Source organism: Jiangella gansuensis DSM 44835 (genome assembly GCF_000515395.1).
Classification (GTDB): Bacteria; Actinomycetota; Actinomycetes; order Jiangellales; family Jiangellaceae; genus Jiangella; species Jiangella gansuensis.
The window spans coordinates 2,168,606-2,226,276 of the sequence record NZ_KI911782.1; the positions used below are offsets into that span (position 1 = coordinate 2,168,606).

51 protein-coding genes (1 of these 51 cut by a window edge) are annotated in these 57,671 nt (G+C 71.8%); 40 read left to right on the plus strand and 11 right to left on the minus strand.

Features of this window, described 5'->3' with window-relative positions; all coding sequences use genetic code 11:
* The coding region (locus tag JIAGA_RS34950; RefSeq protein WP_169738851.1) for an LPXTG cell wall anchor domain-containing protein at window positions 1–261 on the plus strand (261 nt) is incomplete at its 5' end.
* 190 nt (window positions 262–451) lie between these two features.
* Here JIAGA_RS34950 and JIAGA_RS28940 read toward each other — a convergent pair.
* Genes JIAGA_RS28940 through JIAGA_RS0110495 form a run of 3 tightly spaced genes read right to left on the minus strand, consistent with a single transcriptional unit; the run spans window position 452 to window position 5,117 of the window.
* Window positions 452–2,779 (minus strand): transglutaminase TgpA family protein, encoded by a 2,328-nt coding sequence (locus tag JIAGA_RS28940; protein ID WP_169738852.1) that lies wholly within the window; start codon window positions 2,777–2,779, stop codon window positions 452–454.
* 9 nt (window positions 2,780–2,788) lie between these two features.
* Window positions 2,789–4,108, minus strand: coding sequence for a DUF58 domain-containing protein (locus JIAGA_RS28945; RefSeq protein ID WP_051425939.1), 1,320 nt, complete (start codon window positions 4,106–4,108; stop codon window positions 2,789–2,791).
* Window positions 4,109–4,124: 16 nt separating this feature from the next.
* A complete protein-coding gene (locus JIAGA_RS0110495) occupies window positions 4,125–5,117 on the minus strand; it encodes an AAA family ATPase (protein WP_035812386.1) in 993 nt (330 codons plus the stop codon).
* A 398-nt stretch (window positions 5,118–5,515) separates the two neighbouring features.
* Here JIAGA_RS0110495 and mraZ point away from each other — a divergent pair, with 398 nt between their 5' ends.
* The 12 genes from mraZ to JIAGA_RS28960 all read left to right on the plus strand — a co-directional run bounded on the left by mraZ (window position 5,516) and on the right by JIAGA_RS28960 (window position 19,988).
* Window positions 5,516–5,947, plus strand: a complete 432-nt coding sequence (gene mraZ / locus JIAGA_RS0110500; protein WP_026875625.1) for a division/cell wall cluster transcriptional repressor MraZ — start codon at window positions 5,516–5,518, stop codon at window positions 5,945–5,947.
* Between the two features lie 174 nt (window positions 5,948–6,121).
* Complete coding sequence (gene rsmH / locus JIAGA_RS0110505) at window positions 6,122–7,123, plus strand: 16S rRNA (cytosine(1402)-N(4))-methyltransferase RsmH (protein ID WP_026875626.1); 1,002 nt, start codon at window positions 6,122–6,124, stop codon at window positions 7,121–7,123.
* Window positions 7,120–7,542, plus strand: coding sequence for a cell division protein FtsL (gene ftsL, locus JIAGA_RS28950; RefSeq protein WP_211239601.1), 423 nt, complete (start codon window positions 7,120–7,122; stop codon window positions 7,540–7,542). Before rsmH ends, ftsL begins: the two co-directional genes overlap by 4 nt.
* A gap of 392 nt (window positions 7,543–7,934) precedes the next feature.
* A complete protein-coding gene (locus JIAGA_RS0110515) occupies window positions 7,935–9,890 on the plus strand; it encodes a peptidoglycan D,D-transpeptidase FtsI family protein (protein ID WP_169738853.1) in 1,956 nt (651 codons plus the stop codon).
* 19 nt (window positions 9,891–9,909) lie between these two features.
* Complete coding sequence (locus JIAGA_RS28955) at window positions 9,910–11,535, plus strand: UDP-N-acetylmuramoyl-L-alanyl-D-glutamate--2,6-diaminopimelate ligase (RefSeq protein ID WP_051425942.1); 1,626 nt, start codon at window positions 9,910–9,912, stop codon at window positions 11,533–11,535.
* Window positions 11,532–12,923 (plus strand): UDP-N-acetylmuramoyl-tripeptide--D-alanyl-D-alanine ligase, encoded by a 1,392-nt coding sequence (locus JIAGA_RS0110525; protein ID WP_026875628.1) that lies wholly within the window; start codon window positions 11,532–11,534, stop codon window positions 12,921–12,923. The genes JIAGA_RS28955 and JIAGA_RS0110525 overlap by 4 nt, the downstream gene beginning before the upstream one ends.
* Window positions 12,920–13,981 (plus strand): phospho-N-acetylmuramoyl-pentapeptide-transferase, encoded by a 1,062-nt coding sequence (gene mraY / locus JIAGA_RS0110530; protein ID WP_026875629.1) that lies wholly within the window; start codon window positions 12,920–12,922, stop codon window positions 13,979–13,981. The genes JIAGA_RS0110525 and mraY overlap by 4 nt, the downstream gene beginning before the upstream one ends.
* A complete protein-coding gene (gene murD / locus JIAGA_RS0110535; protein WP_084470273.1) occupies window positions 13,978–15,450 on the plus strand; it encodes a UDP-N-acetylmuramoyl-L-alanine--D-glutamate ligase in 1,473 nt (490 codons plus the stop codon). The genes mraY and murD overlap by 4 nt, the downstream gene beginning before the upstream one ends.
* Complete coding sequence (gene ftsW, locus JIAGA_RS0110540) at window positions 15,437–16,729, plus strand: putative lipid II flippase FtsW (RefSeq protein WP_084470275.1); 1,293 nt, start codon at window positions 15,437–15,439, stop codon at window positions 16,727–16,729. Before murD ends, ftsW begins: the two co-directional genes overlap by 14 nt.
* Entirely contained in the window at window positions 16,726–17,796 is a 1,071-nt protein-coding gene (gene murG / locus JIAGA_RS0110545) for an undecaprenyldiphospho-muramoylpentapeptide beta-N-acetylglucosaminyltransferase (protein WP_026875632.1), read from the plus strand. Before ftsW ends, murG begins: the two co-directional genes overlap by 4 nt.
* Before the next feature lie 6 nt (window positions 17,797–17,802).
* A complete protein-coding gene (murC, locus tag JIAGA_RS0110550; RefSeq protein ID WP_026875633.1) occupies window positions 17,803–19,215 on the plus strand; it encodes a UDP-N-acetylmuramate--L-alanine ligase in 1,413 nt (470 codons plus the stop codon).
* A gap of 2 nt (window positions 19,216–19,217) precedes the next feature.
* Window positions 19,218–19,988, plus strand: a complete 771-nt coding sequence (locus JIAGA_RS28960; RefSeq protein WP_051425943.1) for a cell division protein FtsQ/DivIB — start codon at window positions 19,218–19,220, stop codon at window positions 19,986–19,988.
* A 177-nt stretch (window positions 19,989–20,165) separates the two neighbouring features.
* Here JIAGA_RS28960 and JIAGA_RS34490 read toward each other — a convergent pair whose 3' ends face one another.
* The 3 genes from JIAGA_RS34490 to JIAGA_RS28965 form a co-directional block, all read right to left on the minus strand.
* Window positions 20,166–20,372: a hypothetical protein gene (locus JIAGA_RS34490; protein ID WP_157552976.1), complete on the minus strand. Its 207-nt coding sequence runs from the start codon at window positions 20,370–20,372 to the stop codon at window positions 20,166–20,168.
* Between the two features lie 117 nt (window positions 20,373–20,489).
* A complete protein-coding gene (gene yidC / locus JIAGA_RS0110560) occupies window positions 20,490–21,251 on the minus strand; it encodes a membrane protein insertase YidC (RefSeq protein ID WP_026875634.1) in 762 nt (253 codons plus the stop codon).
* 170 nt (window positions 21,252–21,421) lie between these two features.
* On the minus strand, window positions 21,422–21,709 hold the full coding sequence (locus JIAGA_RS28965) for a hypothetical protein (RefSeq protein WP_035812391.1): 288 nt from the start codon (window positions 21,707–21,709) through the stop codon (window positions 21,422–21,424).
* Window positions 21,710–21,974: 265 nt separating this feature from the next.
* Here JIAGA_RS28965 and ftsZ point away from each other — a divergent pair, with 265 nt between their 5' ends.
* From ftsZ to JIAGA_RS28975, 5 genes are all read left to right on the plus strand, one after another.
* On the plus strand, window positions 21,975–23,183 hold the full coding sequence (gene ftsZ / locus JIAGA_RS0110570) for a cell division protein FtsZ (RefSeq protein ID WP_026875635.1): 1,209 nt from the start codon (window positions 21,975–21,977) through the stop codon (window positions 23,181–23,183).
* Window positions 23,184–23,206: 23 nt separating this feature from the next.
* Window positions 23,207–23,929, plus strand: a complete 723-nt coding sequence (gene pgeF / locus JIAGA_RS28970; RefSeq protein WP_051425944.1) for a peptidoglycan editing factor PgeF — start codon at window positions 23,207–23,209, stop codon at window positions 23,927–23,929.
* Window positions 23,930–24,045: 116 nt separating this feature from the next.
* The gene (locus tag JIAGA_RS35920; protein WP_026875636.1) at window positions 24,046–24,591 is read left to right on the plus strand and encodes a cell division protein SepF; all 546 of its coding nucleotides are present in this window, start codon (window positions 24,046–24,048) and stop codon (window positions 24,589–24,591) included.
* A 107-nt stretch (window positions 24,592–24,698) separates the two neighbouring features.
* Entirely contained in the window at window positions 24,699–24,977 is a 279-nt protein-coding gene (locus tag JIAGA_RS0110585; RefSeq protein ID WP_245597156.1) for a YggT family protein, read from the plus strand.
* A gap of 46 nt (window positions 24,978–25,023) precedes the next feature.
* The gene (locus JIAGA_RS28975; protein WP_051425945.1) at window positions 25,024–25,836 is read left to right on the plus strand and encodes a DivIVA domain-containing protein; all 813 of its coding nucleotides are present in this window, start codon (window positions 25,024–25,026) and stop codon (window positions 25,834–25,836) included.
* A gap of 248 nt (window positions 25,837–26,084) precedes the next feature.
* Here the strand turns inward: JIAGA_RS28975 and ileS are convergent, their stop codons facing one another.
* Entirely contained in the window at window positions 26,085–29,291 is a 3,207-nt protein-coding gene (gene ileS, locus JIAGA_RS0110595; protein WP_026875638.1) for an isoleucine--tRNA ligase, read from the minus strand.
* Window positions 29,292–29,667: 376 nt separating this feature from the next.
* Between ileS and JIAGA_RS0110600 the strand changes: the two genes are divergently transcribed.
* The 7 genes from JIAGA_RS0110600 to JIAGA_RS28990 all read left to right on the plus strand — a co-directional run bounded on the left by JIAGA_RS0110600 (window position 29,668) and on the right by JIAGA_RS28990 (window position 37,362).
* Window positions 29,668–29,931 (plus strand): DUF167 domain-containing protein, encoded by a 264-nt coding sequence (locus tag JIAGA_RS0110600; protein ID WP_026875639.1) that lies wholly within the window; start codon window positions 29,668–29,670, stop codon window positions 29,929–29,931.
* A 117-nt stretch (window positions 29,932–30,048) separates the two neighbouring features.
* Window positions 30,049–30,474, plus strand: coding sequence for a TraR/DksA family transcriptional regulator (locus tag JIAGA_RS28980; RefSeq protein WP_211239603.1), 426 nt, complete (start codon window positions 30,049–30,051; stop codon window positions 30,472–30,474).
* Window positions 30,447–31,016: a signal peptidase II gene (lspA, locus tag JIAGA_RS28985; protein ID WP_084469610.1), complete on the plus strand. Its 570-nt coding sequence runs from the start codon at window positions 30,447–30,449 to the stop codon at window positions 31,014–31,016. Before JIAGA_RS28980 ends, lspA begins: the two co-directional genes overlap by 28 nt.
* Window positions 31,013–31,936 (plus strand): RluA family pseudouridine synthase, encoded by a 924-nt coding sequence (locus JIAGA_RS0110615; RefSeq protein ID WP_035812394.1) that lies wholly within the window; start codon window positions 31,013–31,015, stop codon window positions 31,934–31,936. Before lspA ends, JIAGA_RS0110615 begins: the two co-directional genes overlap by 4 nt.
* 408 nt (window positions 31,937–32,344) lie before the next feature.
* Complete coding sequence (locus JIAGA_RS35245; RefSeq protein ID WP_211239604.1) at window positions 32,345–33,157, plus strand: chorismate mutase; 813 nt, start codon at window positions 32,345–32,347, stop codon at window positions 33,155–33,157.
* Between the two features lie 132 nt (window positions 33,158–33,289).
* Window positions 33,290–36,829: a DNA polymerase III subunit alpha gene (gene dnaE, locus JIAGA_RS0110625; protein WP_035812396.1), complete on the plus strand. Its 3,540-nt coding sequence runs from the start codon at window positions 33,290–33,292 to the stop codon at window positions 36,827–36,829.
* A complete protein-coding gene (locus JIAGA_RS28990) occupies window positions 36,814–37,362 on the plus strand; it encodes a DUF2567 domain-containing protein (RefSeq protein WP_157552979.1) in 549 nt (182 codons plus the stop codon). The genes dnaE and JIAGA_RS28990 overlap by 16 nt, the downstream gene beginning before the upstream one ends.
* A gap of 72 nt (window positions 37,363–37,434) precedes the next feature.
* Here JIAGA_RS28990 and ybaK read toward each other — a convergent pair whose 3' ends face one another.
* Window positions 37,435–37,920, minus strand: coding sequence for a Cys-tRNA(Pro) deacylase (gene ybaK / locus JIAGA_RS0110635; protein ID WP_035812397.1), 486 nt, complete (start codon window positions 37,918–37,920; stop codon window positions 37,435–37,437).
* 428 nt (window positions 37,921–38,348) lie between these two features.
* On the opposite strand from ybaK, the gene JIAGA_RS0110640 reads away from it, so the two are divergent.
* The 8 genes from JIAGA_RS0110640 to JIAGA_RS0110675 all read left to right on the plus strand — a co-directional run bounded on the left by JIAGA_RS0110640 (window position 38,349) and on the right by JIAGA_RS0110675 (window position 48,019).
* On the plus strand, window positions 38,349–39,869 hold the full coding sequence (locus JIAGA_RS0110640) for a sugar ABC transporter ATP-binding protein (protein WP_026875645.1): 1,521 nt from the start codon (window positions 38,349–38,351) through the stop codon (window positions 39,867–39,869).
* Window positions 39,866–40,903 (plus strand): ABC transporter permease, encoded by a 1,038-nt coding sequence (locus tag JIAGA_RS0110645; RefSeq protein ID WP_026875646.1) that lies wholly within the window; start codon window positions 39,866–39,868, stop codon window positions 40,901–40,903. The genes JIAGA_RS0110640 and JIAGA_RS0110645 overlap by 4 nt, the downstream gene beginning before the upstream one ends.
* A gap of 74 nt (window positions 40,904–40,977) precedes the next feature.
* Window positions 40,978–41,955: an ABC transporter substrate-binding protein gene (locus JIAGA_RS0110650; RefSeq protein ID WP_026875647.1), complete on the plus strand. Its 978-nt coding sequence runs from the start codon at window positions 40,978–40,980 to the stop codon at window positions 41,953–41,955.
* A gap of 56 nt (window positions 41,956–42,011) precedes the next feature.
* A complete protein-coding gene (locus tag JIAGA_RS0110655; protein ID WP_026875648.1) occupies window positions 42,012–42,986 on the plus strand; it encodes an acetylxylan esterase in 975 nt (324 codons plus the stop codon).
* A gap of 259 nt (window positions 42,987–43,245) precedes the next feature.
* Window positions 43,246–45,522: an alpha-L-fucosidase gene (locus tag JIAGA_RS33025; RefSeq protein WP_051425948.1), complete on the plus strand. Its 2,277-nt coding sequence runs from the start codon at window positions 43,246–43,248 to the stop codon at window positions 45,520–45,522.
* A gap of 63 nt (window positions 45,523–45,585) precedes the next feature.
* Window positions 45,586–46,425, plus strand: a complete 840-nt coding sequence (locus JIAGA_RS29000; RefSeq protein ID WP_035812398.1) for an IclR family transcriptional regulator — start codon at window positions 45,586–45,588, stop codon at window positions 46,423–46,425.
* Window positions 46,422–47,078 (plus strand): bifunctional 4-hydroxy-2-oxoglutarate aldolase/2-dehydro-3-deoxy-phosphogluconate aldolase, encoded by a 657-nt coding sequence (locus tag JIAGA_RS0110670; RefSeq protein WP_026875649.1) that lies wholly within the window; start codon window positions 46,422–46,424, stop codon window positions 47,076–47,078. Before JIAGA_RS29000 ends, JIAGA_RS0110670 begins: the two co-directional genes overlap by 4 nt.
* Window positions 47,075–48,019, plus strand: a complete 945-nt coding sequence (locus tag JIAGA_RS0110675) for a sugar kinase (protein ID WP_026875650.1) — start codon at window positions 47,075–47,077, stop codon at window positions 48,017–48,019. The genes JIAGA_RS0110670 and JIAGA_RS0110675 overlap by 4 nt, the downstream gene beginning before the upstream one ends.
* Before the next feature lie 24 nt (window positions 48,020–48,043).
* Here JIAGA_RS0110675 and JIAGA_RS29005 read toward each other — a convergent pair whose 3' ends face one another.
* Entirely contained in the window at window positions 48,044–50,233 is a 2,190-nt protein-coding gene (locus JIAGA_RS29005) for an MMPL family transporter (protein ID WP_051425949.1), read from the minus strand.
* Between the two features lie 166 nt (window positions 50,234–50,399).
* On the opposite strand from JIAGA_RS29005, the gene JIAGA_RS0110685 reads away from it, so the two are divergent.
* Window positions 50,400–51,017: a TetR/AcrR family transcriptional regulator gene (locus JIAGA_RS0110685; protein ID WP_211239605.1), complete on the plus strand. Its 618-nt coding sequence runs from the start codon at window positions 50,400–50,402 to the stop codon at window positions 51,015–51,017.
* The gene (locus tag JIAGA_RS29010; RefSeq protein WP_084469611.1) at window positions 51,014–51,628 is read left to right on the plus strand and encodes a SanA/YdcF family protein; all 615 of its coding nucleotides are present in this window, start codon (window positions 51,014–51,016) and stop codon (window positions 51,626–51,628) included. Before JIAGA_RS0110685 ends, JIAGA_RS29010 begins: the two co-directional genes overlap by 4 nt.
* Window positions 51,629–51,674: 46 nt before the next feature.
* On the opposite strand, the gene JIAGA_RS0110695 is transcribed toward JIAGA_RS29010, so the two are convergent.
* Window positions 51,675–52,487, minus strand: a complete 813-nt coding sequence (locus tag JIAGA_RS0110695; protein WP_026875652.1) for an SDR family NAD(P)-dependent oxidoreductase — start codon at window positions 52,485–52,487, stop codon at window positions 51,675–51,677.
* Between the two features lie 95 nt (window positions 52,488–52,582).
* Between JIAGA_RS0110695 and JIAGA_RS0110700 the strand changes: the two genes are divergently transcribed.
* The 4 genes from JIAGA_RS0110700 to hisB all read left to right on the plus strand — a co-directional run bounded on the left by JIAGA_RS0110700 (window position 52,583) and on the right by hisB (window position 56,253).
* A complete protein-coding gene (locus tag JIAGA_RS0110700; RefSeq protein ID WP_211239606.1) occupies window positions 52,583–53,164 on the plus strand; it encodes a TetR/AcrR family transcriptional regulator in 582 nt (193 codons plus the stop codon).
* A 61-nt stretch (window positions 53,165–53,225) separates the two neighbouring features.
* Window positions 53,226–54,563, plus strand: a complete 1,338-nt coding sequence (hisD, locus tag JIAGA_RS0110705) for a histidinol dehydrogenase (RefSeq protein ID WP_026875654.1) — start codon at window positions 53,226–53,228, stop codon at window positions 54,561–54,563.
* On the plus strand, window positions 54,560–55,657 hold the full coding sequence (locus JIAGA_RS29015) for a histidinol-phosphate transaminase (protein WP_035812400.1): 1,098 nt from the start codon (window positions 54,560–54,562) through the stop codon (window positions 55,655–55,657). The genes hisD and JIAGA_RS29015 overlap by 4 nt, the downstream gene beginning before the upstream one ends.
* Entirely contained in the window at window positions 55,654–56,253 is a 600-nt protein-coding gene (gene hisB, locus JIAGA_RS0110715) for an imidazoleglycerol-phosphate dehydratase HisB (protein WP_026875655.1), read from the plus strand. The genes JIAGA_RS29015 and hisB overlap by 4 nt, the downstream gene beginning before the upstream one ends.
* An 11-nt stretch (window positions 56,254–56,264) precedes the next feature.
* Here hisB and JIAGA_RS0110720 read toward each other — a convergent pair whose 3' ends face one another.
* Window positions 56,265–57,443 (minus strand): alpha/beta hydrolase, encoded by a 1,179-nt coding sequence (locus JIAGA_RS0110720; RefSeq protein WP_051425952.1) that lies wholly within the window; start codon window positions 57,441–57,443, stop codon window positions 56,265–56,267.
* A 29-nt stretch (window positions 57,444–57,472) separates the two neighbouring features.
* On the opposite strand from JIAGA_RS0110720, the gene hisH reads away from it, so the two are divergent.
* Window positions 57,473–57,671 carry the 5' portion of an imidazole glycerol phosphate synthase subunit HisH gene (gene hisH, locus JIAGA_RS0110725; protein ID WP_026875657.1) on the plus strand. Its footprint extends 437 nt past the window's final position, so the window shows 199 of its 636 coding nt (coding positions 1–199); its start codon is at window positions 57,473–57,475; its stop codon lies off the right edge, out of view.

Here is a 57,671-nt window from a genome sequence, read left to right on the forward strand (position 1 = left end):
ACGCCGGTGGACGTCCCGGACCTGCCCGACGGCGACGACACCGGCAACGACAACGGCGACGGCGACAACGGCGGCGACAACGGCGGCGACAACGGTGGCAATGCCGGCGGCGGCGGCGACGACCTCGCCGACACCGGTAGCGGCACGTCCGTGCTGCTGCTACTCGCCGGCGGGCTACTCATCATCGCCGGCGGCACCGCACTGGCCACCACCCGCCGCCGCAACACCGGCCAGACAGGCCAGGGAGGCCTGACCAGCTGAGCACCACGCACCAACCATCACCACCCGGCGCCCGGGCCCCACACAGGGGACCCGGGCGCCGGCGTCCCACCACGTTTCTGGAGACTCATGCGCCCTTCCGGGCGCGTCTTAGCGTGCACAAGTCTCCAGAAGCGGCAGGGAACAGGCCCGTCCACGGAAGCCGCAGGGGCCTCGTGTGGCGCCTTGACCGTCAGGACCGGCGGCGGGCCAGCGACAGGGCGGACGCGCGCGCCCGCTCGCCGGCGGTGTCCATCCAGTCGAACGCGTCCAGGACCGCCTGATTGGCCGCGGCCGCGGCGTCGCGCAGCCGCGACGGCACCAGGAACGCGCCCACTCGCCGGCCGGCCGACGCCGAGCGGGAGATGGTACGGCGCACTGCGGCGGTGTCGGCACGCAGCGACTCGACCGGCTGCGACTGGCGTGCGTACCGGGCCCGCTCGATCGCGCCCACCAGGTGGTCCAGCAGGACACGGTCCTCAGGGCCCAGCGACGCCGACGCGGCCACGGATCGACCCACCGCGCGCGGCGTGGCGGCCGGATCCCAGGACAGCCCGGCGTCACGGACGGTCTCGCGCAGATCCTCCCAGGCCGCCTCCGCGGTCAAAGCGGCGTCGTGGCCGGCCTGCCGCCAACGCCGTTCCCGGCCGAACCGGGCATACAGCGACGGGGTCGAGACCAGCGCGGCCAGGGCCAGCACTCCGAGCATCACCAGCGGCCATTGCGACGGCGGCTCGTCCCCGGGCGCGGTGACGCCCCCGGCGGTGTCGTCCTCGCGGGGGACCTGCGGGGCCTGCATCGACGGCTGTGCGGACGGCTGCGACGGGTCGGGCGCCGGGGCGTTGCTGCCGCCCGTGTTGGGCACCACGGTCCAGTCCGGCGCGGCGCCGGAACGGGAGGCCGGCGTGGGCTCGAAGCGCACCCAGCCGAGGCCCTCGAAGTACAGCTCCGGCCAGGCGTGCATGTCGTGGGCACGGACCAGCCAGGTGGCCTCGCCCTGGTAGTCGCCCGGGGTGAAGCCGACGGCCACCCGCGACGGGATGCCGAGGTAGCGGGCCATGATGGCCATAGTGGCGGCGAACTGCTCGCAGTAGCCGCGCCGCTCGGTGAGGAAGTCCTCGAGCGCGGTGGACGAGTGGCCCGGCTGCGACTCGATGTCGTAGACGAACCCGCCGGTCGGGCCGCGGAACCAGTCCTGCAGCGCGGCGGCGCGGCTGAAGTCGTCCGTCGCTCCCGCGGTGACCTCGTCGGCGAGTTCGGTGACCATCTGGGGGAGTTCCTCGGGCAGTTCGAGCGAGGACTCGACGTCGCTGCTCGGTTCGCCGGCCGCCCGCAGCGCTTCGACGGTGGGTGCGAGCGCCAGGCTGCGGGCGGTGTACCGGCGAGCCTGCACGTTGCCGCTGTTGGTGACGACGTCCAGCGTCTCGGCGTGGTAGCGCCAGTCGCCGTCGATCTCGATGGACTGCGTGGGGTAGGGCAGCGGCAGCCAGCTGGAGCTGAGGTTCTGGGTGATCCGGATGTCGTAGTCGACGACGGGATACTCGGCGTCCTGCAGTCCTTGCGGCCACGGCAGCCCGCTGTCGACGGAGTCGGGGACCGGCCGGTCGGACGTCTTCCACTCGTCGCCGTCGAAGACGTCGAGCGTCACGATGCGGATGTGCGAGGGTTCGTCGGCGGAGCTGCGATACCGCAGCACTTCGACGTTCTCGCGACGTTGCAGGTTGCGCTGGAGGTCGACGATGGGGTTGTCGGTGCGGATGGTCTGTCCGCCGCCGCCTCCAGCACCCCGGCCGGGACCGAGTAGGCCCTCGGTGAGCACCGGCGCCAGGCCGGGTACCGCGACCGCGACGGCCAGCGCGACCGCGCCGACACGGCGGCCGTTGCGGGCCAGCGAGTCGGTCTCGGGGACGCCGCTGTGCGCGGCCGACGGGCTGGCCGAGCGGCCCCAGCCGGCCACCCTGGTGCGGCCCTCGGACACGAGCAACGCCAGGAACCCGGCGGCCGGCGGGATGAACCAGTACCACTCGAGGCCGGTGACCAGGACCGAAGCCGTGACGGCGTAGCAGGCGGCGAGCGGGAAGCCGGCCAGCGGCACCCTGCGCAACCAGACGGCGACCGCGTCGACGAGCAACGCGACCAGCCCGGCGCCACCGACCAGCATGAGCGTGATGCCGCGCGGCACCGGGACCGGCGCGACGTAGGTGTTGGTGACGTCGACGCCCTCGTTGAACACGTCGATCAGCCGGGTGGCCCATTCGGTTGTCGGGATGAAGCCGAGCAGCGCGACGTCGCTGGCGACCAGGACGCCCAGCCACAGCACCAGGACCGCCAGCTGCGCGACGGGCACCAGCGCGCCCGGCACGTTGAGCTTGCGCAGGACGTAACCGGTGCCGGCGACGAAGGCGACGGCGATCGCCGCGGAGAGGATCCAGTCGCGGGTGACCGTGAGTTCGAACAGCGGCAGTACCGACAGTACCGATGCGACCGCGGCGACGGTCGTGAGGCGTCCGTGCGTGCTCATCGGCATCGGTCATGCACCTTCCCGGGCCGGGCGGCCCTGCATCGCGGGCGCGGCCGGCCCGGCGGCTGGACGCTGCACGCCCAACTGCTCCCACAGGGCGGCGAGGTGCTCGCCGCGGTGCGCCACGATGACGTTCCAGCCGGCGCCGCGCAGCACCTGCACGCTCTCGGTCAGCCGTACCTGTTCGCGGCTGTGCGCGCCGAGCGACGTCCACGACATGACGTCGAGGACGACGGCGAGCGCCGCGGTGCTGCCGTGCCGCAGGGCCGCCACCACTCGTGCTTCCTGCTCGCTGAGCCGGCCGAACACGCCGACCAGCATCCCGGTGGCGGACTCGGCTCCGCTGAGCAGGTCGGGCCAGCGCCCGACGGAGGCGTCGCGTTGCGGCTGCACCACCGCCAGGGCGTCCAGGAGCGAGACCCTGGCGTCGCCGGGGCCGCTGGCGGGGTCGTGCCAGGACGTGGAGACGGCACTGCCGTGGTCGGTGGCCAACCGTACCGCGTAGCCGCGCTCGGCCAGGTGAACGCCGATGGAGGCGGCCGCGGTGACGCTCCACTCCAGCGAGGAGTCGATGCCCTCGCCGGTGTGCCCGGCGGTGCGGGTGTCGAGCAGGATGGTGGCTCGGCTCTGCCACGGCTGCTCCTCGCGCCGGACCATGAGATCGCCGTGGTGGGCGGTGGCCCGCCAGTGCACCCGGCGCATGTCGTCGCCGGTGCGGTAGGCGCGGATGGTGGCGTCCTCCTCACCGGCGGCGGCCATGGCGCGCGGCCGGCTCTCGCCGCTGCCGCTCCACTCGCCGCCCAGCCGGGCGGTGGGCAGCCGGTGCACGGTCGGGGTGACGATCAACGTGCCGACGTCGCTGAAGGCGCGTTTGAGCTCGACCATGCCGAACGGGTCGGTGACCCGGACGGTCAGCGGCCCCACCGTGTACCTGCCGCGCACGACGGGGTCGATGGCGTACGTGACGTCGCGGCGGAACCGGGACCAGACGTGGTCGAGCACGAACCGGGGCCGGGCGCCGAGCGTGAAGGGGATGCTGTCCTCGACCAGCAGCACGCCGGTGGGGATACGGGCGGAGTTGGCCAGCTCGAGGTGGACCGTGGCGCGCTCGCCGACCGACACCCGAGGCGGCTCGATCGACCGCGACGCGGCCAGCCGTACCCGGCTGCGCAGTGCGACCACCAGGCTGATGGCAGGGATCGCCACCAGCAGGATGCCTGCGCGCAGGACGTCGCGCTGGCCGGCCAGGACCGCGGCGATGACGGCACCGCCGCCCACGGCCAGGAACGCCCAGCCGCGGCGGGTCAGTCCGGACAGCGCATCGCTCACCTCGGCTCCCGACCTGTCAACGTGGGTCTGGCTGCGGAACGCGCTGGACGAGGTCGTCGACGATGCCCGAGGCGTCGCGACGTCCGATCTGCGCCTCGGCGGTGGGTAGCAGCCGGTGGCTGAGCACCGGTGCGGCCAGCACCTGGAGGTCGTCGGGCAGGACGTACTCGCGGCCGTCCAGCCCCGCCCAGGCCTTGGCGGCGCGGATGAGATGGAGGGTGGCCCGGGGCGATGCGCCCAGCCTCAGCTCCGGCGAGGTGCGGGTGGCGCTGGTGAGTGCGACCGCGTACTCCTTGATGGCGTCGGCGACGTAGACGCCGCGGACCAGCCGGACGAGCTTGTGCACGTGCGCGGCGTCGGTGACCGGCTCGAGCGGGTCCAGCGCGCTGCCGGCTCCGTGGGTGTCGATCATCTCGATCTCGTCGCGGGTGGAGGGGTACCCCATGGACAGCCGCATCATGAAGCGGTCGCGCTGGGCCTCCGGCAGCGGGTAGGTGCCCTCCATCTCGATGGGATTCTGGGTGGCGACCACCATGAACGGGGCCTCGAGCTGGTAGGTGGTGCCGTCGACCGTGACCTGCCGCTCCTCCATGCACTCCAGGAGGGCGGACTGCGTCTTCGGGGAGGCGCGGTTGATCTCGTCGCCGACGACGACGTTCGCGAAGACGCCGCCGGGCTTGAACTCGAACTCCCGGGTCTCCTGATTGAACACGGAGACGCCGGTGACGTCGCTGGGCATCAGGTCGGGCGTGAACTGGATTCGGCGAACGGTGCAGTCGACGGCGCGGGCGATGGACTTGGCCAGCATCGTCTTGCCGACTCCTGGAACGTCCTCGATGAGGATGTGCCCCTCGGCGAGCAGGACGGTCAGCGCCAGCTTGATGACCTCGGGCTTGCCTTCGACGACGGAACCGATGGCCGACTGGATGCGGGCCGCGGTGTCGGCGAGGTCGGTCAGGGCAAGTTCCGACACGCGGTCGGACGCCGGCTGTTGATGGCTGCCCTGCATCAACGAATCAGGCACGTCTCCTCCATTCGATCCCCGACCTCGTCGGCGTACGTGCCTCGGCCGATCGCGGAATTCCCGCTACCAGTCTCGCAGTGTGCGACGTGCGGCTCGTCGCTCAGGTTCCGATCAGCTTCGGGACTTCCTCGTATACCCGCAGAGCCTATGTCCACTCCGCTTCCCACGCATCAGTCATTCCGGACATACCGATAGGCCGCCCGGTGATCGTCCGGCGCCTCCGGGTTGGTGCCGGATGGGGGGAGGTGGGGCGCGGTGGGGGCGATTGTGGTTGCAAGTGGGGGAGAGTGGAGTAGAGTGGCGGGCATTGGAGGAAGAGTGGTCCGAAGTGGCCGTCATCGGGGACCAGATGACGGCCACGGCGGACAGCGGGGAGGTGGGCCGTGTTCCTCGGCACCCACACGCCCCGGCTGGACGACAAAGGGCGACTCATCCTTCCGGCGAAGTTCCGGGACGAACTGGCGGAGGGCGTCGTGATCACACGAGGACAGGAACGCTGTCTCTACGTGTGGCCGCACGCGGAGTTCCTCCGGTTCACCGAGCAGTTGCGGGCCGCGCCCATCACGCACAAGGGCACCCGCGACTTCGCCCGGATGCTGGCAGCGGGGGCCAGCGACGAGGTCCCGGACAAGCAGGGCCGCATCACCATCCCGACGGGTCTGCGGACCTACGCCGGGCTGGAACGCGAGTGCACCGTCGTCGGTGCGATGACCCGCGTGGAGATCTGGTCCGAGCAGGCCTGGGAGACGTACCAGGCAGAGAAGGAACCGATGTTCGCCGACATCTCCGAGGAGGTGCTGCCCGGCATCTTCTGACCCGCCGACGCGTGGCACGCACGGTGAGGTCTCCGGCCGCTCACGTCACTTGACACACCTTCCCCGGTGGCAAGTGACCGAGCTGAGCTGCCCGAGCGGGCGGGGACCTGACCGTACGAGCCGCAAGGGAAGCGGAACGAGCGACCGATTCGAGGACAAGACGCGGGGGTGTCGATGACCGAGCAGGAGTCGCACGGGGCGTCGCACGTCCCTGTGCTGCTCGACCGGGTCGTCGGGCTGCTGGAGCCGAGCCTGCGGGGGCAATCCGCCGCTCGCCGCGATGGCGCCGGCGATGAGACCGGCGGCCGGGTCGTCGTCGATGCGACGCTCGGGCTCGGCGGACACGCGGAGGCCATCCTGAGCCGCTGCACTACAGCGCGCCTGGTCGGTCTCGACCGCGACCACGCGGCGCTGGAGCGCTCCCGCGAGCGGCTGGCACCGTTCGGTGACCGGTTCACCGGTGTCCACGCGGTCTACGACCGGATCGCCGACGTCTTGGCGGGCCTCGGCATCCGGCGTGTCCACGGCATCCTCTTCGATCTGGGGGTCTCCTCCCTCCAGTTGGACGAGGCCGGCCGTGGCTTCGCGTACGCCCAGGACGCCCCGCTGGACATGCGGATGGACCAGTCGTCCGGGCTCACCGCGGCGGACGTGCTCAACACGTACGACGCGGCCCGGCTCACCCGGATCCTGCGTCGCTACGGCGAGGAGCGCTTCGCCTCCCGCATCGCCGCCGCGGTGGTGCGGGCGCGCCAGCGGGAGCCGTTCGACACCAGCGGCCGGCTGGTGGAGCTCATCCGCGGGGCCATCCCGGCCGCGGCCCGCCGCACCGGCGGGCACCCCGCCAAGCGCACCTTCCAGGCGTTGCGGATCGAAGTGAACGGCGAGTTGGACGCCCTGGAACGAGCGCTGCCTGCTGCGCTGGGCGCCCTGGCCGTCGGCGGCCGGGCCGTCGTGCTCTCGTACCACTCGCTCGAGGACCGCATGGTCAAGAAGGCGTTCGCGGCAGGGGCGGCCAGTACGGCACCGCCCGGGTTACCGGTCGAGCTGCCCGAACACCGGCCGGTGCTGAAGCTGCTGGCATCCGAGCCGCCCACCGACGAGGAGGTCGCCGCCAACCCGCGCGCGGCCTCGGCCCGGCTGCGGGCCGTCGAACGGATTCGGGAGGCGGCATGAGCGCTGAACGTGCATACGCCGAAGTCAGGACGGCGCGACGGCCGATGCTGCGCAGCGTCCCGGTGCGTTCGTCGAAGGCGCCGCGGGCCCCGTTCGTCGTCCTGGTGCTGCTGGTGCTGGGCGTCGGCCTCATCGGTCTGCTGGTGCTCAACACGTCGCTGCAGCAAGGGTCCTTCGAGCTGGGCGAGCTGCAGTCACGCACCGACGAGCTGCGCGACCGGCAGGCACAGCTGGCCGAGGAGGTCGCCGAGCGCAGCGCGCCGGGCGCCCTGGCCGAGCAGGCCGCCCGGATGGGGATGGTTCCGGCGGAGGAACCGCCGCGCTTCCTGGAGCTGCCCGGCTCCGGTGCCGCGGACAGTGCCCCCTCCGACGGCGACACCCGCGCCGCCGAGAGCAACGACGCCGGTGGTGACGACTGATGCCCCCGAAGCGCCCCGACGGGCCGCGGGGGACCGGCTCCCGAGGTGCGGAGCCGCGGCGGACCGGACGGGGTGGTGCCGAAACGCGCCGGTCGGGGGCGCGGCGGGGAGGATCCGCGACGATCGGCGGCGGCACGGCAGCAGCCGGTCGTGGCTCCGGTGCCGGTCGCGGGTCTGGTACCGGTCGTACGTCCGGTGCCGGTCGCAAGTCCGGTGCGGGCCGCGGCTCTGGTGCCAGCGCCCGGCCGGCGACCGGGCCCGACCCGGCGCGGAAGGCCGCGCCAAGGCCAGCGCGGAAAGCCGCGCCCAAGCCGCCCAAGCCAGCGAAGGCAGCAACGCCCGCCGCCAAGCCGGGAGCGAAGACCGCGAGAGCGGCGGCCGCCCGGCCGGCGGTGAAGTCGGCGAAGCCCGCGGCCAAGTCCTCCGCCAAGCAGGCGGCGACGGCGACCACCTCCGCGCGGAAGCCCGCTCGGACGGCGGATCGCCGCGGGAGTGCCCGCCGCACCCCGTCGTCGAACCCGCGCCGGTCCACACCGGACCGGCGCAAGGCCGTGCGCCAGCCGCGGGCAGTTGCGCCCAGGGCACCCAAGCCGCCGAAGCCGCCCAAGCCACCGCGGCAGCCGCGGCTGGTGCGCCTGGCCGACCCGCGTAAGCGGCTGCGGGTGAGCCTGGTCGGTGTGTGCGTGGTGCTGTCGCTGTTCGGCGGCCGGCTCATTCAGCTGCAGGGCATCGACGCGTCCGGCTACGCCGCCGTCGCCAACCAGATCGGGCTGGACACGGTGCCGGTGCGGGCCGAGCGCGGCGAGATCCTCGACCGCAACGGCGCGTCGCTGGCCGCCACCATCGAGGCGTACGACATCGTCATCGACCAGACCCAGGTGAGCAATCCGGCCGCCTACGCGCTGCAGCTCGAGAGCATCCTCGGCACCGACGCCGCGGCTCTGCAGGAAACCCTGACCGGCGACCGGCGGTACGTGTACGTCGCCAAGGGGGTGCCGGGCGCGGTCTGGCGGCAGGTCCAGGCGCTCGGACTGCCCGGCTTCACCGCCGAGACCGCGGCCGCCCGGGACTACCCGGCCGGCCCTGTGGCCGGCAACGTCGTGGGAGTGCTCGGTGCCGAAGGTGTCGGGCTCACCGGCCTGGAACAGTCCATGGACCCGACCCTGGCCGGCGAGGACGGCGAGGCCACCTACCAGTTCAGCCCGTCCGGCCTGCGCATCCCCAACAGCTCCTCCAACCACGTGCAACAGCCGGTGTCCGGCACGGGGCTGCGCCTGACCCTCGACCGCGACGTGCAGTGGCACGCCGAGCAGGTGCTCGCCGACGCCGTCGAGAACGCCGGCGCGGCAGACGGCGTGGCCGTCGTCATGGACGTGGAGACGCAGGAGATCGTGGCCCTCGCGGCCACCCCGACCTTCGACCCCAACGACCCCGGCAAGACCGAGGCCGCCGACCGCGGCAGCGCCGCGGTCGAGGACGCTTACGAACCGGGCTCGGTCTTCAAGCCGATCACCATGGCCGCGGCGGTCGAGGAAGGCGTGGTCGACGCGTCCACGGTCTTCTCCGTGCCCGACAACATCCGCCGTGGTGGCGAGACCATCAACGACTACTACAGCCACGGTGTCGACCAGATGACGGTGGCCGGGATCGTCGCCAAGTCGAGCAACGTCGGCACGGTGCTCGCCGCCGAGCTGCTCGAGAAGGACGTGTTCAACCAGTACCTGGACGCGTTCGGGTTCGGCACCGCCCCGGACCTCGGGCTGCCCGGCGAAACCGGCGGGTACCTCCCGACCGGCGACGCCTTCACCGATCTGACCCGCGACAACGTCGCCTTCGGGCAGGGCATCTCCGTCAGCGCCGTGCAGATGGCATCCGCCTACGCCACCATCGCCAACGGCGGGCTACGGGTCGACCCGCGCCTCGTGGCGGCCACCATCGGCCCCGACGGCGAGGAGACACCGATCGAGCCGGACGAGCCCGAACGCGTCATCAGTGAGGAGACGGCGGCCGAGGTCACCACCATGATGGAAGCCGTCATGGGCGACGGCGGCACCGGCGGGCCGGCGGAGGTCGACGGCTACCGCGTCGCCGGCAAGACCGGAACCGCGCAGCGCATCGACCCCGAGTGCGGTTGCTACGCCGACTACAACTCCTCCTTCATGGGCTTCGCGCCGGCCGACGACCCCCGGTACGCCGTCGTCGTCTCGCTGTTCGACCCCAAGAACGGCAACTCGGGCAGCGCGCTGGCCGGCCCGGCGTTCGCGGAGATCATGCGGTTCGCTCTCGAGCAGGGCGGCGTGGCACCCACGGGCACCGAGGCGCCGCAGGTGCCACTCTTCGCCGAGTGACCGAGTAGATTGCTCTGTCGTGCCCGACCGCCCAGGACTGCGTCCCCGCCACGTCGCGCCGCTCCCGCTCGCGGCGCTCGCCACCGAGGCCTCGCTCTCGGTGGACGCCGCGGCCCGCGACGTCCCGGTGACCGGTGTCACCCACGACTCTCGCCAGGTCAGACCCGGTGACCTCTACCTGGCGCTGCCCGGCGCGGTGACGCACGGCGCCAGGTTCGCCGCCGACGCCGTCCGCTCCGGCGCCGTCGCCGTCGTCACCGATCCCGACGGCGCCCGCCTCGCCGGCGAGCTGCCCGTTCCGGTCCTGACGGCGGACGACCCGCGCGCCCACATGGGCGCCGTCGCCGCCGCCGTCTACGGCCACCCGGACCGAGACCTGATGATGCTCGCGGTCACCGGAACCAACGGCAAGACCACCACGTCGTACCTCCTGGAGTCCGGGCTGCGCGCCGCGGGCCACACCACCGGACTCATCGGGACGGTGGAGACCAGAGTCGGCGACGAACGCGTCGCCAGCATCCGTACGACGCCGGAGGCCACCGACGTGCACGCGCTGCTGGCCGTGATGCGAGAGCGCGGCGTGACCGCCTGCGCGATGGAGGTTTCGAGCCACGCCATGGTGTTCGGGCGGGTCGACGGCATCGTGTTCGATGTCGCCGGGTTCACCAACCTCACCCAGGACCACCTCGACTTCCACACCGACCTCGACGACTACTTCGCCGCCAAGGCGCGCCTTTTCACACCCGCGCGCACCCGCCGGGCCGCCGTCGTCCTCGCCGACGAGTACGGCCGGCGGCTGGCCGCTGGGGCCGGGGTCCCGACGGTGACCGTCCTGCCCGCCGGCGCGGACCACCCCGCCACCGCGGGCGCCGAGCTCCGCGCGGACTGGCGCGTCGAACACCTCGGCCACACCACGGTGCTGGCCGGCCCGGACGGCGAGAAGCTCGAACTGCGGGTGCCGCTGCCGGGCGAGTTCAACGTCACCAATGCGGCCCTCGCCGTCACGATGCTGGTGCAGGCCGGGGTCGACGCCGGCGACGCGGCCCGCGGCGTGGCCGACTGCGCCGGCGTCCCGGGCCGGATGGAGCGCGTCGTCGCCCCCGCCCCCGACAAGCCGGGCGCACCCGGTACCACCCCGACCGATGCGCCGAACGCCGTCGTCGATTTCGCGCACACCCCCGATGCCATCCAGAATGTGCTGCGCGCACTGCACCCGGCCGGCCGGCTGATCGTGGTCGTGGGCGCCGGCGGCGACCGCGACCGGGAGAAGCGGCCCCACATGGGGCAGGCGGCAGCGGCCGGCGCCGACGTCGTCGTCGTCACCGACGACAACCCACGATCCGAGGACCCAGCCGCCATCCGCGCCGCCGTCGTCAGGGGCGCGCAGGCCGTTCCGGCCGCCGAGCGGGCCGAGGTCCTCGAGGTGGCCGGGCGCCGCGAGGCGATCCGGGCCGCGCTGCGCGCGGCGACAGGAGCCGGGGACACCGTGGTGGTCCTCGGCAAAGGGCACGAACAAGGGCAGGAGATCGCAGGCGTCGTGCAGCCATTCGATGATCGAGAGGTGCTCCGCGAGGAGCTGCGGCGATGGAGTGCGGAGTTCGGTGCGGGCGCACCCGGCGACTCCGGGCAAGGGGAGAACAGGTGATTTCGCTGACGCTGGCCGAGGTCGCCGCGGCGACCGGCGGCCGGCTGGACGCCGTGCGTGACCCCGAGACGCGGGTCACCGGACCGGTGGTCACCGACTCGCGCGAGATCGTCCCCGGCGGCCTGTTCGTCGCGCGGCAGGGGGAGGCGCAGGACGGGCACGACTTCGCCTCCGCCGCGGTCGAGTCCGGCGCCGTCGCGGTACTCGCCGCCCGGCCTGTCGGCGTCCCCGCCGTCGTCGTCGACGACACCGAGGCGGCCTTCGGCCGGTTGGCTCGCGCCGTCGTCGACCGGCTGCCGCAGACGACCGTCGTGGGTGTCACCGGCTCGTCCGGCAAGACCACCACGAAGGACCTGCTGGCGCAGGTGCTCGAGCCGCTGGGGCCGTTGGTGGCGCCGCCAGGCTCCTACAACAGCGAGGTCGGCGTGCCGCTGACCGTCCTGCGGGCCGACCAGGACACCCGGACCCTCGTGGTCGAGATGGGCGCGCGCGGCCCCGGCCACATCGCGTACCTGTGCGGCATCGCCCCGCCGTCGGTGGGCATCGTCCTCAACGTCGGCAGCGCGCACCTGGGCGAGTTCGGCGACCGCGACACCATCGCGCGCGCCAAAGCCGAACTGGTCCAGGCGCTCCCGCCGGCGTCAGCCGGCGGGACGGCGATCCTGAACGCCGACGACCAGGTGGTGCGCCGGATGGCCGACCAGACCGACGCGACGGTGCTGATGGTCGGCGAATCCGTGCACGCCGACATCCGCGCCGAGGACGTCCAGCTCGACGATACCGGCCGGGCGTCGTTCCGGCTCATCGCCCCCGGTGGGGGCGCCGACGTGTCGTTGCGGCTGGTCGGCGAGCACCAGGTCGGCAACGCGCTGGCGGTCGCCGCCGCCGGGCACGCGCTCGGCCTGCCGGTCGACGTCGTCGCCGCCCGCCTGTCCGCGGCCCAGCCGCGCTCGCGCTGGCGCATGGAGGTCACCGAGCGGCCCGACGGCGTCACCGTCGTCAACGACGCCTACAACGCCAACCCCGAGTCCATGCGGGCGGCGCTGAAGACCCTGGCCCAGCTGCGCAGGAACGGGCGCACCTGGGCAGTCCTCGGCGAGATGCTGGAGCTGGGGGAGTCGTCCGTGGCCGAGCACGACGCCATCGGGCGCCTCGCGGTGCGGCTCAACGTGTCGCGACTGGTCGCCGTCGGCGACGGCGCCCGGGCCATCCACCAGGGCGCGATGCTGGAAGGATCATGGGACGGGGAGTCGATGCTGGTCCAGGACACCGACGCCGCGTACGCGCTGCTGCGTGACGAGCTGCGCCCCGGCGACGTCGTGCTGGTCAAGTCCTCCCGAGACGCCGGCCTGCGGTTCCTCGGCGAACGGCTGGTGGAGACACCGTGATCTCGATTCTCACCGCCGGCGTCGTCGGCCTCGTCGCCTCGATCCTGGGCACCCCCCTGGCCATCCGGGTGCTGGTGCGCCGCGGGTACGGCCAGCTGATCCGCGACGACGGGCCCACCAGCCACCACACCAAGCGCGGCACGCCCACGATGGGCGGCGCCGTCATCATCCTGGCCGCCGTGCTCGGCTACTTCGTGGCGCACGTCGTGCGCCCGTCGCCGCCGACGGTGTCCGGCCTGCTGGTGCTGTTCCTCGTGGTGGGCCTCGGCATCGTCGGATTCCTGGACGACTACATCAAGATCGCCAAGCAGCGCAGCCTGGGCCTGCGCAGCCGGGCCAAGATGGCCGGCCAGATCGCCGTCGCCGTGGTCTTCGCGATCCTGGCGATCAACTTCCCGGACGAGCAGGGCTACACTCCGGCGTCACAGGCACTGTCGGTGCTGCGCGACACCCCGTGGGTGATGCCCGCGGCGGTGTTCGTCATCTGGGCGTTGTTCCTCATCTCCGGTTTCTCCAACGCGGTGAACCTCACCGACGGCCTCGACGGCCTTGCCACCGGCGCGGCCGTGATGGCGTTCGGCGCGTACACGCTGATCGGCGTGTGGCAGCTCAACCAGAGCTGTGCGGTGTCCCCCGGCCCCAGCTGTTATGACGTGCGCGACCCGCTCGACCTGGCCATCGTGTCCGCGGCGCTGGTGGGGGCCTGTTTCGGCTTCCTGTGGTGGAACGCCGCCCCGGCGAAGATCTTCATGGGCGACACCGGCTCGCTGGCGCTCGGTGGCGGCCTGGCGGGCCTGGCCATCACCACCCGGACCGAACTGTTGCTCATCGTGCTGGGCGGACTGTTCGTGGTCATCACCCTCTCGGTGATCCTGCAGGTGGGCTGGTTCAAGGTCTCCGGCGGCAAACGGCTGTTCCGGATGGCTCCGCTGCAGCACCACTTCGAGCTGAAAGGCTGGGGCGAGGTCACCATCGTCATCAGGTTCTGGATCATCGCCGGCATGTTCGTCGTGCTGGGCCTGGGCCTGTTCTACGCCGAATGGGTGGCGACGGCATGAGCGCGGCGGCGGCCTCGCCGGCACCGGGTTGGCTGGCGGAGGCGAGCCGCACCAGCCCGTGGTCGGAACTGTCCGTCGTCGTGGCCGGCCTCGGCGTGTCCGGGTACGCCGCCGCGGACGCGCTGATCCAGCTCGGCGCCCGGGTCACCGTCCTGGACGAGCGCGACGGCGAAGCCGAGCGCGAACGCGGCACCATCCTCTCCATCCTCGACGCCACCGTGGTGCTCGGACCAGGGTCGACGGCGTCGCTGCCGCCAGGGACGCACCTGGTGGTGACGTCGCCAGGCTGGAAGCCGTCCGCGCCGCTGCTGGTGGCCGCGGCCGCCGCCGGTGTGCCGGTGTGGGGCGAGGTCGAGCTGGCCTGGCGCATCCGTGACCCGGCGACCCCGTGGCTGGTGCTGACCGGCACCAACGGCAAGACCACGACGGTGAAGATGCTCGCGTCGATGCTGCGCGCCTCCGGTCTGCGGGTGGCCGCGACCGGCAACGTCGGCGACCCCGTCGTGTCCGCGATGCTCGACCCCGGCGGCCACGACGTCATCGCCGTGGAGCTGTCCAGCTACCAGCTGCACTGGACGTACTCCATGGCCGCGCGGTCGGCGGCGGTGCTGAACGTCGCACCCGACCACCTGGACTGGCACGGCTCGCTCGACGCCTACGCCGCGGACAAGGCCCGCATCTACGCCGGGGTCGAGACCGCCTGCGTCTACAACGTCGCCGACCCGCTGACCGAGCAGATGGTCCGCGACGCCGACGTGCGAGAAGGCGCCCGGGCCGTCGGGTTCACTCTGGGCATCCCGGCGGTCGGGATGGTCGGCGTGGTGGACGACGTGCTGGTGGACCGCGCGTTCATCGCCGAGCGGCATCCCCCGATGAACATGGCGGCCGAGCTGGCCTCCGTCGCCGACGTGCAGCCGCCGGCGCCGCACAACGTCGCCAACGCGCTGGCAGCCGCGGCGCTGGCCCGCTCGATCGGCGTGCCGCAGGTAGCGGTCCGCGACGGTCTGCGGGGCTTCGAGCCCGAGGCGCACCGCATCCAGACGATCGCCACCATCGACGGCGTCGGCTACGTCGACGACTCCAAGGCCACCAACCCGCACGCCGCCGCGGCATCCCTGACGGCGTATCCGTCCGTGGTGTGGATCGCCGGTGGCCTGGCCAAGGGCGCCACGTTCGACGAGCTCGTCGCGGGAGCCGCGGCACGGCTGCGCGGCGTGGTCCTGATCGGCGCCGACCGGGGGCTGATCGCCCAGTCGCTGGCACGACACGCACCGGATGTGCCGGTTGTCGAGCTTTCCGACACCCACAATGAGGCCATGGACCGCGTCGTCGCAGCAGCCGCCGAGCTGGCCAGGCCCGGCGACACCGTGCTGCTGGCGCCCGCGTGCGCGTCGATGGACATGTTCGCCAACTACGTGGCGCGCGGTGACGCCTTCGCCGCGGCGGTGCGGCGCCGTGAGCACCACTGAGAAGCCGCCCACCCGCGACGGTTCGAAGCCGCTGCGTGCCGCCGGCTCGGAGGCCCTGCGCCGGCTGCTGAAGCGGCCGCTGGCGTCGTACTACCTGGTGCTGGGGTCCGCCGGGCTGCTGCTGGTGCTGGGGCTGGTGATGGTGTTCTCCGCCTCCAGCGTGATGTCGCGGTTGCAGTTCGGCCACTCGTACTACTTCTTCGCCCGCCAGCTGGCCTGGGTGATCGTGGCGCTGCCGGCCGCCTGGGTGGCCTCCCGGATGTCGACGCGCACCATCCGGCGGTTCGGGTTGCCGATGCTGGTGGTGGCGGCGATGCTGCTGGCGCTCACGTTCGTGCCCGGGCTGGGTGTCACCCGTGGCGGCAACACGAACTGGCTGGACTTCGGCGGGCCGTTCCTGATCCAGCCGTCGGAGCCGGCGAAGCTGGCACTGATCGTGTGGGGCGCGGGGATGTTCGCGCTGAAGGGCCGGCTGCTGCAGCAGTGGAAGCACCTCATGATCCCGTTCGTTCCGGTGGCCGGCGCCGTCGTCGCCCTGACCATCGGCCAGCACGACCTCGGCACCGCGCTGGTGCTGATGGCCATCGTGCTGACCCTGCTGTGGGTGGTGGGGGTGCCGACCTGGCTGTTCGGGCTCGCGCTCGGCGTGGTCGGCGTGGTGGGGGCGTACTTCGTGGCGGCGTCGGAGAACCGGATGTCGAGGGTGGTGAGCTTCCTCGACCCGTTCGCGGACTTCGCCGGCACCGGTTACCAGGCGGCCAATTCGATCTACGCCTTCGCCACGGGGGGCTGGTGGGGGACCGGCCTGGGCGCCAGCCGCCTCAAGTGGGGCCAGCTCCCCGAAGCTCACACGGACTTCATCTTCTCCATCCTCGGTGAGGAACTCGGCCTGCCCGGCGCCCTGATGGTGCTGGCGCTGTTCTTCACCCTCGGGTACGCCGGCATCCGCATCGCCATGCGCACCGACGACATGTTCACCAGGCTCGCCGCCGCCGGCATCACCGGTTGGCTGGTGGTTCAGGCCATCATCAACCTTGGTAGCGTTCTGGTGGTCTTCCCGGTCATCGGCGTGCCGCTGCCGCTGGTGTCGTACGGTGGCGCCTCGATGGTGGTGGCCATCGTCGCTGTCGGCATCCTCATGGCCCTGGCCAAGGAGGAACCGGGCGCCCGGGAGGCCCTGGCCGCCCGCAAGGAAGCGCGGCGAGAACGCCGCCGACAACGGCGCGAGCTGGCTCGCTCGGCCGGACACAGGTTCATACAGAGGAGGAACGCCGGGTGAGGGTGGTTCTGGCCGGCGGAGGCACCGCCGGGCACATCGAACCCGCACTGGCAACAGCTGAGGCCATCCGCCGCGCCGACGCGTCGGCGCAGGTCGTGTTGCTGGGCACTGAGCGGGGACTGGAGGTGCGGCTGGTGCCCGAACGCGGCTACGAGCTGGCGCTCATTCCGCCGGTGCCCATGCCTCGCCGGCCGACACCGGAGCTGCTGCGACTGCCGCTGCGGGTGCGCGCGGCGGTTCGGGAGACCGCTGCCGTGCTGCACGAGCGGCGCGCCGAGGTGGTGGTGGGGTTCGGCGGCTACGTTGCGCTGCCGGCGTACCTGGCCGCCCGTCGCGTGGGCGTGCCGATCGTGGTGCACGAAGCGAACGCGAAACCGGGGCTCGCCAACCGGCTCGGGGCCCGGTTCACGTCGCACGTCGCGGTGGCGACCCCGGCCATCGACCTGCCGCACGCCCAGCACGTCGGGATCCCGTTGCGCCGGTCGATCGCGGTGCTGGACCGGTCGGCGACCCGGGCGGAGGCGCGGGCGTTCTTCGGGCTCGACCCGGACCGGCCGACGCTGTTCGCCTTCGGCGGCAGCCAGGGCGCCCGGCGCATCAACGAGGCCGTGGCCGGTGCGCTGGAGCAGCTGCTGGCCGCCGGCTTCCAAGTGCTGCACGCGGTGGGCGGCGCCAACGCGGACACGGTGCGGGCCCGGCCGGGCTACGTGCCGCTGCCGTACGTGGACCGGATGGACCTCGCCTACGCCGCCGCCGACCTCGCCGTCTGCCGGGCCGGCGCCATCACCTGCGCGGAGCTGGCCGCTGTCGGGTTGCCGGCGGTGTACGTCCCGCTGCCGCACGGAAACGGCGAACAGCGTTTCAACGCCGTGCCGACCACCGAGGCCGGCGGGGGCCTGCTGGTGGCCGACGGTGAGCTGACGCCGTCGCGGCTGGCCGACGAGGTGGTCGCGTTGCTGGGAGACCGGCCTCGGTTGGACGCCATGGGTACCGCAGCGGCTAGTCTCGGTCGTCGCGACGCCGACGACCGACTGGTCGAGATGGTGCGGCGTGCGACAGGAAGGTGACCACACGTGATCGTCTCGCCACCGGAGCGGACCGTGCCCGCGGAGAAGCTGGGCCGGGTTCACTTCGTCGGCATCGGCGGTGCCGGCATGAGCGGCATCGCGCGCATCCTGCTGGCCCGAGGCGTCGAGGTGTCCGGTAGCGACGCCAAGGAGTCCGGGACGCTCGCCGGGCTGCGTGCCCTGGGCGCCGAGGTGCACGTCGGCCACGCCGCGTCCAACGTCGGCCTGGCCGAGACCGTCGTCGTCTCCACCGCGATCCGAGAGACCAACCCTGAGGTGGTCGAGGCGCACGAACGGGGCATCCCGGTGCTGCCGCGAGCCGCGGCGCTGGCCTCGGTGATGGCCGGGCGGCGAGCCATCGCCGTCGCCGGAACCCACGGCAAGACCACGACGACGTCCATGCTCACCGTCGCGCTGCAGCACTGCGGCGCGGACCCGTCGTTCGCCATCGGCGGCAGCCTCAACGAATCCGGTGCCAACGCGCACGACGGTAGTGGCGACATCTTCGTCGCGGAGGCCGACGAGAGCGACGCGTCGTTCCTCGCCTACGACCCCGAAGTGGCCGTCGTCACCAACGTCGAGGCCGACCACCTGGACTTCTACGGCACCGAGGACGCCTACATGGCGGCGTTCGACGCCTTCGCCGACTGCGTGTCGGGCTACCTCGTGGTGTGCGCCGACGACCCGGGGGCGCGTGCCCTCGGCGCCCGGGCGGCCTCGCGCGGCGTGGTGGTGCACACGTTCGGCGAGTCGCGCGACGCCGACGTCCGGGTGACCGCGCTGGACATCGCCGGCCCAGGCGTGTCGTTCGAGCTGGTCGCCCGTGGCCGCCGGCTGGAGCGCATCCAGCTGCAGTTGCCCGGCCGGCACAACGCGCTCAACGCGGCCGCGGCGTTCACCGCCGGACTCGGCATCGGTTTCCCGGCCGGCGACCTGCTTGACGGCCTGGCCGGCTACACCGGCACCCGCCGCCGGTTCGAGCTCAAAGGCGTAGCCGGCGGAGTGCGGGTGTACGACGAGTACTCCCACCACCCCACCGAGGTGGCGGCCGCGCTGGCGGCCGCGCGTGGCGTGGCCGGTCGCGGCCGGGTGGTCGTGGTGTTCCAGCCGCACCTGTTCAGCCGTACCCGGATCTTCGCCTCGGAGTTCGGTGCCGCGTTGGGCGCCGCCGACGAGGTCATCGTCATGGACGTCTACGCCGCCCGCGAGGACCCCGAGCCCGGGGTGACCGGGGCCCTCGTGGCCGCGGCCGTGCCGTTGCCGCCGTCGCAGGTGGTGTTCGAGCAGTCGTGGTCGGCGGTGCCGGAGCTGGCGGCGTCGCGTGCCGAGCCCGGGGACATCATGTTGACCGTCGGTGCCGGCGACGTCACCTTGATCGGCCCCGAGGTGCTGGACGTGTTGGAGGCGCGGCAGCCGTGAGCATGGCGTCGCGCTCGGCCAGCGCCCGGCTGTTCGCGGCTCGGGCGCGGCGGCGCCGGCTGCGGCAGGTGTTCGGGGTGCTGCTGGGCTGCCTGGCAGCGGCCGGCGTGGTGGCCCTGGCCTGGTTGGTCGGCTGGTCCAGCGTGTTGGCCGTGAAGTCGGTGACGGTGTCGGGAGTGTCATCGCCGCTCTCCGAAGAAGTGCTGGAGCTGGCGGACGCGCCGATGGGCACGCCGCTGGCCCGGGTGGACACGGGTGCGATCGTGGAACGGGTGGCCGTTCTGCCGGAGGCCGCCGAGGTCGAGGTGCGCCGGTCATGGCCCACGACGTTGACCATCGAGGTGACGCCGCGCGAGCCGGTGGCCGCGATCTCGTCAGGTGATCTCTGGTACTCGGTGGACGAGGCCGGCGTGCTGTTCGGGGAGTCGTCCGCACGCCCGGACGGGCTGCCGGTGCTGACCGCGCCGGTGACGGCACCGGGCGCCGACCAGGAACCGGAAACCGCCGTCGATGCCGCCGTCCGGGCCGCCGGGGTGGCCGTGCTGACCGGCCTGCCGTCGTCACTGCTGGACCTGGTGGACACCGTGGACGCCCGATCGGAAGCGGACATCCGGCTCGTCCTCGCCGACGGTACCGACGTGCGGTGGGGCACCGCGGAGGACATCGACCGCAAGGCCGAGGTGTTGCTCGCCCTGATTGCCGACCAGGACGGTGACGACCCGCCGTCCGGCTACGACGTGTCCGCCCCGACCAACCCCGCGGTGACCCGCTAGGCGCAGTCGGCACCGCTGGCCCTACCCGCCCAGCCTGCTGGCTTTCCGTATCGTCCTGGCCCGAGGTATCGCCGATGGCTGGACCAGGCCATGTCGGCGTTACCTCAGGCCAGCACGTGGCGCCAGGCCACGAAGACGTAACGGATTGCGCACCGACGGGCGCGGGCCGCAACGTGGTCATACCGCACCCCCGCAGGCCGGGCAGCTGGCGACGATGCGCGCCGTGCTGACCGGGTCGGGGCGGAGCACCCCTGGTGGGCGCGGTTGCGCGCAGGCGCATGGCTGTCTGACCAGGACGGCGAGCTTCTCGGCCTGCGGCGCGGTCTGCCGCCGCCGGCGTCGGTCGATGTCGGGGCTGAGGTGAAACGCGGCGAGGTTCGTCATGCCCACCATCTCCCCAGATCGCGGGGGAGCGGGCCAGGCCGGATCCGCGAAATGTGGACAACTCCGTGAACTGCCTGCCCCTGTGGATGTGCGCAGCTCCCGAGCGCGGCGCGCCCGTCACGCCGCCTTGGCCGCTGTCCGGTACGTGCCGAGCGCCCAGCGCTCGGCGGCCGCCCACGCCGTCGTCGTCAGCAGGTAGAGCGCGGCGGCGAGCGGCACGAACATGGCCACCACCGGCGTGCCGAACGGCAGCAGCGCGGTCACCCGGGATATCGAGCGCTGGGCGGTAGCCAGCTCCGGTGGCAGACCTTCGAGCTGCGACATCGTGCTCGTCATCGAGCGCCGGGCCTGCCAGGACGACCAGCAGGCCACCGCGATCAGCAGTACGAAGACCGTGCCGAAAACGATCAGCTCCGGCGGGACCAGGCCGGCCGCGAGGTCCGTCAGCCAGCTGTCGCTCAGCGGGACACCGAACACGGCGTGAGTGAACAGGGCGTTCGCGTGCCCGTTCAGTGTCGGCGACGCGAACAACCGGTACAGGACCATGAAGACCGGCACCTGCGCCAGTAGCGGGACGACGCTCGAGAACGGCCGCACCTGGTGTCGTTCGTGCAGCTCGTGCAGCTCATGGTGGAGACGGGCCGGCTGGTCGCGGAACCGGCGTCGTAGCTCCAGCTCCTGGGGTCGCAACGCCTGCCGGGCTCTGGCGGCCCGGGCGGCGCGTAACCCGACGGGCAGGAGCAACAGGCGGACGAGCAGGGTGAGCGTGATGATCGCGCCGGCGGTCGCCGCGTCACCGAGGACGGGTTCGAGGGCGCGGCCGATGGCCAGCACCAGGTCGGAGACGACGAGGGCAGGTGTGTCGAGGATGGCGAGCATGGCGGAGCCTCTCCGGGTGAGCTGAGACGTGGACGAGGCAGGTCCGAACGCAGGCACGTTGCCGAGAACGCCAGGTACGGCACCGCGGCCGCTGGCCGGCGAACCTCGGTGACCTGGCCCCGGGGATCCCGGAGACGCTCCCTGGCTGATACCTGGTGGCGCAGACCTGTCTAGGGGAGGCAGGCGATCCCGGTCGGTGCTCTCGGACGGGGCCGGAGGGCGGCGTCGGGGTCGGTCAGCGCGATGACCACGGTCTGGACGCCGGTGTGGCGCCTGACGACGGCGTCGGTGGCTTCGTCCGCTCGCGCGGAGCGCGACCGCCGGACCGCGAGCAGGGTGATGAGCAGCGCCAGCACCGACACGACCGCGACGGAGAGGGCCGGCACGTCCGGGGACAGCACCCACGGCACCACCAGGGCGGCCAGTGCGGCGACCCACTCGACCAGCGCTCGGACCATGCTGCGAGCCTACCCGCCGGCGCCGGTCGTCCTGGTGCAGCGCGTGACCACGCGGGCCGAAACCATGTACCCGCCCGGAATCCAGTCCGCATCCGCTGTTCTGGCATGCGTCATCACCGACGGCGTCATGAATGGCGGATGCGTTCGGCGTGTCTACGGCGACAGGAGTGTGGCCGCCCTTAGCGTTTCACCAAGCGCTCAGGTTGACATAACTATAAACCTCAACTTGAGGGTGAGAGTTGAACTCGACGAAAGGCGATGTGACGTGACTGCCCCGCAGAACTACCTCGCGGTGATCAAAGTCGTCGGCATCGGCGGCGGCGGCGTCAACGCGGTCAACCGCATGATCGAAGTCGGCCTCAAGGGTGTCGAGTTCATCGCCATCAACACCGACGCTCAGGCGTTGCTGATGAGCGACGCCGACGTCAAGCTCGACGTCGGGCGCGAGGCCACCCGGGGGCTGGGTGCTGGGGCCAACCCGGACGTGGGCCGCAAGGCCGCCGAGGACCACGCCGAGGAGATCGAGGAGGTCCTCAAGGGGGCCGACATGGTCTTCGTCACGGCGGGGGAGGGCGGCGGCACCGGCACCGGCGGTGCGCCGGTGGTGGCACGTATCGCCCGCTCGCTCGGCGCGCTGACCATCGGTGTGGTCACGCGGCCGTTCATGTTCGAGGGCCGGCGGCGGGCGCTCCAGGCCGAGGCCGGCATCGAGGAACTGCGCGAAGAGGTCGACACCCTCATCGTCATCCCGAACGACCGCCTGCTGTCCATCAGCGACCGGCAGGTCAGCGTGCTGGACGCGTTCAAGAGCGCCGACCAGGTGCTGCTGTCCGGTGTGCAGGGCATCACCGATCTCATCACCACCCCGGGCCTGATCAACCTCGACTTCGCCGACGTGAAGTCGGTCATGAGCAATGCCGGGTCGGCGCTGATGGGCATCGGTTCGGCGCGCGGCGAGGACCGCGCGGTCGCGGCGGCCGAGATGGCCATCTCCAGTCCGTTGCTCGAGGCGTCCATCGACGGCGCGCACGGGGTCCTGCTGTCCGTCTCCGGCGGCTCCGATCTCGGCTTGTTCGAGATCAACGAGGCCGCCAACCTGGTGGCACAGGCCGCGCACGACGACGCCAACATCATCTTCGGCGCGGTCATCGACGACGCCCTCGGCGACGAGGTCCGGGTCACCGTCATCGCCGCGGGTTTCGACAGCGGCAGTCCCACCCGGCGTGAGCTCGGCACCGTCCGCAAGTCCGACGGTCAGGCCAGTTCCGGCCCGGCCGCCGCGGGAGCCATCGGCTCGGTCGGCACGGCCACCCCGGCCGCGAGCACGTCGGACAAGGACAGCGACGAGGCGAAGCGCACGGACGGCGGTGACGACGCTCCCGCCGCCGCGCCGCCGGCCCCGCCGCGCGAGCAGCGCCGCATCGTCCCGGCCACGCCCAGCGACGATCTCGACGTGCCCGATTTCCTCAAGTAGGACGGCTAGGGGGCCCGAGTCCCGTGCTTCGGCACACCAGTTCCGTCGGCCCGGTCCGGTTCGCGTTCACCGACCGGTTCGGCGGAGTCAGCCAAGCGCCGTACGACCAGCTCAATCTCGGCGGCCACGTCGGCGACGACCCGGCGGCCGTGGCTCGCAACCGCGAACTGCTGGCCGGGGCCATCGGGCTGTCGCCGCGCGCTGTCTCCTACATGAACCAGGTGCACGGTGCGCGGGTCGGCGTCGTCGACGGGCCCTGGACCGGCCCGGCGCCCGAGGTGGACGCCCTGGTCACGACCGTGCCGGAGCGCGCGCTGGCGGTGCTCGTGGCCGACTGCGTGCCGGTGCTCGTCGCCGACCCGGAGGCCGGCGTCGTCGGCGTCGCGCACGCCGGGCGGCCCGGGCTCGCCGCCGGCGTCGTCCCCGCGCTCGTGGCGGCCATGCGCGACTTCGGCGCCCGCAAGCTCACCGCGCGCATCGGCCCGGCGGTCTGCGGACGTTGCTACGAAGTACCCGAGCCGATGCGGGCCGAGGTCGCCGCCGTCGTCCCGGAATCGTGGGCGGTCACCCGCGCCGGCACGCCGGGGCTCGACCTGCCGGCCGGTGTCGCCGCCCAGCTGCGTACCGCGGGCGCGGCGGTCGAGGACGTCGCGACCTGCACGATCGAGGACGAGGCGTCCTACTCGTACCGCCGCGACGGCGTCACCGGGCGGTTCGCCGGGGTGGCATGGATGAGTCAGGTGTGATCGGTGGGACTCATGCGACGCCTGGGCGTGTCGCGCTCGCAATCCCCGGTTCCGGCAGCACGCGGGGCTAGTGTCTGAAAGCACAGGGGACCGTCCACCACATGCGGAGGACTTGAATGGCCGGCGCAATGCGCAAAGTTGCGGTCTACCTCGGCCTCGTGGAGGACCGAGACCGCTACGACGACGAGTACACCGACGAATACGACGACGAGGCGTACGCCGAGGACTACGACGACGCCCCCGCCGACGACGTCGAGGAGCGCCTTCCGGAACGCCGGGAGCGCGCCGAGCGCGGGGAACGTGACCGCGAGCACACCGCCACGGTGGCGTCGCTCGCCGACCGCCGGCCCATGGCAGCCGTGCGGCGGGCGCCGGCCATGCGTGAGGCCCGCATCACCACGCTGCACCCGCGTACCTACAACGAGGCGCGCACGCTGGGTGAGCACTTCCGCGACGGCACGCCGGTCATCATGAACCTGTCCGAGATGGACGACGTCGACGCGAAACGGCTGGTCGATTTCGCCGCCGGGCTGATCTTCGGGCTGCGCGGCAGCATCGACCGCGTCACCGCCAAGGTTTTCCTGCTCACGCCCGCGGACGTGCAGGTCACGGCCGAGGACAAGGCCCGCATGGTCAGCGGCGGGTTCTTCAATCAGAGCTGATCCACCCGACGTGACGTTCGGCACGATGGGCAACGACACCCCGGCGCGCCGGTGCCTATGTCATCGAAGCCGGCGTTCGTCAGGTAAGTTCAGGTGTTGTGTCGGCTGTGAGTCAGATTTTGTCCGCGGTGTTGTGGCTCTTCTTCATCGCATTGTTGATCAGGCTTGTTGCCGACTGGATTCAGGTCTTCGCACGCGAGTGGCAGCCGAAAGGTCTGGTGCTCGTCGTGTTGGAGGCCGTATACACGGTGACCGACCCGCCTTTGCGGGCCATCAGACGGGTCATTCCGCCGCTGCGGATCGGCTCGGTCGCCCTTGACCTGGCGTTCATCGTGCTCATCATCCTGGTCCAAATCGCCCTTGTGGTTGTCGGGTCCCTAGGATGACGCGGTACGGTGACATTCTGCCTATGCTCACATCCGAGGTGACGCTATGCCACTGACGCCCGAGGACGTCCAGAACAAGGAGTTCACGACGGTCCGCCTGCGCGAGGGTTACGACATGCAGGAGGTCGACGAGTTCCTGGACGAGGTCGAGGCCGAGCTCGCGCGCATGCAGCGGGAGAACGACGAGCTGCGCGACAAGCTCAGCGCCGTGACCCGCGGCGGCGGGCTCGCCGGATCGGCTGAGCCGATCCAGGCTCCGCGCCAGGCCGAGGCGCCAAAGGCGCCGGAGGCTCCGCCGTCGGCTTCCGCGGCTCCTAGCGCACCGGCTGGCGTCCAGCCCAGCGACGCTGCGGCGAAGGTGCTGGCGCTCGCGCAGCGGACCGCCGACGAGCTCGTGGCCGACTCCAAGTCCGAGGCCGACCGTCTCATCAACGAGGCGAAGGCCCGGGCGGAGAAGCTCGACTCCGAGAGCAAGGCCAAGGCCGCGAAGATCGAACAGGACGCCCGGCAGCGGGCCGACTCGATCGAGCAGGAGGTCCAGAAGCGGCGGACCCAGGTCTTCGGCAAGCTCGAGTCGGATCGCGCCGACCTGGAACGTGAGCTCGAGACGTTGCGCGCGTTCGAGCGTGAGTATCGCAGCCGTCTCAAGTCGTACCTGGAGCGCGAACTGCGCAAGCTCGAGACCGGCGGGGTCGACGAAGCCGAGACCGGCGTGGGCCAGGTGCCCGCGACGACCGGCGGCGGCGGTGCCGGCGGTGGCCAGACGCAGCCCGGGCCGTCCGGGAACGCCGCCTCGGCCACCCAGACCGGCGGGTCGTTGCGTTCCGTCGCCAGCCTGCTGGACGACGAGCAGCGCTGACGCCGCGAGCCCGCGGCCGGGCAGGACCCGGCGGCCACGGACTCAAGCGAGAACATCGCACAAGGAAGGGGCTCAGGCCGGTGTTTCGACGCCGGCCCGGGCCCCTTTCGCGTGTTCCGGCGTGTTCCGGCCCACCTGCCCATCGCGTGATCATGGAGTAGATCAGGTTCCGAGTGTCTGGGAGACTGACCTACTCCATGATCAATTGCGTTGCGTCAGGTTGTCGTCTCCTCCGCAGGACGGCGACGTCAGGCGCGGCGGAGGCGGAAGGTGAGCCCCAGGTCGGCGTCGACCTGATCCGGCGAGCCCGCGAGAGCGTCGAGGTCCTCGTGGACCGCCGTCGCCAGGACCTCGTCGGCCAGCAGGCCGCCGTGCTCGCGCAGCGCGGACGCCATCGGGTCCGCTGCCGACCACGCCAGCTCGATCCGGTCCGACACCTCGAAGCCGGCGGACTTCCGGGCCTCCTGGACCAGCCGTACGGCCTCGCGAACCAGGCCGGCGCGGACCAGCGCGTCGGTGAGCGTCAGGTCCAGCGCCACCGTCTCGCCCTCGCGGGCCACCGCCCAGCCCTCGCGGGGGGTCTCGGTCACGATGACGTCGTCGGGCTCCAGCTCCACGTCGCCGAGCGACGGCACCGAGACCGTCGCCCGGCCCTCCGCCTTCAGCGCGGCCGCGAGGACCCCGGCGTCGGCTCCGGCCACGGCCGCCGCCACCTTCGGAGTGTCCTTCGCGAACCGCTTGCCCAGCGACCGGAAGTTCGCCTTGGCCGACACGTCGACCAACCGGTCCCCGGCCGCTCCCACTTCAGAGAGCGACAGCACCGACACCACGTTCAGCTCGTCGGCGATCTCGCTGCGCAGCTCCGGGCGTAGTGACTCCCAGCCGCGGGCACCCACCAGAGCCCGCGACAGCGGCTGGCGGGTGCGGACCTTGGATTCCGCGCGGGCGGCCCGGCCGAGCTCGACCAGCCGGCGCGTCAGCGAGACCTCCGCCGCCAGCGCGTCGTCGATCAGCGCCGGGTCGGCCTCGGGCCAGGTCGCCGCGTGCACCGAGACCGGGGCGTCCGGTACCGACGCAACGACGAGGTCCTGCCAGACCCGCTCGGTGAGGAACGGCACCATGGGCGCCATCAGCCGGGTGAGCGTCTCGACGCACTCGTGCAGGGTGGCCAGCGCTGCCGGGTCGCCGTCCCAGAACCGCCGCCGCGACCGGCGCACGTACCAGTTGGACAGGTCGTCGACGAACGCCGTCAGCTTGGCGCCGGCCGTCTGCGTGTCGAAGGTGTCCATCGCGTGGTCGACGTCGCGGACCAGCCGGTGCAGCTCCGAGAGCGCCCAGCGGTCCAGCACTGGCCGGTCGGCGACCGGCGGCACCTCCGACGAGCCCGGTGTCCAGCCCGCGGTCCGCCCGTACAGCGACAGGAACGACGCGGTGTTCCAGTACGTCAGCAGGACCTTGCGGACGATCTCCTGCAGGTTGGCATGCCCGACCCGGCGCGGCAGCCACGGCGACCCGCTGGCCAGCATGAACCAGCGCACGGCGTCGGCGCCGTGCTCGTCCATCAGCGGGATCGGCTCGAGGATGTTGCCCAGGTGCTTGCTCATGCGCCTGCCGTCCTCGGCCAGGATGAGCCCCAGGCAGACGACGTTCTCGTACGACGAGCGGTCGAACACCAGCGTGCCGATGGCCATCAGCGTGTAGAACCAGCCGCGGGTCTGGTCCAGCGCCTCGCAGATGTACTGCGCCGGGTAGGACTTCTGGAAGGCCTCGGCGCTGCCGGGGGCGTACGGGTAGCCCAGCTGGGCGAACGGCATGGAGCCGGAGTCGTACCAGACGTCGATGACGTACGGCACCCGCCGGAACGTGCCGGGCACGCCGGGCAGCGTGAACGTGACGTCGTCGACGTACGGGCGGTGCGGGTCCAGCTCGGACACGTCCTGACCGGACAGCTCGGACAGCTCGGCCAGCGAGCCGACGCAGACCATCCGCGACGGGTCCTCGTCGTTGCGCCAGATCGGCAGCGGTGTGCCCCAGTACCGGTTGCGCGAGAGCGCCCAGTCGACGTTGCCGCGCAGCCACTCGCCGTACCGGCCCCACTTGATGGTCTCCGGGTACCAGGTGGTCTTCTCGTTCTCGCGCAGCAACTCGTCCTTGACCTGGGTGGTGCGGATGTACCAGGAGGGCTGCGCGTAGTAGATGAGCGGCGTGTGGCACCGCCAGCAGTGCGGGTACTCGTGCTCGTACGGCACGTGGCGGAACAGGACTCCGCGGTGCTCGAGGTCGCGGACGAGGTCGGCGTCGGCGTGCTTGAAGAACTGCCCGCCGACCAGCGGGACGTCCGGGGCGAAAGTGCCGTCGGCGCGTACCGGGTTCACGACCGGCAGCCCGTAGGCGCGGCAGACCCGCAGGTCGTCGGCACCGAACGCGGGCGCCTGGTGCACCAGGCCGGTGCCGTCCTCGGTGGTGACGTAGGTGTCGACGACGACGAAGTGCGCCCGTTCGCCGTCGGCGGGGAACTCGACCAGCTCGAACGGGCGCTGGTACGTCCAGCGTTCCATCTCGGCGCCGGTGAACGACGCCACCACTCGTGCGTCCTCGCCGAGCACCGTCCTGACGAGCGGCTCGGCCACGACGACGAGTTCGGAGGACCCGGCGGGTCGATCCGCGTCCTCGGCGGAGGGGTGTGTCTCCACCGCCACGTACCGGACGTCCGGGTGCGCCGCCAGGGCGGTGTTCGAGACCAGCGTCCACGGCGTCGTCGTCCACACCAGCAGGGACGCCTGGCCGGCCAGCGGGCCGGAGGTCAGCGGGAAGCGGACGTACACCGACGGGTCGACCACGGTCTCGTAGCCCTGCGCCAGCTCGTGCGAGGACAGACCGGTGCCGCAGCGCGGGCAGTAGGGCGCGACCCGGTGATCTTCGACCAGGAGGCCCTTGTCGAAGATCTGCTTGAGCGACCACCAGACGCTCTGGATGTACGACGGGTCCATGGTGCGGTAGGCCTGGGACGTGTCGACCCAGTAGCCCATCCGCTCGGTGAGCTCCTCGAACGCGTCGACGTGGCGCAGCACCGATTCGCGGCACCTGGCGTTGAACTCGGCGATGCCGTACGCCTCGATGTCGTGTTTCGTGGTGAAGCCCAGTTCCTTCTCGACCGCGATCTCGACCGGCAGGCCGTGGCAGTCCCACCCGGCCTGGCGGGGCACGTTGTACCCCTTCATGGTCCGGTAGCGGGGGAACACGTCCTTGAACACCCGGGCCTCGATGTGGTGCGTGCCCGGCATGCCGTTAGCCGTCGGCGGACCCTCGTAGAAGGTCCACTGGGGGCGGCCCTCGCTGTTCTTCAGCGTCTGGGCGAACACGTCGTTGTCGCGCCAGAACGCGAGGATGTCGTGCTCCAGGGCGGGTAGGTCGACCTGGGCGGGCACCTCGCGGTAGCCGGTGGGCTCGGTCATGGCGATATCTCGAATCCTCCGTCGTTCGTGCACCGACGGAGGGACGAGGCGAACCCCGCGGTACCACCCTCCTTGGCCGGATGCCGTGGTCACGGCGTCCGGCCCACTTCGTTGCGTGCGGCCGGGTCTACTGGGCTCCGTCGAGGACGGTGCCGTTCTTCCGGCGGCTCGAGGGTGATCTTCGCCCGCGCTCGGCCGCCGGGCTCACACCGTCCCCGGCTCGCTCCTGACCGACGACGCGGGGTACTCGTCCCCGTCAACGCCTGCTCGCGACTACGCAGTCTACGTCGCCGGACGGGTTCGGGGCACGGGATTTCACCGCCGGTGACTACCCTCGTACGGTGACCAGTTCCCGCCTGGTCGGTGGAGGCGTGCGGTGAGGGTGAGCATCCGGGTGCGGCCGGGCGCGCCGCGAACGGCTGTGGGCGGCCGTCATGGCGATGCGCTGGTCGTCGCGGTCCAGGCCAGAGCCGTCGACGGTGCCGCCACCCGGGCCGCATTGGAAGCCCTGGCCGAGGCGCTGGGCTGCCGGAAGCGTGAGGTGACGTTGATCACCGGCGCGACCAGCAGGACGAAGTCCGTCGAGGTCCCGGCCGCGTCGGCGTCGCGGCTGGCAGACCTCATGCGCGAGGCGGATTGATGCGCGACGCCGCACGCTCTATTCTCACGGCACCTGGCTCTTCCACAGGGCGGGGTGGATCGGACGGGGGAAATGATGATGGCAGAGCGCACGGGCTCGAAGGCGAAGGTGGACACAGTGGCTGGTGACAGCAAGGTCGAGGCTGCTGAGGCGGCCGCACTGGTGGTCCGCGAGGACGAGGATCCGTGGACCGAAGAGGAGCTCACCGAGGTGCGTGAGCTGCTCGCGTCGGACGCTGTGCGCCTGCGTGCGGAGATCAACGAGGCCGAGGCCGACATCGCCGACCTGCTGCGAAGCGGCGACACCGGCGGTGAGGACCAGGCCGACACGGGCACCAAGACGTTCGAGCGCGAGCACGAGATGTCGCTGGCGGCCAACCACCGCGACATGCTCGTCCAGACCGAACGGGCGCTGGGGCGCATCGAGAACGGCACGTACGGCGTCTGCGAGAGTTGCGGCAAGCCGATCGGCAAGGCGCGGTTGCAGGCGTTTCCGCGTGCCACACTGTGCATGACATGCAAGCAGCGCCAGGAGCGTCGTTGACGCACGACGGCACGGACTCACGGTCCGCTCGGGCCGGGGTCCTGCTCGTCGTCGCGGTGGCCGTGCTCGCCCTCGATCAGGCCACCAAGATCCTGGCGGTCGCCCAGCTGGATCCCGGGCGCGCCGTGCCGGTTCTCGGTGACGTGTTGCAGCTGCGGCTCATCCGCAACCCGGGGGCCGCGTTCAGCCTGGCCACGAACCTGACGCCGGCGCTGACCGCGGCGGCGACAGCGGTCGTGCTGGCCATCCTCTGGATCAGCCGGCGGGTACGCAGCCTGCCATGGGCGGTCGCGCTGGGCGGCGTCCTCGGCGGCGCGCTGGGGACCCTCAGCGACCGCATGTTCCGCATGCCCGGCCCGTTCCGCGGCCACGTCGTCGACTTCCTCGAAGTGCCCAACTGGCCGGTGTTCAACCTCGCCGACTCCGCCATCGTCGCCGGTGCCGCGGCGGTCGCGGTGCTGAGCCTGCGTGGCATCCGGCACGACGGCGCCGTCCGCGGGCAGCGGCCGGGCCCCGTCCAGGAACGGACCGGAGCCGCATGAGCGATCACCGTAGCCTCCCGGTGCCCGACGGCCTGGAGGGCGAGCGCCTCGACGCGGCGCTGGCCCGGCTGTTCGGGCTGTCCCGGAGCCGTGCTGCCGCGCTGGTCGAGGACGGTCACGTCGTCGTCGACGGCGCCGTCGCGGCGAAGTCCGCGCGGGTGCGCGGTGGCGCCTGGCTGGAAGTCGAGATGCCGGCCCCGCCGGCCCCGGTCCAAGTGGTGCCCGAGCACGTCGAGGGCATGCGCATCGTGCACGACGACGCCGACGTCGTGGTGGTGGACAAGCCCGTCGGGGTGGCCGCGCACCCCAGCCCGGGCTGGACCGGCCCGACGGTCGTCGGCGGGCTGGCCGCGGTCGGTTTCCGCATCTCCACCAGCGGCGCTGCCGAGCGGCAGGGCGTGGTGCACCGGCTCGACGTGGGCACCAGCGGGCTGATGGTGGTGGCGAAGTCCGAACGCGCCTACACCTCGCTGAAGCGCCAGTTCAAGGAGCGCACGGTCGACAAGGTCTACCACGCCCTCGTGCAGGGCCACCCGGATCCGTCGCGAGGCACCGTCGAGGCGCCCATCGACCGGCACCCGTCGCATGACTACAAGTGGGCCGTCGTGGCCGGTGGCAAGGACAGCGTCACGCACTACGAGACGCTCGAGGCGTTCCCGGCCGCCAGCCTGCTGGAGATCCACCTCGAGACCGGCCGCACGCACCAGATCCGGGTGCACATGAGCGCCTTGCGGCACCCGTGCGTGGGCGACCTGACCTACGGCGCCGACCCCACGCTGTCGGCGCGGCTGGGCCTGGCCCGGCAGTGGCTGCACGCCGTGCGGCTGGGGTTCGAGCATCCCGGAACGGGGGAGTGGGCCGAGTTCTCCTCCACCTACCCCGACGACCTCCAGCACGCCCTCGACCAGCTGCTGCCGTAGCCGGGCCGGCGGGCCGCCCCGCTGCCGGGCTGCCTCCGCGCGCCGCCGCTCCCCGTTGATCTTGGAGTAAGCGCGGAATCAATCGGGCAAAAGGGACTGCGAATCTTCCATTACTCCAAGATCAACGCGTCGGAAGGGTGGCTCGCGCGTCGTCTCGGGATGTGAGCTCGTTCGTCCGGCTCGTGGACAGGCCGGACGGGGCGCGGGTACCGTCGCCGTCATGCGCACGTATACCGCCTTTACCGAGCCGGCCCGGGCGGCCGGTCGCGTCGAGGCGTAGCGCGCATCCCACCCGAGTCGGCTCGCCCGAGGCTTCAGGCACCCGCCCTGGGGCCTCTCGTCATCTGGCCACGAGCGGCCGACTCGCCGAAGCGTACGGCTGCTCACGCACGAACCTGGGAGCACCCCGTGACCGCACCTGCGCACCGCGACTCCGACACCGACACCGACACCGGCGATGCTCCGCGCGGCCGCGACCTCGCCGTGGCGGCCCTCCGCGGGCCGCGGGTGCCGGTCGTGGCGCCGCCGGGCTCCGGCGCCGACCTCGAGTACGACGACGCCCGGACGGCAGCCGGCTCGACTCAGGAGGTCGCCCTCACGACCCCCGACGGAGCGCCCGCGGGCGTCGTGCTGCGGCTCGGCCCGCCGGTGAGCGTCGCAGGCGCCGAGCCCCTCCACGGCCGGCTGCCGCAGCGGCTTGCACCGCACGTCGTCGCCGTCGTCGTCCCCGCCACCGAACCGGCGGCCATCGCCGGGCTGCGCCGCCGCGGGGTCACCGTCGTCGCCGGCCTGGGGGACCATGCCGGGCTGGCCGGCGCGGCCGTGGCCGCCGGAGCTGACGGGCTGTGGCTGGACACGCCAGGTGCGGGTGCCGTCGGGCAGGCCCGGGAGGCGGCCGCCCGGATCGCCCCGCTGGTCCGCCCGGCCGTGCCGGAGACGCTGGCCGAGTGCCGGCAGGCCATCGACGGCGTCGACGCGGCCATCGCGACCCTGCTGGAGCACCGCGTGGCGCTGGCCGGGCGCGTGCAGCGGCTCAAGCCGGTGGGCGGGCACGCCGGCCGCGATCCACGGCGGGAGGCGGAGATCGTGGCGGCGATGGCCACCCGGGCGCCGTCGCTGCCGGCCGACCGGCTGGCCCGGATCATGGCCGCGGTGATCGAAGCCGGGCTGGAAGTCTCGGAGCGGGACGAAGCGGACGAAACGCCCGTCTGGCGGATGTGAGGCGGCTCTCCGCCGGCCGGCGCGGTGTGGCATCGACACCCTGTCAGCGACCCCGCATAAGGTGTCTCTAGTTCCCCGGTGCGTGCGGCTGGCCGCCCGGTGCGTGACTGCTTGAGGAGGCGTCTGATCGTCGTGTCGAGTGCTGCGTCCAGTCCCTCCGGTGCGGGCAACTTCGTGCACCTGCACGTGCACACCGAGTACTCCATGCTCGACGGCGCCGCCCGGCTGGACGACCTGTTCAGCGCGGCGGCCGAACAGCGCATGCCGGCAGTGGCCACCACCGACCACGGCAACGTCTTCGGCGCCTACGAGTTCTACAAGAAGGCGAACCAGTACGGCATCAAGCCGATCATCGGCACCGAGGCCTACCTGACGCCGCGCACCAGCCGATTCGACAAGACGCGGGTGCGGTGGGGCGACGGCGGCGGCGACGACGTCTCCGGCAGCGGCGCCTACACGCACATGACCATGTTCGCCGAGAACACCGGCGGCATGCACAACCTGTTCCGGCTGTCGTCGCTGGCCTCGATCGAGGGCTTCTACTTCAAGCCGCGCATGGACCGCGAGCTGCTGCAGCGCTACGCACAAGGCATCATCGCCACCACCGGCTGCCCCAGCGGCGAGGTGCAGACGTTCCTGCGGCTGGGCAAGTACGACGAGGCCATCAAGGCCGCTGCCGAGTTCCGCGACATCTTCGGCAAGGACAACTTCTTCCTCGAGCTCATGGACCACGGGCTCGACATCGAGACCCGCATCCGCGAGGACCTGCTGCGGCTGGGCAAGGACCTCAACCTGCCGCTGCTGGCCACCAACGACCTCCACTACACCCACAAGGCCGACCACGAGGCCCACGCGGTCCTGCTCTGTGTCCAGTCCGGTTCCACGCTGGCCGACCCCAAGCGGTTCAAGTTCGACGCCGAGGACTTCTACCTCAAGAGCGCGGCCGAGATGCGCGAGCGGTGGTCGGACTTCCCGGAAGCCTGCGACAACACGCTGCTCATCGCCGAGCGCTGCGAGGTCAAGTTCGTCGAGGAGGCCGGCAAGTACATGCCGCGCTTCTCGGTGCCGGAGGGTGAGGACGAGGTTTCCTGGTTCGTCAAGGAGGTCGAGCGGGGGTTGCACAAGCGCTTCCCGAACGGCATCAGCGACGAGGTCCGGCAGCGCGCCGACTACGAGACCGAGATCGTCACCGGGAAGGGCTACGCCGGCTACTACCTCGTCGTCGCGGACTTCATCAACTGGGCCAAGCGCAACGGCATCCGGGTCGGCCCGGGCCGCGGGTCCGGTGCCGGTTCCATCACGGCGTACGCGATGGGCATCACCGACCTCGACCCCATCCCGCACGGGCTGATCTTCGAGCGGTTCCTCAACCCCGAGCGGATGTCGATGCCCGACTTCGACATCGACTTCGACGAGCGCCGGCGGGGCGAGGTCATCCGGTACGTCACCGAGAAGTACGGCACCGACCACGTCGCGCAGATCGTCACGTACGGAACCATCAAGGCCAAGCAGGCCATCAAGGACGCCAGCCGCGTCCTCGGCAACCCGTTCGCGGTGGGCGAGCGCATCACCAAGGCCATGCCGCCGGCGGTCATGGGCAAGGACATCCCGCTCTCGGGCATCTTCGACCCCCAGCACAAGCGCTACGCCGAGGCCGGCGAGTTCCGCTCGCTGTACGAGTCCGACCCCGAGGTGCGACGGGTCGTCGACACCGCCAAGGGCCTGGAGAACCTGAAGCGGCAGTGGGGGGTGCACGCCGCCGGCGTCATCATGTCGTCGGAGCCGCTGCTCGACACCATCCCGATCATGAAGCGCGAGCAGGACGGCGCGATCATCACGCAGTTCGACTATCCGACCTGCGAGACGCTCGGCCTGGTCAAGATGGACTTCCTGGGCCTGCGCAACCTCACCATCCTCGACGACGCGCTCAAGAACATCGTCCGCAACGGCAAGGACCCCATCGTCCTGGAGGAGCTGGGGCTGGACGACCGCGGCGCCTACGAGCTGCTGGGCCGGGGCGACACCCTGGGCGTGTTCCAGCTCGACTCCGGGCCGCTGCGGTCGCTGCTGCGGCAGATGAAGCCGGACAACTTCGAGGACATCTCCGCGACCATCGCGCTGTACCGGCCAGGACCGATGGGCGCCAACAGCCACATCAACTACGCGCTGCGCAAGAACGGGCAGCAGCCCATCACGCCCATCCACCCGGACCTGGCCGAGGCTCTCGAACCCATCCTCGGCACCACCTACGGCCTGATCATCTATCAGGAGCAGGTGATGGCGATCGCCCAGCAGCTGGCCGGGTACACGCTCGGAAAAGCGGACCTACTGCGCCGGGCCATGGGTAAGAAGAAGCGCGAGGTCCTCGACGCGGAGTACGTGCCGTTCTCCGACGGCATGAAGGCCAACGGCTTCGGCGACGAAGCCATCAAGACGCTGTGGGACATCCTGGTCCCGTTCTCCGACTACGCCTTCAACAAGGCACACAGCGCCGCGTACGGTGTCATCGCGTACTGGACGGCCTACCTCAAGGCGCATTACCCGGCCGAGTACATGGCCGCCGTGCTCACCTCGGTCCGGGACGACAAGGACAAGACCGCGCTGTACCTGTCCGAGTGCCGTCGCATGGGCATCAAGGTGCTGCCGCCCGACGTCAACGAGTCCGCCGGCGACTTCACCCCGGTCGGTACCGACATCCGCTTCGGCCTCACCGCCATCCGCAACGTCGGCGCCAACGTCGTCGACGGCATCGTGGCGGCCCGGCAGGAGAAGGGCCGTTTCGAGACCTTCCCCGATTTCATGGACAAGGTGCCGGTCAACGTCTGCAACAAGCGGGTCGTCGAGTCCCTGGTCCGCGGCGGCGCGTTCGACTCGATGGGGTACGCGCGCCGAGCCCTGGCCGCCGTCGTCGACGACGCCGTCGACACCGTCATCTCGCTCAAGCGCAACGAGGCGGTCGGCCAGTTCGACCTGTTCGGTGGTGCCGGTGAGGACGCCGCCGGCTTCGAGGTCGCGGTGCCGGAGCTGACGGAGTGGGACAAGAAGCAGAAGCTCGCCTACGAACGCGAGATGCTCGGCCTCTACGTCTCCGACCACCCCCTGCTCGGCCTGGAACACATCATCGCCAACGCCTCGGACCGGCCGATCTCCACGCTGGCCGACGAGGACGAGGTGCCCAACGGCACCACCATCAGCGTCGGCGGGCTCATCACGTCGCTGCAGCGCAAGGTCAGCAAGCGCGGCGACACCTGGGCCATCGTCACCCTCGAGGACCTCGAGGGCTCCATCGACGCGATGTTCTTCCCCGCCACCTACCAGCTGTACGCGCTGCAGCTGGCCGAGGACGAGATCGTCGTGGTGAAAGGCCGCCTCGACCGCCGCGAGGAATCGCCACAGCTGATCGCCAGCGAGCTGTCCATCCCGGACCTCGCCGAGGCGTCGTCCGGCCCCATCGTGGTGACGCTGCCGTCCAGCCGTTGTACGCCACCGGTCGTCGAACGGCTCAAGGACGTGCTGGCCACCCACCCCGGCGTCACCGAGGTGCGGCTGAGCGTGACCTCGTCGAAGAGCACCATGATCATGAAGCTACCCGACGGGCTGCGGGTCACCCCGTCGACGGCACTGATGGGCGACCTCAAGGCGCTGCTGGGCCCGACGTGTCTGGCGTCGTAGTGCGCCGTGCGGAGCGGCTCGGGCACGTCGCCCCGGGGCCACGACGAGTGGCCACCGAGATCGCCGGGGTCTGCGTCGTCGCCGGGCTCGCCTTGGGCGTGCTGTGGTGGCTGCTGGCGCCGGAGGTCACCGGCGTCGTCGTCGACGGCGCGTTGGCCGTGGATGCGGCCGAGGGACAGAAGCTGTTCGGCCGCGACGCCGTGTTCTCGTTGCTGACCGCCGGTTTCGGCCTCGTCCTGGCGGTCGTGTTCGGCGTGCGGCACTGGCGGCGCCCGGTGACAGTGCTGGTCGCGCTGGCGCTCGGCGGTGTCGCCGGGTCCTACCTGGCCACCCTGATCGGCGGCGTGCTCGGGCCGAGCGATGATGTGTCCGGGCTGGAGAACAGTACCGAGCACGCGTTCGCGCTGCGCATGGAGTCGCCGGCCGGGTTGCTCGTGTGGTCCACGGTGGCCACGGTCGTCCTGGCGGTGATCGCGCTGTTCCGAGAGGACCGCGCGCCGTGGGCGGTGCCCGGCGACCCGACCGGCCGGTGAACGCCCACGCGGGTCCTGCCGGCGCCGGCAGGTGTGCTGTCGGCGCCGGATGGGCGGAACGGCCCACAGGCGTCAGCTCGTGCGGGCGATCGTGGCCGTCTTGGCCGAGGTGAGACGGATCAGGTCAGCCGGCGTGATCTCGACGTCCAAGCCCCGCCGGCCCGCCGAGACGTACACCGTCGGGAAGGTGTAGACCGACTCGTCGACGATGGTCGGCAGCTTGCGGCGTTGGCCGAACGGGCTGATCCCGCCGACGACGTATCCGGTGGCGCGTTCGGCCTGCGAGGTCGCGGCCATGACCGCCTTCTTGCCCGACGCGGCGCGGGCCAGCGACTTCAGGTCCAGCGAGCCGGACACCGGAACGACGGCGACGACGAGCTCGTCGTCCACTTCAGCCAGCAGCGTCTTGAAGACGCGGGCCGGCGTGACCCCCAGTGCACGGGCGGCTTCCAGGCCGAACGACGGCGCCGAGGCGTCATGGTGGTACGGGTGCACGGTGAACGGGACACCCGCCCGCTCCAGCACCACAGTGGCAGGAGTCCCCGTCCGTTGGCGCATTGTTGTCCCCATTAGGGCAATCTAGCCCCAACCCTGGTCTTTCGTCATCGCACGCGCCGCAGGAACGATCACCGGACGCCCCCGAGACTCTGTTTCACCATCGTACCCGCAGGTCCGCACGGCCAGTCCGGTGGCCGCCGGGGGGACGCGGCAGCTCCTGTCGCCCGGCCGAGTGCTGTGAAAAGAATTCTCATAGATCTGATGCCTGGCACGGGATCAAGCCGAAAGATGCAGCAATCGAGCCAACTCAGGTCTTTACAACGGGTCGTAGGTCCGACCATCATCGGCTCCATCGATCAGCAGCGGAGGCGGGCGCCATGACCGAGCACCATCGAAGCCGGGCTTCACCGGACGGTTGATCCCGAGTCATCCAGGCCGCACCATCGACCGCTCCGCTCCGCGCCGGGCCCGCAGCACGAAGGAGTGCCGTGAACACCCAGCTTCTGCAGATCCACGGTGTCAGCAAACAGTTCCCCGGCGTGCGTGCGCTCTCGGACGTCAGCTTCACCCTGGCGGCCGGTGAGGTGCACGCGCTGGTCGGGCAGAACGGTGCCGGCAAGTCCACCCTCATGAAGATCCTGGCCGGCATCCAGTCCCCGGACGCGGGAACGGTCGCCGTCGACGGCCGCACGGTCAGCATCGACGGCCCGCGGGCGGCCCAGGCGCTGGGCATCAGCATCATCCACCAGGAACTGTCGCTGATGCCCGACCTCACGATCGCCGAGAACATCTTCATCGGCCGGGAGCGGCGCCGCGGGCTCGGGCTGTTCATCGACGACGCGGACCTCAACGAGCGTGCCCGCGAGCTCTTCGACCAGCTGGGTGTCGCGCTGGACCCGCGGGCGAAAGTCGGCTCGCTGGTGGTGGCGCAGCAGCAGGTGGTCGAGATCGTGAAGGCGCTGTCCTTCGACGCGCGCATCCTCATCATGGACGAGCCGACCGCGGCGTTGACGGTGACGGAAGCCGAAGCCCTGTTCGGTCTCATCCACCGGCTCAAGAGCGGCGGCACCGGCATCGTGTACATCTCGCACCGCCTCGAGGAGCTCGCGGCGGTGGCCGACCGCATCACCGTCCTGCGCGACGGAGCGTGCGTCGGGACCATGGACGCCGACGGCGCAGACCTGCGTCAGGTCATCACGATGATGGTGGGGCACCAGGTGGAAGGCGAGATCCGGCCGCAACCGCGGCCCGCCGACCCGACTGTCGTCCTGGAGGTCCGCGGCCTGTCCACGAAGGCGCGGCTGAAGGACGTCAGCTTCGAGCTACGCCGGGGCGAGATCCTCGGCCTCGCCGGTCTCATGGGCGCGGGCCGGACCGAGGTCGCCCGGGCGATCATCGGTGCGGACCGGACCACCGCCGGGGAGGTCCTGCTGCACGGCCGGCCGGTAACCATCCGCCGGCCCGCCGACGCCGCGCGCCTCGGCCTCGGCTACCTGTCCGAGGACCGCAAACGGTTCGGCCTGATGCTGGACCAGGACGTCGGCTTCAACATCATGGTGTCGTCGCTGCCGCGCTACCTCGGCGGGCCGGGGCTGGTCCGCGACGACCAGCTGCGCCGCACCGCGGGCCAGCACGTGGAGTCGCTGCGGATCAAGACGCCGTCACTGCGGCAGCGCACCAAGAACCTCTCCGGCGGCAATCAGCAGAAGATCGTCATCGCCCGGTGGCTGGCGCGCGACTGCGACATCCTCATCGTCGACGAGCCGACCCGTGGCATCGACGTGGGAGCGCGGGAGGAGATCTACGCCGTGCTGCGCGGGCTGGCGGCGGAGGGCCGCTCCATCATCGTGATCTCCTCCGACCTGCCCGAGGTGCTGCGCCTCGCCGACCGCATCGCCGTCATGTGCGAAGGACGGCTGACCGCCGTCCTGGACAACCGCGACGCCGACCAGGAGACCGTCATGGCCTACGCCACCCAGCTGGGAGCACGCGGAGATGAGGCAGCATGAGTGACGCCGACACCACCCGGTCCAGCACCGACACGCTCACCGCGCCGGAGCACACCCGGACGAGGTCCCGCGGGTTCGTGGGCCGCCAGCTGCAGCAACTGCTGGCCCTAGCCAGCCTCATCGCGCTGGTGCTGTTCTTCTCCGTCGCCGACGGCAACTTCCTGACCTGGTCGAACATCACCGGGATCCTGCTGTCGACGGCGGTCATCGGCATCCTGGCGCTGGGCACGACGTTCGTCATCGTCAGCGGCGGCATCGACCTGTCGCTGGGCACCGGGATGACGTTGTGCGCGGTGATGGCGGGCGTCTTCCTCACCACCCTGGGCTGGCCGCTGGCGCTGGGCGTGCTCGGCGGGATCCTCACCGGGGCCGTGCTGGGGTTCATCAACGGCTTCAACGTCGCCGTGCTGAGGATTCCGCCGTTCATCGTCACCCTGGCGATGATGCTGATCGCGCAGGGGCTGGCCCTCGTGATCTCGGGGACCGCGCCCATCTACTTCACCGACGTCCCGGGCTTCACCGACATCTCCCGCGGCGAGATCATTCCCGGCGTCGACCTGCCGAACGCCGTCGTCATCCTGTTCCTGCTGACGGCGGTCGGCGCGGTCATCCTGCGCAAGTCGCTGCTGGGCCGCTACGCGTTCGCCATCGGCAGCAACGAGGAGGCCGCCGAGATCTCCGGCGTCGACGTGCGCCGCTGGAAGATCCTCATCTACGTGCTCTCCGGGGTGTTCATGGGCATCGCGGGCGTGGTGCTGGCCGCCCGGCTGAACTCCGCGCAACCGTCGCTGGGCGTCGGCTACGAGCTGCAGGCCATCGCCGCGGTCGTCATCGGCGGCACCTCGCTGCAGGGTGGCAAGGGGAGCGTCGTCGGGACCCTGATCGGGGCGCTGATCGTGGGAACCGTCACCAACGGGCTGCGCATCATGTCCATCCCGCAGGAGTGGCAGACCGTGATCATCGGCCTGGTCATCCTGGTCGCCGTCTACACCGACAACCTGCGTCGCGGCAGAGAGGGCCCGATGACGAGATGACGGTACGAGCGGACCGCGCCCGTGGCCGGGAGTTCGAACGACACACGCGCCGAACAACAGGAGGAGCACGGACCATGAGGAAGCACGCGAGGGGTCTCGGTGTCGCGGCGGCGGCCATGCTGCTGCTGGCGGCCTGTGGTGACGACGGAGGAACGTCCGGTGACGGCGACGGTGGTGGCGACCGTCCGCAGATCGCGCTGGTGTCGAAGGGTTTCCAGCACCAGTTCTGGCAGGCCGTCCGCCAGGGCGCCGAGCAGGCCGGCGAGGAGTTCGACGTGGAGGTCACGTTCGAGGGCCCGGACTCGGAGTCGGAGGTGGCGCAGCAGATCGACATGCTGCAGTCCGCCATCGACCGCGGGCCCGACGCGCTCGGGTTCGCCGCGCTGGACAGCCAGGCGGCCACGCCGCTGATGGAGGACGCGGCCAGCCGCGAGATCCCGGTCATCGCGTTCGACTCCGGCGTCGACAGCGACGTCCCGCTCACCACCGCCGCCACCGACAACCGGGCGGCCGCCGCGCTGGCGGCGGAGAAGATGGTCGAGCTGATCGGCGGCGAGGGCGAGGTCGCCCTGGTGGTCCACGACCAGACCAGCGTCACCGGCGTCGAGCGGCGCGATGGGTTCGTCGAGTACATCGAGGAGAACGCCCCGGGGGTGGAGATCGTCGACATCCAGTACGGCGGCGGCGATCACCTCGAGTCGACCAACCTGGCCACCGCCATCATCCAGGGGAACCCGAACCTGGCCGGCATCTACGGCGCCAACGAGGGCTCGGCCATCGGCGTGGTCAACGCCGTGAACGAACTGGGCATGGCGGGCGAGCTCGTCATCGTGGGCTTCGACTCCGGCCAGGCCCAGATCGACGCGATTCGCAACGGCGTCATGGCCGGCGCCATCACCCAGAACCCGATCGCGATCGGGTACGAGACGGTCAAGGCGGCGGTGCAGGCGCTGGACGGCGAGGAGCTCCCGGAGACCATCGACACCGGCTTCCTCTGGTACGACGCCACCAACATCGACGACGAGGAGATCCAGGCGGTGCTCTACGAGTAACTCGAAGTGGTGGCACTACGCTGCCTGATGCCACCGCGACGTGAAGGGACGCACCCATGCCGTTGTTCGACAAGCCGCTCGCCGAACTGCGTGACTACCGGCCCGAGCGACAGGAAGAGCCCGACTTCGACGAGTTCTGGTCACGGACGCTCGCCGAGGCCGCGCAGTACCCGCTGAACCCGGCGTTCGAGCCGTACGACGCCGCGCTGAGGCTGGTCGACGTCTACGACGTGCGGTACTCCGGCTGGGGCGGGCACCGGATCGCCGGCTGGTTCATCGCGCCCGCCGGAGGCACCGAGCCGCTGCCGACCGTCGTCCACTACATCGGCTACGGCGGTGGCCGCGGCTTCCCGCACGACTGGCTGACCACGGCCGCGGCAGGGTTCGCCACCTTCGTCATGGACACCCGCGGCCAGGGCTCGGCCGGGTCGCCGGGTGACACCCCGGACCCCGTCGGCGGTGACAACCCGCAGACCCCCGGGTTCATGACCCGCGGCGTGCTGAACCCGGACGACTACTACTACCGGCGGGTGTTCACCGACGCCGTCCGGGCGGTCGACGCGGTGGCGTCGCACCCGCTGGTCGACGAGTCGCGCATCGTCATCGGCGGCGGCAGCCAGGGCGGCGGCATCGCAACGGCCGTGGCCGGGCTGCGCTCCGGGCTGGCCGGCGCGATGATCGACGTGCCGTTCCTGACCGGCTTCCGCCGCGCCACCGAGATCGTCGACACCATGCCATACGGCGAGATCACCCGGTACCTGTCCATCCACCGCGACCACGAGGAGCAGGTGTTCCGGACGCTGACGTACTTCGACGGGCCGAACTTCGCGGCCCGCGGGTCCGCGCCCGCGCTCTACAGCGTCGCCCTGATGGACACCACCTGCCCGCCGTCGACGGTGTTCGCCTCGTACAACCATTACGCCGGCCCGAAGGAGATCCGGGTGTGGCCGTACAACAAGCACGAGGGCGGCCAGACCTTCCAGACGGACGAGCAGTTGCGCTGGCTGCGTGACGTGCTGAAGGCCGGCTGAACCGGCACCGTCCGGTGATCATGTTCCCGTGCGGGCGATGGGCGACCGCGAGGGAACATGATCACGGGGTCGGCTGCTCGGAAACCGGTTCATGACCGGATCCGGTCAAGGTGACCTAGCTCAGGCCGCTCACCCTTGACCGGTATCGTCACGCGGCGTTGACTGTGAAGTACGGGCCGGAAACCGGTTACCGGGACTGCTCGGCGCACCCCCGGCCCGACGCGGTGCGCCGGGTACCGACGAGCCGAGGGAGACCGACGTGATCACGCGCAGAGCGGTGCCGGTCGGAGCTGGAGTCCTGGTCATTGCCGGCGCCCTCGGTGCGGCGGCCGCCGAACCCACGCCCGCGCCGACCGGGGCGCCGGCGACCGCGCCCGTCGGCGACTACGAGCCCACCGTCGAGTCGCTGTCCCGGCACGAGACGCCCGAGTGGTTCACCGACGCCAAGCTCGGCATCTTCATCCACTGGGGGCCGTACTCGGTGCCCGCCTATGCCCCGCCCGGCGGTGGCGCGCGGCCGGGCTCGGACGTCTACGCCGAGTGGTACTGGTACGAGATGAACCAGCCGGGGAGCCCGACCCACCAGCACCACGCGGAGACCTACGGCGAGGACGTGCCCTACGACGCGTTCGTTGAGCAGTGGAACCCCGTTCGCTTCGACCCCGAGCAGTGGCTGGACCTGTTCGCCGACGCCGGCGCGGAGTACTTCGTGCTGGTGTCCAAGCACCACGACGGCGTGGCCCTGTGGGACAGCGACACGACCGACCGTGACACGGTCGCGATGGGGCCGCGGCGTGACCTCGTCGCGGACCTGTTCGAGGCGGCCGACGACCGCTCGATGCGAACCGGCCTGTACTACTCGCTGGCCGAGTGGTACCACCCCGCCGGCGGCTGGGATCCGCCGCGCGGCCACAGCCTGGAGGAGGGGCCGGTCAACCCGTACACGGGCGACCCGGTGCCGTACACCGGCTACGTGCCGGTGTCCGACGACGTGCTGGACCACCAGTACCCGCAGATGCTCGAACTCGTCGACCGGTTCGACCCGGACATCATCTGGTGCGACATCGGGCCGCACGTGCCGCACAACAGCAACGAGTTCATGGCCTTCTACTACAACCAGGCGAAGAACCGGCCGCAGCCCAAGGACGTCGCCGTCAACGACCGCTGCGGCAACGACGTGCACGACTTCGTCACGCGCGAGTACCGCAACCAGCCGGCCATCGATCCGAACCCGTGGGAGGCCACCCGCGGCCTCGGCCGCTCGTTTGGTTACAACGCCGAGGAGGGGCCGGAGGTCTACCTGAGCGCCGACCAGCTGATCGACAGCTTCGTCGACACGGTGAGCAAGAACGGGAACCTGCTGCTGAACATCGGGCCGATGGCCGACGGCTCGATCCCGGACATCCAGGCCGACCGGGTGCGGGCGCTGGGCGCCTGGCTCGACGTGAACGGCGAGGCGATCCGCGGTGCCACCTACTGGACCCGCGCCGACGACGCGCACAGCAACGTGCCGGTGCGCTACACGGTCAACGACGGCGTGCTCTACGCGACCGCCCTGCAGTGGCCGGGCGAGGAGCTGGTCCTGTCCGGCGAGGTGCCGCTGGCGGCCGGCAGCACCATCACGCTGCTCGGTTCCGGCGGGGAGCCGCTGCCGTGGCGGCGCGACGGCCGTCAGGTCACGGTCACGATGCCCGCTGCCGGCGCCGCGGCGACGACCAGTGAGCACGCCTACACCTTCGAGATCAGCACGCCCGGGCTCACCGACGTGCGCGACGTCGTTCGCACCTCGCTCGACGTCCCGGACAGCGCCGAGCCCGGCGAGTCGTTCGTCGCCACCGCCACCGTGACCAACCCGGGCGACCGGCACTCCGCGAGCGTGCGCGTCGAGCTGGGGGTCCCGGCGGGGTGGTCGGTGGCGCCGCGGCGCGACGTGCTCGGCCCGATGGCGCCCGACGAGTCGGCCACGGCCGAGTTCGTGGTGACGCCGCCCGCCGGGACCGCGACCGACCAGTACCAGCTCACCGTCGTGACGTCGGCCGCCCACGTGGGTCAGGTCACCGGTGCCCCGGTGGTCGTCGGCTTCGAGAGCGCCGTGGACGTCGTCGCTCCGGCAAAGCTGAGTCCGGGCGTGATGGCGGTCGAGGGTGCGGAGTACTACGTCGACCGTGACGTGACGCTGCGCTCGCTGCCGGCCGAACTGCGCGGCGCCACGATGATCCGCGGCGCCAACGACGACAAGCGGCTGACCGATCCGGAGTACCTCGTCGTCGACGCGCGCCGCGACCTCGACCTCTACGTGGCGCTGGACCCGCGAGGCGCACCGGAGAACGGCGGCTGGTGGCCGGCCTGGCTCGAGGAGCTCGGCTTCCGCCCGACCGGCGAGGAGATCGCCAGCGCCGGCGACGACGCCCAGCCGGCGCTCAGGCTGTTCAAGCTGGAACGGCCGGTGGCGGCGGGCGAGCGGATCGTCCTCGGTGGCAACGGCGCGACGACGGGTAGCTCTGGTACGTACGTCACCTTCGCCGTGCCGCGTTGAGCCAGGGCTACACTGGGCCCGTCCACACAATGGCGTTGTGCAGAGCACACCACGGGATGGGTCGTGGAACGGAACACCTCATCGTCGCTCCGGCGCGGGCTCGCGCTGCTCGACGCCGTCAGGGCCGCGACGCCGGCCGGTGGTGCGACGCTGAGTGAGCTGGCCCTGGCCGTCGGCGTGCACAAGAGCTCCGCGCTGCGGCTGCTCCAGCCGATGACGGAGACCGGGCTGGTCCGGGTGGGCCACGGCCGCTACGTGCTCGGTCCCCGTACGGCCCAGCTGGGGCGGGTGTACCTCGACTCCGTCGACCTGCGTGCGCTGGCCCAGCCGGCGCTGCGTCGCCTGGTCGAGCGGTCGGGGGAGTCGGTGCACCTCGTCCTGCCCGACCTGCCGCACATGGTCTACATCGACAAGATCGACGGGCCGGGGCGGGTGCGCATGAACTCGTCCATCGGGTCCCGGCAGCCGTGCCACTCCACCGGGGTCGGGCGCGCCTATCTCGCCTTCGCCGGCAGCGACGCGGTGGAGCGGGTCATCGCGCTCGGGCTGACCGCCCGGACCACCCGCACCGTCACCGATCCGGACGAGTTCCGCGCGCTGCTCGCCGCCGTCCGGGAGCGCGGCTACGCCGTCGACGACGTCGAGAACGAGGACGACATCCGCTGCGTCGCCGCCCCGGTGTTCGACCACGCGGGCACGGTGACGGCGGCGCTGTCGGTCTCCGGGCTGGCCACCCGGGTCACGCCGGAGCGGGTCGGCCCACTCGGCGAGCTGGTCGCGGCTGCCGGCCACGAGGTCTCCGCCCTGCTCGGCGCCCCGCCGCCCGAATCTCCGCACGCCGGCACCGTTTCGCCGTCCGCACGGACAACACCGTCCGCACCGTCCAGAGAGGACACTCCATGAGCGTCGACCGCATCGCCCCGAGCGCCCAGCTACGAGACACCGGGGTCATGGCGATCCTGCGCGCCCGTTCGGCCGACCGCTTCGCCGACATCAGCCGCACTCTGGTCGCCGCCGGCATCACCTGCCTGGAGATCACCCTCACCTCGCCCGGTGCGCTGGAGGCGATTCGTGCCATCCGCCAGGAGCTGCCCGGCAGCGTCGATGTCGGCGCCGGGACGGTGACCGACGCGGAGCAGGCGCGGGCCGTCGTCGAGGCCGGCACGGGTTTCGTGGTCTCGCCGTCGGTGGAGCCGGACGTGGTGGCCGTCGCCCGCGAGGCCGGCATCCCGGCGTACCCGGGCGCGTTCACGCCGACGGAGGTGCTGGCGGCGTGGCGGGCCGGCGCGAGCGTCGTGAAGCTGTTCCCGGGCTCGGCGGTGGGGCCGTCGTACATCAGGGCGCTGAACGGGCCGTTCCCGGACATCGAGATCATGCCGACCGGCGGCGTCAGCCTCGACAACATCGGCGACTGGATCCGGGCCGGCGCGGCCGGTGTGGGCCTGGGCGGCCCGCTGCTGGGCGACGCCGCCGACGGTGGGGACCTCGGCGCCCTGGCCGAGCGGGCCGCGAAGGCCCTGGCCGCCGTCCGCGCCGCGAAGGGCGACGCCGCGTGAGCGGCGGGCTGGTCACGCTCGGCGAGGCGATGGCCCTGATGGCCGCCGCCGAGGTGGGCGGCTGGTCGCACCACCGCGACCTCAAGCTGTCCGTGGCCGGGGCGGAGCTGAACGTCGCCGTCGGTGCGCGCCGGCTCGGCGCCGCGGCCACCTGGATCAGCCGGGTCGGCGCCGACGGGTTCGGTGAGCTGATGCTGCGTGAGCTGCGCGCGGAGGGTGTCACCGCCGTCGCGGCGGTCGACGACACCCGGCCGACGGGCCTCATGGTGAAGGAGCGGCCGACGAGCCAGCGCACCCATGTCCGGTACTACCGGGCCGGTAGCGCGGCCTCGGCCATGACGGCGTTCGACGTGCCGGTGGACGTGGTCGCGCAGGCCTCGGTCCTGCACGTCACCGGCATCACGCCCGCGCTCGGACCGGGTCCGGCCTCGGCCGTCCAACTGGCCATCGACACCGCCCGCCGGCACGGCACCACCGTGTCGCTGGACGTCAACTACCGCTCCGCGCTGTGGAGCCGCGCCGACGCCGGTGCCGCACTCGAGCCGCTGGTCCGCAAGGCCGACGTGGTCTTCGCCGGCCCGGAGGAGGCGGCGCTGATCGTGCCGGACGGCGAGCCGGAGCAGCTGGCCCGGGCGCTGTCCGACCTGGGGCCGAAGCAGGTCGTCATCAAGCTCGGCGGTGACGGCGCGGTGTCCCTGGTCGACGGTGTCGCGCGCGTGACGCAGGCGGTGCCGGTGACGGTGGTCGACACCGTCGGCGCCGGGGACGCGTTCGTGGCCGGTTACCTAGCCGAGCTCATGGACGGCGCCGAGGCCGGTCAGCGACTTTCGACGGCGGCCGCCGCGGGGGCGCTGGCCTGCACCGTCCTCGGCGACTGGGAAGGCCTGCCTACCCGAGCCGATCTCGCGGCCCTCGGCGACACGGAGTCCGTCCAGCGCTGAGCCAGCCCACCTCCCCCATGATCATCAAGACTTGACCCGGTCATAGCCGGGTGAAGTCTGGATGATCAAGGGGGAGTCCTCGCGCAGACCGATCCGGGCGTGCAGGCGCCGCAGGGGGTCCGGCGCCCACCAGTTGGCCCGGCCGGCCAGCCGCATCAGGGCCGGCATCAGGACGCCCCGGATCACGGTCGCGTCGACCAGTACCGCCAGCGCCATGCCGATGCCTAGCTGCTGCAGGAACACGATGTCGCTGCTGGCGTACACGGCGAACGAGGCGGCCAGGATGACGGCGGCGGCGGTCACCAGCGGCGCGGACCGGGCGATGCCGCGCGGCACCGAGCCGATGACGTCGCCGGTGCGGTCGTAGTCCTCCTTGATCCGGGCCAGCAGGAACACCTCGTAATCCATCGACAGGCCGTAGGCGATGCAGAACATCAGCAGCGGAATGCTCGGTTCGATCACCCCGGTGGGCGTGAAGCCGAGCACGCCGGCCAGCCCGCCGTTCTGGAAGCCCCACACCAGCACCCCGAACATCACCGACAGGCTCAGCAGGTTGAGCACCGACGCTTTCAGCGGCGCCACCACCGAGCCGGTCATGAGGAACAGCACCACGAATGTGACGCCCAGGATCAGCGCCGCCACCAGCGGCAGCCGCTCGACGACGCCGTCGCGGTAGTCGGTGAGCTCGGCCGGGTAGCCGCCGACGAGCACGTCGAACGGCGCCGCCAGCTCGCGCACGTCGGCGACCAGCCCGGTCGGGTCATCGGCCAGCCGTTCGCCGGTGGGGACGACGGCGAACCACGCGCCGGTGCCGTCGGCGTAGCGGGCGGGGTCGGCGGCAGCCGCCACCCGTGCGCCGTCGGCGAACGAACCGGCCGCGGAGTCCACGCGGTGGACGCCGTCGAGCGATGACAGCGCGGCCGCGTACGGGGCGATGTCGCCGTCGTCGGCGGCCGGCGCCACCACCTGCACGGCGTCGGCGTCCTCCGTCGTGAAGTCCGCCCGGATGGTGTCGTACATGTCCCGGACCGGCTGGCCGGCCGGGAGGACGCGGTCGTCGGGGGAGCCGAACTCGACGCCGGCGGCCGGTGCGCCCAGGCCGAGCAGCACCACGAGCGCCGCGCCGCCGCTGACCAGGGGCCGGCGCATCACCGTCGTCGACAGCCGATGCCAGAACCCTTCTTCACGCCCGGAGCCGGTGGCGCCGCGCCGCGCGGCCCGGTGTCCCAGCAGCGTGAGCGCGGCCGGCAGGACCACCGTCGCCCCGAACACGGCCGTCAGGACCACGGCGATGCCGGCGTACGCGAACGACGACAGGAACGGGAACGGGAAGACGAACAGCACCGCCAGCGACGCCGCCACCGTGGCCCCGCTGAACAGGACCGTGCGGCCGGCACCGGTCACCGCGGCGCGCACGGCGTCCGGCACCGGTAGGCCGCGAGCCAGCTCCTCGCGGAACCGGTAGGTGACGAACAGGCCGTAGTCGACGCCCAGCCCGATGCCCATGACCAGCGCGATGTTGGACGCGAACGTGGAGACCTCGGTGAACACGGTGACGACGCGCAGGATGGCCAGCGTCCCGACGACGGAGAACAACCCGACCCCGAGCGTCACCAGGGCCGGACCGAGCCGCCGGTACACCAGCCACAGCAGCGCCCCGACCAGCGGCAGGATGATGAGCTCGGCTCGCAGGAAGTCGGTGCGGGCCTGTTCGGCCACGACGCGGAAGACCTCGTCACCACCGCCGATCTCGACATCGATGGGGCCGCCGGGGTCGCCGAAGGACTCCTCGATGCCGGGCAGGACGTCGCCGCGCACGTGGTCGGCGTCGCCGGGCACCCAGGCCAGCACCAGGGCGTGGCGGCCGTCCTCGCTGCGCAGCGTGTCGGTGGCATCGCTCCAGTAGGACCATGCGTCGCCGACACCCGGGTGGGCGGCCAGTTCGTCGGTCAGCGCGGCGCCGGCGGCCGCGACGGCAGCGTCGTCGACGGTGCCGTCCTCGGCGGTGACCAGCAGCGCGACGTTGGAGGTGCTGGTGTCGAACTGTTCGGCCAGGGCGTCGCGGGCCTGCAGGGACTCCGAGCCGGGAGCTTCGTAGCGGTTCAGCGCGAGGGCATCGACGACGGACGCGGCCAGAACCCCCGCGAGCAGGAACAGCAGGACGGATCCGGCCAGGACGCGGCGCGGTGCGCGGGTGACGTAACGGCCGAGCATGATCGGCGGCTCCCTCTGGTAGCGTCGGCGAAAAGGCGAGTTGTGACTCGCGTTTTGAGAATACGAGTCATCGCTCGTGTTTGTCCAACGAGTGGGCGGACGCGTCGGCTCGGGCACCTCACGGCGGTGCCGGACGTTGGCGATCAGCGGGAGAAGGGACGGCTGGGTGACGAAACGGCAGGCTCGCGGCGAGCGGCGAATCGAGCAGATCGTGGCCGCCGCGGCGGAGGTGTTCGCCGCGGCCGGCTACGAGGCCGCCACCACCAACGCGATCGCGGCGCAGGCCGGCATCTCGCCGGGCTCGCTGTACCAGTTCTTCGCCAACAAGGACCAGATCGCCCGGGCACTGGCCGAGCGGTACGTCGACGAGCTGGGTGCCGCGCAGGCGGCTGCGTTCGAGACGATCGATCTGGCCCAGGCCCCGCTGGCGGGCATGATCGAGGCGGTGATCGGCCCGCTGGTGGAGTTCAACCTCGCGAACCGGGGCTTCAAGGCGCTGTTCGCACGCGCCGACATGCCGCCGACGCTGACCGAGGCGGTCGCGCCGTTGCACGCCGCGCTGCTCGGCCGGGTGGTGGCCCTGCTGTCTCTGCGCGCGCCCGAGCTACCGGCGGCCGTCGTCGAACGCGCCGCCGTCGTGTCGATCCAGATCGTGCGTGCCATGATGCCGCTGATCGTGGCCGCTGAGGACACCGAACGCGACGCCCTGGTGGGGGAGCTGCGAGCGGCGTTGCACGGCTACCTCGCGCCGATGCTGGGCGACACCACCGGTGGGCCCGGATGAGCCGGCGGCCACGGATGTCGCCGCGGCGGTGGATCGCGCTGGCCGCGGCGGCCGCCGTCGTCGGGCTGGCCGTCCCGACCGTGTGGGCCTACGCCTCCAGCGCCGGGCGCATCCTGTCCGACCCGTCGTCGGCGCCGTCCACCGACGTCACCATGGTCATGGGCGCCGGCGTGCGCGCCGACGGCCGTCCCACCCGGCTGCTGGCCGGCCGGCTGGACGTCGCGGCGGACCTGTTCCACCTCGGCCGCACCCGCACGCTGCTGGTCAGCGGCGGTACCGCCCCCGGCGGGTACGACGAGCCGGCCGCGATGCGCCGTTACCTCGTCCAGGCCGGAGTGCCGGACGAGTCGATCATCGAGGACCCGCTCGGCGTCGACAGCTGGGCGTCGTGCCGCCGGGCTCGCGACGAGTTCGAGCTGGACCGGCTGCTGGTCGTCAGCCAGCGCTTCCACCTGCCCAGGACGGTGGCGCTGTGCCGGTCGGCCGGCATCGACGCGGTGGGCGTGGCGCACGACTCCAAGGAGTCGAACCCGCCCGGGACGCGGCAGGGCTACCTGCGCGAGGTGGCCGCGTCGGTGCCCGCGATGGCGCGCGGCCTCTTCTCCCGGTGATCGACAGGGCGCCGCTGCCCGCTGAGCGGTAGCAACCTCCTGTCGATCACGCGGCGGACTCCTGCGGCGTGTCGAGTGCGCGGCGGGTGACCGATTTCGCGATGGCGGTGACGAGCCGGCGCGGCCGCCGCGGCGTGAGGTGAGCACTCAATGCGTTGCCCAGGCCCGGCACGACATAGGCGCGGTCGCGGTCCAGCCCGCGCAGCCCGGCCCGGACGACCTCATCGGCGGTCATCATCCGCCCGCCGATGGCTGCCTGTTCGCCGACGGCGTCGAAGAACGCGGTGCGGGTCGGTCCGGGGCAGAGGGCGAGTACGCGAACGCCGCGGCCGCGATACTCCGAACGCAGCGCCAGGCTGAAGTTCAGCACGAACGCCTTGCCGGCGCTGTAGGTGGCGAAGTAGGGCGACGGCTGGAAGCCCGCGGTCGAGCCGACGTTGACGATGCCGCCGCGGCCGCGGCGCAGCATGCCAGGGGCGAGCTCACGGCACAGGTCGGCCAGGGCGACGACGTTGAGCATGAGCTGGTCGTGGTCGCGGCCGGGCTCGATCTCCTCGAACCGCCCGGAGCTGCCGAACCCGGCGCTGTTCACCAGCAGGTCGACGGTGAGGCCGCGGGCGGTGAGCTGCGCGGTCAGGTCGTGGGCGGCGCCCGGTCTGGCCAGGTCGTGTGCGACGACGTCGACGGTGACGGCGTGCCGCTCGCGCAGCGTCCGGGCGAGCGCCTCCAGCCGGTCGGCCGAACGCGCGACGAGTACGAGGTCGTGCCCGCGGGCCGCGAGCTGGGCGGCGAACTCCGATCCGATGCCGGACGAGGCGCCGGTGACGAGGGCGGTGGGGCCGGGGATGAACGGCGGCATGGTGGGTGCTCCTAGGGTGACGCGGATTTGCTGTTAACCGCAACAGAAATGTATCAGACGGGTCTCCGAGGTGGAGCGAGATGTATCGTCTGACTGTGACTTCCTCTGATGTGACGGCCGGCGCCCGGCTGCGAGCGGACGCCGAACGCAGCGTCCGGGCGATCCTCGATGCCGCCGAGCGGGTCCTCGCCGCCGATCCCGGCGCGTCGATGGAACAGATCGCGCAGGAGGCTGGGGTCGCGCGCACCACCATCCACCGCCGCTTCGCCACCCGGCAGGCACTCATCGACGCCATGGGTGCCGCGGCGGTCACGCAGCTCGCTGCCGCCATCGACGCGGGCCGGCCGGAGACCGCCCCGCCGCTGGTGGCGCTGCACGAGATCACCGCCAATGTGCTGCGCGTCAAGGTCGGGTGGCGGTTCGCGTTCGCCCAGCCGGCGTCACCGGAGTCACCGGTCGCCGTCGAGCAGGAGCGCATCGCCCGCCGCTGCGTCGACCTGTTCGGCAAGGCCCAGCAGGCCGGCGCCGTCGCCCCCGACGTCGATCTCGAGTGGGCGCGGCGGGTCTACTACGCCCTCATCGGCGAGACGCTCGCCGGCGAGGACGCGGCGGCCGATCCCGACGCCCTCGCCGCCCGGATCGTCGACACGCTCGTGCGCGGCATCGGTCCGCGCTAGTGGCGTCTTGGCATACGGGCAGTGGGTCCGGGTGGTGAGCTGCACACATACACTCGGGTGAGTGATACGCCGCATCGACCTGCGGGGGAGGCTCGCCACCGGTGAGCCCCTCGACTACCGCTCACTCGTACCACGCGCCCCGGTCGACGTCGAGGCCGCACTCGACGCCGTCCGGCCGATCTGCGCGGACGTGCGGCATCGCGGGCTCGCGGCTGTCAAGGAGCTGACGGCGCGCTTCGACGGCGTCGAGCTGGACGACGTGCGCGTCCCGCAGCAGGCCATCGACGACGCCCTGGCCGGTCTCGACCCCACCGTCCGTGCGGCGCTCGAGGAGTCCATCGTCCGGGCCCGCACGGTCCACGGCGACCAGCGGCGCGGCGACGTCACCACCACCGTCGTCCCCGGCGGCACGGTCACCGAGCGGTGGGTCCCGGTCGGGCGGGTCGGGTTGTACGTGCCTGGCGGCCTGGCCGTCTACCCCAGCAGCGTGGTCATGAATGTGGTGCCGGCGCAGGAGGCCCAGGTCGGCAGCCTGGCGGTGGCCAGCCCGCCGCAGCGCAGCGAAGGCGGGCTGCCGCACCCGACCATCCTGGCCGCGTGCGCGCTGCTCGGCGTCACCGAGGTGTACGCGGTCGGCGGCGCACAGGCGCTGGCCATGTTCGCCTACGGCCTGCGCGACGACGACGGCGCCGCCCTCTGCGAGCCGGTCGACCTGGTCACCGGGCCGGGCAATGTCTACGTCGCGGCGGCCAAGCGGCTGCTGCGCGGTGTGGTCGGCATCGACGCCGAAGCCGGCCCGACCGAGATCGCGGTGCTGGCCGACGACTCCGCCGACCCGGTGCACGTCGCCGCCGACCTGATCAGCCAGGCCGAGCACGACCCCCTGGCCGCGTCGGTGCTGGTCACCGACAGCGAGGCGCTGGCCGACGCCGTCGATGGCGAGCTGCGCACCCGGGCCGCCGCCACCAAGCACGACGAGCGCGTGCGCACCGCCCTGTCCGGTGAGCAGTCCGGGGTCGTGCTGGTCGACGACCTCGAACAGGGGCTCGCCGTCGTCGACGCCTACGCCGCGGAGCACCTGGAGATCCAGACCCGGGACGCCGCCGCGGTGGCCGCGCGGGTGCGCAACGCCGGCGCGGTGTTCGTCGGCCCGTGGTCGCCGGTCAGCCTGGGCGACTATGCGGCCGGCTCCAACCACGTGCTGCCCACCGGCGGCAGCGCGCGGCACTCGTCCGGCCTGTCGGTGCAGTCGTTCCTGCGTGGTGTGCACGTGGTCGAGTACGACCGGGCCGCGCTGGAGAACGTCGCCGGGCACGTCCGCGCCCTGGCAGATGCGGAGGACCTGCCGGCCCACGGCGACGCCATCACCGCCCGCTTCGAAGGCGACGACGACCGATGAGCGGCCTGCCCATCCGGGACGAGCTGCGCGGCGTCGAGCCGTACGGCGCCCCGCAGCTCGACGTGCCGGTGTGCCTCAACGTCAACGAGAACCCGTTCGGGCCGTCGGAGCAGCTGGTGGCCGACGCCGCCCGAGCGGTCGCCGATGCCGTCCGCGGGCTCAACCGGTACCCGGACCGCGAGGCCACGACTCTGCGGGAGCGGCTGGCCGGCTACCTCGACCGCGAGTCCGGCGTCGCCCTGCGCACCGAACAGGTGTGGGCGGCCAACGGCTCCAACGAGATCATGCTGCAGATCCTGCAGGCCTTCGGTGGCCCGGGCCGGACGGCGCTGAGCTTCGCGCCCACGTACTCCATGTACCCGGAGTACGCCCGCGACACCACCACGACCTGGGTCACCGCCCAGCGCAACAGCGACTTCTCCATCGACCCGGAGACGGCGCTGAAGGCAGTGGCCGAACACCGCCCGTCGGTGGTCCTGATCGCCTCGCCGAACAATCCCACCGGCACGGCCGTGCCGCTCGACCTCGTCACGGCCGTCCACGAGGCCAGCGACGGCGTCGTCGTCGTCGACGAGGCATACGCGGAGTTCCGCCGCGACGGCGTCCCCAGCGCGCTGTCCCTGCTGGCCGACCACCCGCGGCTCATCGTCACCCGCACCATGAGCAAGGCGTTCGCCTTCGCCGGCGCCAGAGTCGGGTACGCTGCGGCGTCGGAGCAGGTGATCGACGTGCTGCGGGTGGTTCGGCTGCCGTACCACCTGTCGGCGGTCACGCAGGCCGTCGCCGTCGTCGCGCTGGAACACGCCGCGGAGTTGCAGGCCCGGGTCGCGCAGCTGCGCGACGAGCGGGACGCATTGGCGGCCTGGCTACGCGAGATCGGCCTCGAGGTCGCCGACTCCGACGCGAACTTCGTGCTGTTCGGACGGTTCCCCGACCGGCACGCCGTCTGGCAGGGCCTGCTCGACCACGGCGTACTCATCCGTGAGACCGGGCCGGACGGCTGGCTGCGGGTGTCGGTGGGTACCCCCGAGGAGACGACGGCATTCAAGGACGCCCTGGTCAGCGTGACCAGGGAACTGAAGGAGCGCACATGAGCCGCACCGCCAAGGTCGACCGCGCGACCAGCGAGAGCAAGGTCAGCGTCGAGCTGGACCTGGACGGCTCCGGCGTGCACGACATCGCCACCACGGTGCCGTTCTACGACCACATGCTGACGGCGCTGGCGCGGCACTCGCTGATCGACCTCACCGTCCGGTCCGAGGGCGACACCCACATCGACGTGCACCACACGGTCGAGGACACCGCGATCGTGCTCGGCCAGGCGCTGCGCGAGGCGCTGGGCGACAAGGTCGGCATCGTCCGGTACGGCGAGGCCACCGTGCCGCTGGACGAAGCGCTGGCGCACGCCGTCGTCGACGTTTCCGGGCGCCCGTACTTCGTGCACTCCGGTGAGCCGACCGGCCAGGAGTACGTCCTGATAGGCGGGCACTTCACCGGGTCGCTGACCGCGCACGTGCTGGAGAGCATCGCGCACCACGCCGGGATCACCGTGCACATGCGGGTGCTGGCCGGGCGCGACCCGCACCACATCGTCGAGGCCCAGTTCAAGGCGCTGGCCCGGGCGCTGCGTACCGCCGTGGCCGTCGACCCGCGGGAGCGTGGTGTGCCGTCGACGAAGGGTGCGCTGTGACACCAAGGCGGCTACGGCAGGTCGGCGAGGAACGCCGCGAGCGTGGCCTCGTACCGCTGCGGGTCGCGGTTCCAGCTCTGCACGTGCACGGCGTCGGTGCGCAGGTACGTGACGAGGTCGGGCCGCGCCGCCGCGAAGGCGTCGGACGAGGTGACCGGTACCGTCGGGTCGCCGGAACCGTGCACCAGCAGCACCGGGACGTCGAGATCGCCGGCGCGCGCCACCTGGTCCATGGCCCAGACGTTGATGCCGGTACGAGCCCGCACGACCGACGCCGCGACGGTGGCGCCCAACGCCGGCAGGTTCCGCAGCCGCGCCTGGAAGACCAGGATGTCCGGCCAGGACAGTGCGGGGGAGTCGTACACGACACCGGCGACGTTCTCGGAGCCGACCGTGCGCAGGTAGTTGCCGACGACGGCGCCGCCCATCGAGTAGCCGACCAGGACGACGTCGCGGGCGCCGCGGCCGCGGACCTCGTCGACGGCGGCGGCGAGGTCGGCCGCCTCGGTCCAGCCCAGCCCGTACGCCCGCTGCGACGTGGCCGGAGCACCGTCGTCGTTGCGGTAGGCGATGGACAGCTGCGGGTGGCCGAGCCGGTGCAGTGCCGGGATGAGCCGGTGCGCCTCGGCGCGGGTGGCGCCGCGGCCGTGCACGTGCACGATCCAGCGGCCGGCAGGTGTGGCCGCACCGGCCGCGGCTGGTGCGGGAACGAACGTGGCGGGGTAGCGCCCCAGCGGCCCGTCGTACCCGGACTCTTCGACCGGAAGGCCGCTGACCTGGGCGTACACCGCGAGGTCGGCCGGCGCGGCGTAGGAGTCGATGCGCACCTGGGTGCCGGGCGCCGGGCGGTCGGGATAGGGCCGCAGCCCGCGGACGACGACGCCGTCGCCGTCCGCCGTCAGGTCCGCACCCGCCCGCGCGTAGCCGCCCGCCCACTGCAGGCCGGCGACCCCCGGATGGTCGGCGCCCTCACCGGTCAGCGTGACGGTGGAGCCGTCGGCGTCGAGCACCCGGATTGGGTACTCGGGCGGATCCTGGCGCACCCGCAGCAGCTCGTCGGCGAAGTACCAGCCGCCGGCACCGGTGGTAGCCAGGGTGAGCCCCGCTACCGCGGCCGAACCGACGGCCACGCGCCGCGGCCAGCGCCGCGCAACCGGCGGGACGGCACCGGAACGTTGGTCGAGGCTCATGATCGCAGTCTGACATGCCGAGGTGACAGATGAGCGCGCGTCAGGTGGTGGTGCTCGATTACGGATCGGGCAACGTGCGGTCCGCGGTGCGGGCCCTGGAGAAGGTCGGCGCCGACGTCACGCTGACCGCCGACCGGACCGCCGCGGCGGAGGCCGACGGGCTGGTCGTGCCCGGAGTCGGCGCCTTCGCCGCCTGCATGGCCGGGCTGCGGGCGGTGCACGCGCCGC

Bases quoted from the DNA above. Each gene is read 5' to 3' on its own strand.
- JIAGA_RS28940 (WP_169738852.1), bottom strand. From the start codon at position 2,779: ATGAGCACGCACGGACGCCTCACGACCGTCGCCGCGGTCGCATCGGTA.
- JIAGA_RS0110495 (WP_035812386.1), bottom strand. From the start codon at position 5,117: ATGCAGGGCAGCCATCAACAGCCGGCGTCCGACCGCGTGTCGGAACTT.
- rsmH (WP_026875626.1), top strand. From the start codon at position 6,122: ATGACCGAGCAGGAGTCGCACGGGGCGTCGCACGTCCCTGTGCTGCTC.
- ftsL (WP_211239601.1), top strand. From the start codon at position 7,120: ATGAGCGCTGAACGTGCATACGCCGAAGTCAGGACGGCGCGACGGCCG.
- murD (WP_084470273.1), top strand. From the start codon at position 13,978: ATGAGCGCGGCGGCGGCCTCGCCGGCACCGGGTTGGCTGGCGGAGGCG.
- JIAGA_RS28960 (WP_051425943.1), top strand. From the start codon at position 19,218: ATGGCGTCGCGCTCGGCCAGCGCCCGGCTGTTCGCGGCTCGGGCGCGG.
- JIAGA_RS34490 (WP_157552976.1), bottom strand. From the start codon at position 20,372: ATGACGAACCTCGCCGCGTTTCACCTCAGCCCCGACATCGACCGACGC.
- yidC (WP_026875634.1), bottom strand. From the start codon at position 21,251: ATGCTCGCCATCCTCGACACACCTGCCCTCGTCGTCTCCGACCTGGTG.
- JIAGA_RS28965 (WP_035812391.1), bottom strand. From the start codon at position 21,709: ATGGTCCGAGCGCTGGTCGAGTGGGTCGCCGCACTGGCCGCCCTGGTG.
- JIAGA_RS35920 (WP_026875636.1), top strand. From the start codon at position 24,046: ATGGCCGGCGCAATGCGCAAAGTTGCGGTCTACCTCGGCCTCGTGGAG.
- JIAGA_RS28975 (WP_051425945.1), top strand. From the start codon at position 25,024: ATGCCACTGACGCCCGAGGACGTCCAGAACAAGGAGTTCACGACGGTC.
- ileS (WP_026875638.1), bottom strand. From the start codon at position 29,291: ATGACCGAGCCCACCGGCTACCGCGAGGTGCCCGCCCAGGTCGACCTA.
- lspA (WP_084469610.1), top strand. From the start codon at position 30,447: ATGCAAGCAGCGCCAGGAGCGTCGTTGACGCACGACGGCACGGACTCA.
- JIAGA_RS0110615 (WP_035812394.1), top strand. From the start codon at position 31,013: ATGAGCGATCACCGTAGCCTCCCGGTGCCCGACGGCCTGGAGGGCGAG.
- ybaK (WP_035812397.1), bottom strand. From the start codon at position 37,920: ATGCGCCAACGGACGGGGACTCCTGCCACTGTGGTGCTGGAGCGGGCG.
- JIAGA_RS0110645 (WP_026875646.1), top strand. From the start codon at position 39,866: ATGAGTGACGCCGACACCACCCGGTCCAGCACCGACACGCTCACCGCG.
- JIAGA_RS0110650 (WP_026875647.1), top strand. From the start codon at position 40,978: ATGAGGAAGCACGCGAGGGGTCTCGGTGTCGCGGCGGCGGCCATGCTG.
- JIAGA_RS0110655 (WP_026875648.1), top strand. From the start codon at position 42,012: ATGCCGTTGTTCGACAAGCCGCTCGCCGAACTGCGTGACTACCGGCCC.
- JIAGA_RS0110670 (WP_026875649.1), top strand. From the start codon at position 46,422: ATGAGCGTCGACCGCATCGCCCCGAGCGCCCAGCTACGAGACACCGGG.
- JIAGA_RS29005 (WP_051425949.1), bottom strand. From the start codon at position 50,233: ATGCTCGGCCGTTACGTCACCCGCGCACCGCGCCGCGTCCTGGCCGGA.
- JIAGA_RS29010 (WP_084469611.1), top strand. From the start codon at position 51,014: ATGAGCCGGCGGCCACGGATGTCGCCGCGGCGGTGGATCGCGCTGGCC.
- JIAGA_RS0110695 (WP_026875652.1), bottom strand. From the start codon at position 52,487: ATGCCGCCGTTCATCCCCGGCCCCACCGCCCTCGTCACCGGCGCCTCG.
- JIAGA_RS29015 (WP_035812400.1), top strand. From the start codon at position 54,560: ATGAGCGGCCTGCCCATCCGGGACGAGCTGCGCGGCGTCGAGCCGTAC.
- hisB (WP_026875655.1), top strand. From the start codon at position 55,654: ATGAGCCGCACCGCCAAGGTCGACCGCGCGACCAGCGAGAGCAAGGTC.
- JIAGA_RS0110720 (WP_051425952.1), bottom strand. From the start codon at position 57,443: ATGAGCCTCGACCAACGTTCCGGTGCCGTCCCGCCGGTTGCGCGGCGC.